The 42242-nt window shown below is 38.9% G+C and carries 40 protein-coding genes, 2 tRNA genes and 2 pseudogenes; 22 read left to right on the plus strand and 22 right to left on the minus strand.

Annotated features, from left to right (window positions below):
- Positions 1-258: 258 nt before the first annotated feature.
- The 3 genes from P20652_RS14255 to uvrD form a co-directional block, all read right to left on the minus strand.
- Complete coding sequence (locus P20652_RS14255) at positions 259-1107, minus strand: hypothetical protein (RefSeq protein WP_008166452.1); 849 nt, start codon at positions 1105-1107, stop codon at positions 259-261.
- A gap of 103 nt (positions 1108-1210) precedes the next feature.
- Positions 1211-3280: a GNAT family N-acetyltransferase gene (locus P20652_RS14250; protein ID WP_008166454.1), complete on the minus strand. Its 2070-nt coding sequence runs from the start codon at positions 3278-3280 to the stop codon at positions 1211-1213.
- Entirely contained in the window at positions 3258-5423 is a 2166-nt protein-coding gene (uvrD, locus tag P20652_RS14245) for a DNA helicase II (protein WP_008166456.1), read from the minus strand. The genes P20652_RS14250 and uvrD overlap by 23 nt, the downstream gene beginning before the upstream one ends.
- A gap of 302 nt (positions 5424-5725) precedes the next feature.
- On the opposite strand from uvrD, the gene P20652_RS14240 reads away from it, so the two are divergent.
- From P20652_RS14240 to P20652_RS14230, 3 genes are all read left to right on the plus strand, one after another.
- Entirely contained in the window at positions 5726-5950 is a 225-nt protein-coding gene (locus tag P20652_RS14240; RefSeq protein WP_008166458.1) for a hypothetical protein, read from the plus strand.
- Between the two features lie 116 nt (positions 5951-6066).
- Positions 6067-6435, plus strand: a complete 369-nt coding sequence (locus P20652_RS14235; protein WP_008166460.1) for a YacL family protein — start codon at positions 6067-6069, stop codon at positions 6433-6435.
- Positions 6436-6540: 105 nt separating this feature from the next.
- Positions 6541-7164: a dUTP diphosphatase gene (locus tag P20652_RS14230; RefSeq protein ID WP_008166462.1), complete on the plus strand. Its 624-nt coding sequence runs from the start codon at positions 6541-6543 to the stop codon at positions 7162-7164.
- Positions 7165-7179: 15 nt separating this feature from the next.
- On the opposite strand, the gene yrfG is transcribed toward P20652_RS14230, so the two are convergent.
- Complete coding sequence (yrfG, locus tag P20652_RS14225; RefSeq protein ID WP_008166464.1) at positions 7180-7827, minus strand: GMP/IMP nucleotidase; 648 nt, start codon at positions 7825-7827, stop codon at positions 7180-7182.
- A 61-nt stretch (positions 7828-7888) separates the two neighbouring features.
- Between yrfG and nudE the strand changes: the two genes are divergently transcribed.
- The 6 genes from nudE (at position 7889) to P20652_RS14205 (ending at position 12030) form a co-directional block, all read left to right on the plus strand.
- Positions 7889-8461 (plus strand): ADP compounds hydrolase NudE, encoded by a 573-nt coding sequence (gene nudE, locus P20652_RS14220; RefSeq protein WP_008166466.1) that lies wholly within the window; start codon positions 7889-7891, stop codon positions 8459-8461.
- Positions 8454-9257, plus strand: coding sequence for a 3'(2'),5'-bisphosphate nucleotidase CysQ (gene cysQ / locus P20652_RS14215; RefSeq protein ID WP_008166468.1), 804 nt, complete (start codon positions 8454-8456; stop codon positions 9255-9257). The genes nudE and cysQ overlap by 8 nt, the downstream gene beginning before the upstream one ends.
- A 136-nt stretch (positions 9258-9393) precedes the next feature.
- Positions 9394-9470, plus strand: a tRNA-Met gene (locus P20652_RS17490).
- Between the two features lie 62 nt (positions 9471-9532).
- Positions 9533-9609, plus strand: a tRNA-Met gene (locus tag P20652_RS17495).
- Between the two features lie 260 nt (positions 9610-9869).
- Positions 9870-10484 carry a trimeric intracellular cation channel family protein gene (locus P20652_RS14210; RefSeq protein ID WP_008166470.1) on the plus strand — a complete coding sequence of 205 codons (615 nt, stop codon included), beginning with the start codon at positions 9870-9872 and terminating at the stop codon, positions 10482-10484.
- Positions 10485-10518: 34 nt separating this feature from the next.
- Complete coding sequence (locus tag P20652_RS14205; protein WP_002957914.1) at positions 10519-12030, plus strand: YifB family Mg chelatase-like AAA ATPase; 1512 nt, start codon at positions 10519-10521, stop codon at positions 12028-12030.
- On the opposite strand, the gene P20652_RS14200 is transcribed toward P20652_RS14205, so the two are convergent.
- A complete protein-coding gene (locus P20652_RS14200) occupies positions 12027-12731 on the minus strand; it encodes a response regulator transcription factor (RefSeq protein ID WP_008166471.1) in 705 nt (234 codons plus the stop codon). The genes P20652_RS14205 and P20652_RS14200 overlap by 4 nt on opposite strands.
- Positions 12732-12947: 216 nt before the next feature.
- Positions 12948-15443, minus strand: coding sequence for a S9 family peptidase (locus tag P20652_RS14195; protein ID WP_008166474.1), 2496 nt, complete (start codon positions 15441-15443; stop codon positions 12948-12950).
- An 84-nt stretch (positions 15444-15527) separates the two neighbouring features.
- On the opposite strand from P20652_RS14195, the gene P20652_RS14190 reads away from it, so the two are divergent.
- Positions 15528-16604, plus strand: a complete 1077-nt coding sequence (locus P20652_RS14190) for a hemolysin family protein (protein ID WP_008166477.1) — start codon at positions 15528-15530, stop codon at positions 16602-16604.
- Between the two features lie 31 nt (positions 16605-16635).
- On the opposite strand, the pseudogene P20652_RS17500 reads toward P20652_RS14190, so the two are convergent.
- Positions 16636-17846: pseudogene (locus tag P20652_RS17500) on the minus strand (EAL domain-containing protein).
- Between the two features lie 166 nt (positions 17847-18012).
- Here P20652_RS17500 and P20652_RS14185 point away from each other — a divergent pair.
- Complete coding sequence (locus P20652_RS14185; protein ID WP_008166483.1) at positions 18013-19029, plus strand: metalloprotease; 1017 nt, start codon at positions 18013-18015, stop codon at positions 19027-19029.
- 54 nt (positions 19030-19083) lie between these two features.
- Here the strand turns inward: P20652_RS14185 and P20652_RS19685 are convergent.
- Positions 19084-19317, minus strand: a pseudogene (locus P20652_RS19685) (TIGR00366 family protein); the annotation flags it as partial.
- A gap of 78 nt (positions 19318-19395) precedes the next feature.
- On the opposite strand from P20652_RS19685, the gene P20652_RS14180 reads away from it, so the two are divergent.
- The 3 genes from P20652_RS14180 (at position 19396) to P20652_RS14170 (ending at position 21682) form a co-directional block, all read left to right on the plus strand.
- Positions 19396-20463, plus strand: a complete 1068-nt coding sequence (locus P20652_RS14180; protein WP_008166486.1) for a potassium channel family protein — start codon at positions 19396-19398, stop codon at positions 20461-20463.
- On the plus strand, positions 20463-20660 hold the full coding sequence (locus P20652_RS14175) for a hypothetical protein (protein ID WP_008166489.1): 198 nt from the start codon (positions 20463-20465) through the stop codon (positions 20658-20660). Before P20652_RS14180 ends, P20652_RS14175 begins: the two co-directional genes overlap by 1 nt.
- A 473-nt stretch (positions 20661-21133) precedes the next feature.
- Positions 21134-21682: a DUF4124 domain-containing protein gene (locus P20652_RS14170; RefSeq protein WP_008166491.1), complete on the plus strand. Its 549-nt coding sequence runs from the start codon at positions 21134-21136 to the stop codon at positions 21680-21682.
- Here the strand turns inward: P20652_RS14170 and P20652_RS14165 are convergent, their stop codons facing one another.
- The 4 genes from P20652_RS14165 to P20652_RS14150 form a co-directional block, all read right to left on the minus strand.
- A complete protein-coding gene (locus P20652_RS14165) occupies positions 21683-21937 on the minus strand; it encodes a hypothetical protein (RefSeq protein ID WP_008166493.1) in 255 nt (84 codons plus the stop codon). It lies immediately after the preceding gene.
- A 136-nt stretch (positions 21938-22073) separates the two neighbouring features.
- Positions 22074-24818: an aconitate hydratase AcnA gene (acnA, locus tag P20652_RS14160; protein WP_008166494.1), complete on the minus strand. Its 2745-nt coding sequence runs from the start codon at positions 24816-24818 to the stop codon at positions 22074-22076.
- A gap of 205 nt (positions 24819-25023) precedes the next feature.
- Entirely contained in the window at positions 25024-25452 is a 429-nt protein-coding gene (locus P20652_RS14155; protein ID WP_008166497.1) for a hypothetical protein, read from the minus strand.
- Between the two features lie 98 nt (positions 25453-25550).
- Positions 25551-25934, minus strand: coding sequence for an RNA-binding S4 domain-containing protein (locus P20652_RS14150; RefSeq protein WP_008166499.1), 384 nt, complete (start codon positions 25932-25934; stop codon positions 25551-25553).
- Between the two features lie 245 nt (positions 25935-26179).
- Between P20652_RS14150 and P20652_RS14145 the strand changes: the two genes are divergently transcribed.
- The 4 genes from P20652_RS14145 (at position 26180) to P20652_RS14135 (ending at position 28010) form a co-directional block, all read left to right on the plus strand.
- Complete coding sequence (locus P20652_RS14145) at positions 26180-26467, plus strand: hypothetical protein (RefSeq protein ID WP_007582180.1); 288 nt, start codon at positions 26180-26182, stop codon at positions 26465-26467.
- Positions 26468-26522: 55 nt separating this feature from the next.
- Positions 26523-27188, plus strand: coding sequence for a hypothetical protein (locus P20652_RS14140; RefSeq protein ID WP_008166501.1), 666 nt, complete (start codon positions 26523-26525; stop codon positions 27186-27188).
- A 104-nt stretch (positions 27189-27292) separates the two neighbouring features.
- A complete protein-coding gene (locus P20652_RS17505; protein ID WP_033017130.1) occupies positions 27293-27610 on the plus strand; it encodes a hypothetical protein in 318 nt (105 codons plus the stop codon).
- On the plus strand, positions 27594-28010 hold the full coding sequence (locus P20652_RS14135; protein WP_008166503.1) for a hypothetical protein: 417 nt from the start codon (positions 27594-27596) through the stop codon (positions 28008-28010). Before P20652_RS17505 ends, P20652_RS14135 begins: the two co-directional genes overlap by 17 nt.
- Before the next feature lie 17 nt (positions 28011-28027).
- Here P20652_RS14135 and P20652_RS14130 read toward each other — a convergent pair whose 3' ends face one another.
- The 5 genes from P20652_RS14130 to glnA all read right to left on the minus strand — a co-directional run bounded on the left by P20652_RS14130 (position 28028) and on the right by glnA (position 33111).
- Positions 28028-28486 carry a cyclic nucleotide-binding domain-containing protein gene (locus P20652_RS14130; protein ID WP_008166505.1) on the minus strand — a complete coding sequence of 153 codons (459 nt, stop codon included), beginning with the start codon at positions 28484-28486 and terminating at the stop codon, positions 28028-28030.
- Positions 28487-28516: 30 nt separating this feature from the next.
- Positions 28517-29902: a nitrogen regulation protein NR(I) gene (glnG, locus tag P20652_RS14125; RefSeq protein ID WP_008166506.1), complete on the minus strand. Its 1386-nt coding sequence runs from the start codon at positions 29900-29902 to the stop codon at positions 28517-28519.
- Positions 29903-29916: 14 nt separating this feature from the next.
- Positions 29917-30987 carry a nitrogen regulation protein NR(II) gene (gene glnL, locus P20652_RS14120; RefSeq protein WP_008166508.1) on the minus strand — a complete coding sequence of 357 codons (1071 nt, stop codon included), beginning with the start codon at positions 30985-30987 and terminating at the stop codon, positions 29917-29919.
- Between the two features lie 97 nt (positions 30988-31084).
- Complete coding sequence (locus tag P20652_RS14115) at positions 31085-31591, minus strand: DUF4124 domain-containing protein (protein ID WP_008166511.1); 507 nt, start codon at positions 31589-31591, stop codon at positions 31085-31087.
- A gap of 113 nt (positions 31592-31704) precedes the next feature.
- Entirely contained in the window at positions 31705-33111 is a 1407-nt protein-coding gene (glnA, locus tag P20652_RS14110) for a glutamate--ammonia ligase (protein ID WP_008166513.1), read from the minus strand.
- A 506-nt stretch (positions 33112-33617) separates the two neighbouring features.
- Here glnA and typA point away from each other — a divergent pair.
- Positions 33618-35441 (plus strand): translational GTPase TypA, encoded by a 1824-nt coding sequence (gene typA, locus P20652_RS14105; protein ID WP_008166515.1) that lies wholly within the window; start codon positions 33618-33620, stop codon positions 35439-35441.
- Between the two features lie 363 nt (positions 35442-35804).
- Here the strand turns inward: typA and P20652_RS14100 are convergent, their stop codons facing one another.
- From P20652_RS14100 to P20652_RS14085, 4 genes are all read right to left on the minus strand, one after another.
- Positions 35805-36533 carry a CBM9 family sugar-binding protein gene (locus tag P20652_RS14100; RefSeq protein WP_008166517.1) on the minus strand — a complete coding sequence of 243 codons (729 nt, stop codon included), beginning with the start codon at positions 36531-36533 and terminating at the stop codon, positions 35805-35807.
- A 76-nt stretch (positions 36534-36609) separates the two neighbouring features.
- Positions 36610-37035, minus strand: coding sequence for a BLUF domain-containing protein (locus P20652_RS14095; RefSeq protein ID WP_008166519.1), 426 nt, complete (start codon positions 37033-37035; stop codon positions 36610-36612).
- A gap of 103 nt (positions 37036-37138) precedes the next feature.
- A complete protein-coding gene (locus tag P20652_RS14090; RefSeq protein ID WP_008166522.1) occupies positions 37139-38218 on the minus strand; it encodes an MBL fold metallo-hydrolase in 1080 nt (359 codons plus the stop codon).
- Positions 38219-38292: 74 nt separating this feature from the next.
- Positions 38293-38949, minus strand: a complete 657-nt coding sequence (locus P20652_RS14085) for a DUF2959 domain-containing protein (protein ID WP_008166524.1) — start codon at positions 38947-38949, stop codon at positions 38293-38295.
- An 87-nt stretch (positions 38950-39036) separates the two neighbouring features.
- Here P20652_RS14085 and P20652_RS14080 point away from each other — a divergent pair, with 87 nt between their 5' ends.
- Both P20652_RS14080 and dtd read left to right on the plus strand, forming a co-directional pair.
- Complete coding sequence (locus P20652_RS14080; RefSeq protein ID WP_008166527.1) at positions 39037-39942, plus strand: virulence factor BrkB family protein; 906 nt, start codon at positions 39037-39039, stop codon at positions 39940-39942.
- Positions 39943-40380, plus strand: a complete 438-nt coding sequence (gene dtd / locus P20652_RS14075; RefSeq protein WP_008166529.1) for a D-aminoacyl-tRNA deacylase — start codon at positions 39943-39945, stop codon at positions 40378-40380. It begins immediately after the preceding gene.
- Here the strand turns inward: dtd and P20652_RS14070 are convergent.
- Positions 40377-41090 (minus strand): spermidine synthase, encoded by a 714-nt coding sequence (locus tag P20652_RS14070; RefSeq protein ID WP_008166532.1) that lies wholly within the window; start codon positions 41088-41090, stop codon positions 40377-40379. The genes dtd and P20652_RS14070 overlap by 4 nt on opposite strands.
- A gap of 232 nt (positions 41091-41322) precedes the next feature.
- On the opposite strand from P20652_RS14070, the gene P20652_RS14065 reads away from it, so the two are divergent.
- Positions 41323-42216 carry a bifunctional GNAT family N-acetyltransferase/hotdog fold thioesterase gene (locus tag P20652_RS14065; RefSeq protein ID WP_008166534.1) on the plus strand — a complete coding sequence of 298 codons (894 nt, stop codon included), beginning with the start codon at positions 41323-41325 and terminating at the stop codon, positions 42214-42216.
- Positions 42217-42242 lie beyond the last annotated feature (26 nt).

A 42242-nucleotide genomic window follows, 5' to 3' on the forward strand; every position in this document is an offset into this window, starting at 1 on the left:
CAACAAAGCCCCTCAATATCTCAGTCGGCCAATAAAGTAGCATTTGCTACGTGACTTTCTACCGCTGTAGGCACTACGACATTGCACCGACTTCAAATTCTAGAAGGTCCGGATCTAGCGATTCGGGCTTTTTTACGTCTGCAGAAAAGTAGAATATGAGTACGCACTCGATTTCTCTCCAATTTATCTAAATGTACAAGTCGAGCTGAATAGCTCATTACTTCAGTACTAAAGTTTATAACCAAATCTAAAGGCTATTTAAAATAGTCCGTAAGCTTGAGTTTCTTCACTTTCAGATTCTTCTAGTTGTGTTGGTTTAAATATTACGCTTGGATCAATTAATACACTGTGCTTTTGTGAAAGCTTGATTAATCCTCGCATCATATTTTTAGTTTGTGGGTCTAGATCAAAACCAACCTCAGTGAGCTTATCTAGTGATTTAATGTCTTCTTTTTTATAGTCGATATTATCTTCGACTTTATCTACCAATAACCCTACGTGTGGGTTTAAGCCGTCTTTAGTGGTAAAAACAATAATAGGTTTATAGTCTAAGGTTATTTGCTCTTTAGCTGATTCGAATAAACGCTCTAGCTGAATTAGGTTACTACGCTTAATTTTTTCGAGCAGAGCTGATACTTGTTTATAATCGCTTTGATTATGAGCTGATATAGCTTCTTTTACCGTTTCTAGCAATGATTGGAAAGGTTCGTTAAGTCGAGACATTGTTAGTTTTAAGTCTTCATTATCGGTGTTGAACTCTTTGTAAAACAGAACAAAATCTTGTAGTTCTGCATCATTGCTTGAAATAGAAGCCGAGCTATTTAGCAAGTTACTTTGAAGGGTATTGAACCAGTTTAATAGTTTTTCTTGCCATGTTCTTAGTTGTTTTAGTACATGCGCATTACTTTGTTCGGTTGAGATATTATTTAAAATAATACCTAAATCAAATACAGGTGTTGGTATATCCATATAATCTTTAACACCAATAAAGCTTTTATTATTGTTTGGTAAAGTTGTTAGATTATTGTCAAAGCGCTCTGTTAATAAAATATCGAGTATTTTAAGTGAAATTGTTTTGCAGCCCACTTTAAAGTTTATTAATTCCATGCCTTTATCTTAATTTACCTATTGATACTTTAAGGATAGAACAAATTAAATAAATAGCTTAAAGATAGATAAGATTTAATAGAGCTAAGGTAACTAGAGGTTATTAGATGGTGCTAGTGAGGTTTTTTACGGCATGTTTAAATTTATTTTCAAGCTGTTTTTTTCCTAATAAACCTAGGTGTTGAATCACTTTTTCATTACATTCATTTTGAAGCACTAACTTTATTAAAAGTTGTTTATCAGACTCTATTAATTGAGACATACAAGAAGGACACTGATTCACTACCTGCCAAAGAGTCGCAGAGATATTAAATTGAGTGAAGTTACTGTTTACGAGCAAGGCTAATCGTTCGCGAGTATCGGGGCTTACTAACTCATCGCTAAAGCCTTCAATTATAATATTTACAAGTTGCCAATCTAGTGTTTTAAAGTGTGTTAAAAGAGCATAAAAAAAGTCGTTTTTAAACTGCTTTTTCAAAGGTTGAATAATTGCACTTTTGTTATTTAAGCATTTAACGACAAGTGCTGAATGCTCAGCTGTGCTTTTATCGCGTTGGTAACCCAGCTTTACAGTATTAAAGCCTTGGTTCTGCCAAAAGTTAAGCAATTGCGCTGTTGCACCAAAGCTTGCACCAAACCAACAGCATTGTTTTTTTACCTGTGACTCACAATAACTAAGTAACTTTTTACCAAGCCCAATATTGTGTGAGCTTGGATCAATTGCTATTCGGACAACGCGAGCACTTAGTTGTGTTAAGCAGCCATTATTAAAACTAAGTTGTGATAGTGTTTGTGCCATTAAGTGCCCTTGCGGACGGCGCTCTCCATTAATAACTTGCTGAGCAAGTCCTTCACTTAAACCACCTTCTATTGCGATTAAGCATACACCAACTAATTGATTATTAACTTGGCTAATGAATAGTCGTTGCGATGGTGCATCTAGTAGTTGGCGTAAATCATTTACACTACTTTGATAATGAGCCAATGCAAGCAGGGCAATAAGTTGTTGCAGTAAAGGTTCATTGTTTACGAGGAATTGCTGAGCTATTTCACTATGTACTGGCTGCTTTAATTGATCACTACTTAACTCTTTATATTGTGCATCAAGTGCAAACAAAGTGCGTGTGTGCTTCTCAAGGGGGTCGTGTTTAGCAAAGCGCAGTGGCTCATCAAGCGTTATGACTTTAGAAGCTTTATAGTGTGCTTTTATGTAGTTACTAAAGCGAATTGTATAACCCCTACCATTACCCTCATACCCAACTAGTGTGCTTGCAAAGACTATACGAGGGTAATGAGCTAGCATTTCTAATAATAACGGAACAGGGATTGCTGCAGCTTCATCAACGAGCAATAAATCGCACTCAGGTAGCGTATTTAATAATGCATCGGGTGCTACGTACTGCAAGTTGGCGAGCTGTTTATATTCAGCGTTGTATTGCAGGTCTAACTCTTGGGCCAAATGTTTAAAGCTACTATGGGTCGCTTTAAACTGAGTGCTGCAAATAATTATTTTTTTATCAGTTAGTTTTGCCGCTGCTAAGCCAAGTGCTGCCGACTTGCCTCTGCCTCTATCTGCATTAATAAGTAAAGGTCTGTTGGCACGACCATTAGCTACTTTTACTATTTGCTCAACGCAGTTTTGCTGTGGTAGATAATCAATTTTATTATGCATTACATAGCTAGCGTGATTACTAATACAGCCATTTTTTTCACTAAAATGAAAAGCGGGTAATGGCTTAATAATAGTCGCGAAGCGTTGATTAAATAAACTGTAGTCAATGCTCTGACCGTATGATTGCACGGTACTTAAAGCGGGGTCTTGCCAAGAAGCTAAATCATTTAATTCGGGCATCAATAAAAACAGTATACCGCCTGCTTTAACGGTGCCGGCAAGTGCTGCAAGTTTATCGGGGTGCAAACCACTAAAACCATCGTAAACAGCATGAGCAAATTCTTGCCCTAAAATTTGGTGAGTGCGGGTAGGCCAGTATGAATTTTTAAGCGCACACTGCTTGGATACAACAAGTGTACTGTTTTCATCTATTAATGAGTTGAGTAATTCATAACACCAAGCTGAGCTGCCAGTAATTAGCACTAGCTGACGATGATACGCGTCAGCTAGTTGTTGTTCTAACTCACTTAGATGAGCTTTATACAGCTTGTAATCGTGCATAGGCCGTTACTAACCATTTACTGCCAAGGTCGTCAAAGTTAACTTGTACGCGAGATTGCGCGCCACTGCCTTCGTAATTAAGTACGGTACCAATACCAAACTTAGCATGCAAAACTCGTTGTCCTAAGTTAAAGCCACTGTCTTCAAATGCGGCATGACTAACTGATGCGCTAAAACGTCCGGCGGCAGGTGGGCGAGAAACCTGTGTTTTAATACGGATTTCTTCTACGCAGTCCTCAGGTATTTCGCGTAAAAAGCGTGATGGGCTATGGTACTTTTCTTGGCCGTATAAGCGGCGACTCTCAGCATGGCTAATATATAACTTATCCATTGCTCGTGTCATACCTACATAACAAAGACGGCGCTCTTCTTCTAAGCGGCCCGACTCTTCGTTACTTTGCTGAGAAGGAAACATTCCTTCTTCTACGCCCACCATAAACACTAATGGAAACTCTAAGCCTTTAGCTGAGTGAAGCGTCATCATTTGTACAGCGTCTTCGTGCTCTTCTGCTTGTCCTTCACCTGACTCAAGTGATGTATGTGCTAAAAAGCCTTGTAAAGGCGAGCTGTATTCTTCGTCTTCAGGAAGTTCATACTGATCACAAGCGCTAATTAGCTCTTCTAAGTTTTCTACGCGAGCACGGCCTTTTTCACCTTTTTCAGCTTGGTACATTGCCATCAAGCCAGAGGTTTGAATTGTGTACTTGGCTTGCTCATGCAAAGTTAGATCGCTAATTTTATCTTCAATTTGTTCAACTAGCTCTACAAACTTACTTACTGCACCAGAAGCACGACCAGATAAATGTTGTTGTTCTACAATTGCTTTTGCGGCATACCAAAGCGGTAACGATTCTGCTCGCGCACAATCACGTATATGGCTCAATGTTTTGTCGCCAATACCGCGTGCTGGCGTATTAATTACACGCTCAAATGCGGCATCGTCTTGACGATTACCCACTAGGCGTAAATACGAAAGTGCATCTTTAATTTCTTGTCGTTCGAAGAATCGCATACCACCATAAATACGGTATTTTAAGCCTTCTTGTAGCATGGCTTCCTCAAGTACACGAGATTGCGCGTTACTACGGTATAAAATTGCGGCATCTTGCAGGGCATTACCTGCATTTAACCAGCTTCGTAGTTTGCTACTTACAAAGCGCGCTTCGTCTAATTCATTAAATGCTGCATAAATAGAGATTGGTTCGCCATCGTTACCGTCGGTCCACAAGCTTTTACCCATACGTTCTGAGTTATTTTGAATTAATGCGTTAGACGCTTTCAAAATAGTCGCGGTTGAACGGTAGTTTTGTTCAAGACGAATGGTTTCTGCGCTAAAGTCAGTTAAAAAGCGTTTGATGTTTTCGATTTTAGCACCACGCCAACCATAAATACTTTGGTCATCGTCGCCTACAATCATAATGCTGTTAGTATCGCCAGCTAGTAACTTTAACCATGCATATTGAATGGTATTTGTATCTTGGAACTCGTCTACGAGCATATGTGCAAAGCGCTGCTGATAATGACGCAGTAACGTTGGATTATTTTTTAACACTTCGTAGCTGCGTAGTAATATTTCAGCAAAATCAACTAGGCCCGCTCTATCACAGGCCTCTTGATAGGCGGCGTAAACACGCAGCATCATTTGCTCATTAATATCGTATGCTTGAATATCTTTAGGGCGAAGAGCTTCATCTTTTTTGGCGCTTATATACCAGCCAAATTGCTTAGCGGGCCATTTTTTATCATCAATATTCATCGATTTTAATAAGCGCTTGATCATTCTAAGCTGATCGTCAGAGTCTAAAATTTGAAAAGCTTCTGGTAAGTTAGCTTCACGGTGATGAGCACGTAAAATACGATGCGACAAACCATGGAACGTACCAATCCACATACCACCTACAGGCGCTTTTAGTGTTTCTTCAACGCGGCTACGCATTTCTTTAGCGGCTTTATTAGTAAAGGTAACTGCAAAAATACTGTAAGCTGATGCTTGCTCAACTTGCATAAGCCACGCAATACGATGAACTAACACTCGTGTTTTACCAGACCCAGCACCTGCCAATACCAGCATGTTTTGTAGTGGGGCTGCAACGGCATCGCGTTGTTTGTCATTTAAGCCATCGAGTAATTGTGAAACGTCCATCGTTACGCCTTTTTAATCAATATTGTTGGCAGTATAACAGGTGTTTTTGTTAGGCTAAATAAAATACTGTTTTTATAAACAGCTATTTATAAAATAGTGTTCAAAACGAATAACTTGCTAATTAATTAAGCGAATAAAAAGCGTAAACGCATAACAAAAATTGCTAATTTGACCTAAAATTAGCAAAATTTACTAACTCTCTAAATCTAGGCTAATTTAACTATTTGATTTGTAAGCTTTAATAAATTGGCATAAAGTGTGTAAGTAAATAATTATAAAATTAAATAAATACAGAGGTTAGTATGGCAGATCAAGGTTCTGGCGGTAACGTAATCGCCGCAATATGTAATATATTTTTTCCTGGTTTAGGGCAGTTAGTGCAAGGGCGTATTTTAGCGGCTATATTTTTTGCACTTGCTATTATAATAAGTTACGCACTAATTTATGTGCTTGTAGGTTTTGTACTCGTGCCTATTATTTACTTATGGTCGATTATTGACGCTGCGCGTTATAGATCGCGAAGTTAACGGCTTTAAAACTGAGTAAAATAGCGCCCTTGTGGCGCTATTTTACTTTATATGTTCTGTGGTTTGCGAACGTTTACGTATATAATTACGCAATTAAAGATTTACAGGCAAACCCTATGGAATATCAATTTATTCGCGATCCTATTAGCGGGCTTCGTATTAAAATAAGCAGTGAACACGCTATTATTGGCCGCTGGCTAAACGAAGAAATAGGCAAAGATAAAGTAGCTATGGTGCAAGCGCTTATAGCATCGGTAAGTTCAAGTTTTGAGCCGCTAACGCTAAAAGGCCAAGAAATAGATTTAATCTTAACGAAAGACGAAGCATTATTTGAAGCCCATGCGCTTCATCAAGATAGCGAAGACCTAATAGCGTATCAAGATGATGATTTAGCGCTTGAAGAAAATGGTTTAAGCAGTGGTTGTGGCTTTGAAGATTTTATAGATTTAATTGATTCTTGGCATGAGTTTACTACTTCACGATAAATGTAACTAGCACACTAATGAAAATATACGGCAATGCACAATCAGCATTTTATCTGTATTATTACACCAACGAAAATTACGCCAACCAAAACGACAGGAACTGATATGTCTGCCAATTTAAACAAGCTAGTAGTGATGCTAGAAATGCAAAACGCCATGAATACTAAAGTACATGAGCAATGGTTTACTCAAGGATTTGAATGGTACCGCGCTATTTGGGTTGAGTGTGCTGAAATGCTAGATCATCATGGTTGGAAATGGTGGAAAAAACAAACACCAGATACCGAGCAAGTTATTTTAGAGTTGGTTGATATTTTTCATTTTGGCCTGTCGCTCAGAATTGACGGCAAAACTAGCTACGAAGACTTAGCAAAGCAACTTGAATCTGAGCTTAGTAATGCTCAACAAGCGGATGACTTTAAACAAACGCTAGAAATATTAGCGGCGTCTGCTGTTGCTGATAAAACGTTTAATGCCGCTGCATTTGCCGGCTGTATGGCGCAAATGGATATGGATATTGATGATTTATATCGCGGCTACGTAGGTAAAAATACGTTAAACTTTTTCCGCCAAGATCACGGTTACAAAGACGGTAGCTATATTAAAGAATGGAACGGGCAAGAAGATAACGAGCATTTAGTTGAAGTAGTTAAAAGCCTTGATACAGAACATGCAGATTTTGCAAAGTCAGTATATCAAGGCCTAGAAGCGCGTTACCCAAAAATTTAAGTCACGTAAGTTGAGTTAGATAATCTTACGATAGTCGGTAACACTCAGGTAATCGGCTATTTCGTTATGTGGTTGTTGGCTATCAGGGTTAGCAACTGCAAGTAAGTGCTCGATGCCGTATTCTCGTGCGGCATTTAATACCGGCACACTGTCATCTACAAACAAAGTGCGCTGCTTATTAAACCCTAAGTCTTTTTGTACTTGGTGCCACAAACTTTGTTGCTCTTTACTTACTCCATATTCATGAGTAGACACTACACCATCTAGGTAGTTATCAATCGCTGTATGCTCAAATTTCAGCATGACGCTCTCAGGGTGGGCGTTGGTAAGTAAAATTAACTCTTTGCCTGCTTTTTTAAGCTCGGTTAAAAAATGAGGTACGTCTTCGCGCATTTTAATTAAATGCTGAGACTCTCGTTTAAGCTCCATTATAGGCAAGCTTAATTGTTGCTCCCAATAATCTAAACAATACCACTGTATTTGACCACTCACAGCTTGATAGCGTTTTAAAATATCTGCTTTAGCTGCATCTAGGCTAATGCCCCTTGCTAATGCGTGCTGCTCTGGAATAACGTTAAGCCAAAAATGACTGTCGTAATGTAAATCGAGTAATGTTCCATCCATGTCGAGCAAAACGGTATCGATTTTTGACCAATTTAACATAGGAATTTCAACTTATAAGGTTTATTATTGAACTAACTGCCATGATAGCAAATTAACGCCAATGACACAGAAAAAGCACCCAGTACCACCACAAATCCTCAGTAACAATGTTGTCGCTAAAAGCCGCCTGTTTACTGTGGAGTCTTTAGAGCTAAAGTTTTCTAATAACGAAGAGCGCCAGTATGAGCGAATTCGCGGCGGTGGCCGGGGAGCGGTGATGATTGTTCCATTAAGTGCAGACAACGAATTACTGCTTGTACGTGAATACTGTGCGGGCACAAACGATTACCAGTTAGGTTTTCCTAAAGGCTTAATCGATCCGGGCGAAACCCCAGAGCAAGCTGCTAACAGAGAGCTTAAAGAAGAAATTGGCTTTGGTGCTGAGTATTTTAAACCATTAAGAACAGTAACAATGGCGCCGAGTTACTTTAATGCCACTATGCATATTTTATTTGCTAAGCAATTATACCCACAAACCCTTATTGGCGACGAGCCAGAGCCGCTTGTTGTTGTTAAGTGGCCATTAACTCAGTGGCAGTCATTATTAGACCAAGAAGATTTTACCGAAGCACGCAGTGTTGCAGCTTTGCTATTATTAGATAAGTATTTAGCGTCTGGAGCTGCCGATGAATAAATTAATTGAACCGTGTATTGAATTAGCTGAGCGTGCAGGCGATGCAATTATGGCCATTTATAAAAAAGGCGATATTGGTCAGCAAGAAAAATCAGATAACACGCCGGTTACTAAAGCTGATTTAGCAGCAAATGACGTACTGGTTGCTGGATTAAAAGTCTTAGCGCCCGATATTCCTATTATGTCGGAAGAAACACCTATACCAGCACTCGCCGACAGACAAGATTGGCAGCGTTATTGGTTGCTCGATCCGATGGATGGCACAGGCGAATTTATTTTAGAAAGTGGCGACTTTGCAGTAAACATTGCATTGATTGAAAATAATCACCCAGTACTTGGCGTTATTCATTGGCCTGCAAAAGGTGTGACTTATTTTGCTACCGCTAAAAATGGTGCCTTTAAACGTGAAAACTCGATTGATAAGAAAATATCTGTAGCGCCGCCAGAGAGCTTGACGCTTGCAGTGAGTCGCCGCCAAAAAATTGAAGCGGTGAGTCAGTATTTAAATAGTCAGTTTACAACGATTGCTATTGGTTCGTGTTCTTTAAAGGCCTGTATTGTTGCAGAAGGTAAAGCGGATTGTTTTTTAAGAATTGGTCCAACGGGAGAGTGGGATACAGGTGCTTCACAAGTTATTGTTGAAGAAGCCGGTGGTTGTATTACCGATGCAGAATTTAACCCGTTAACGTACAACCAACGTGAGAGTACTGAGAACCCTGACTTTATAGTGATGGGACATCCCGACTGGGAATGGCAAAAAATGATTAATCCACATCAAAGGTTGAGCGCAGAATAGCAATTTGATTGCTTTTTGTTCGGTTGAACAACTTTAATTAGTTTAGGCCTTGCATTAAATGTTTATTCCTATATAGTAGCGCTCTCTTCAAGGCAGGCACGTAAATATTACGAAAATGCTTTAAAGAAATTACAGGCGCGGGATGGAGCAGTCTGGTAGCTCGTCGGGCTCATAACCCGAAGGTCGTCGGTTCAAATCCGGCTCCCGCAACCAATTCTTTAATTGGAAGCCAAGTTGTAATGTAAGCAACTTTAAACAAGTCTACAAATTTCAGGCGCGGGATGGAGCAGTCTGGTAGCTCGTCGGGCTCATAACCCGAAGGTCGTCGGTTCAAATCCGGCTCCCGCAACCACTGAAATTAAATATCTAAAATTAAAACAAAGTAGCACTCTTTATTGAGTGACTTTTTGCGTCTAAAGTTTGATGAAATACCCTATACTAATTGTACTTAGCTAGTGAGTCATTTAACTCGTTAAAATGATCATGTTTTTAATAAAACTCTGCTTTATTTAATAACTTTCCTCTAATACCTATCATGTTTAACAAAGAACTTATTTTTTAAAAAGAGTGTTTTATGTTAAAACGGTTAAAATATTTTAAGTAACAATACACATGACAGAACTTTACCACTGGTTTGATTTAATAGGCGTTGCGGTGTTTGCTATTTCAGGCACGTTGTTAGCGTATGAGAAAAAAATGGATGGCTTTGGTGTAGTTGTTTTAGCTACAGTGACCGCTATTGGTGGTGGTACAGTACGTGATCTAATTTTAGATGTTCCTGTATTTTGGTTGCACGACCAAAGTTATTTTATTGCAATACTGGCTTCTGTATTTGTAACTGCACGTCTTATAAATAAACAAAAGCCAATACCTCACTATATTTTACAAACAGCAGATGCATTTGGCTTGGCTTTTTTTGCCGTAATGGGAACCCAGAAAGCGCAACTTGCTGGCATGCCAGATATGACAGCAGTAATAATGGGTGTAATTACAGGCTGTTTTGGTGGTTTAATTCGAGACGTACTTGCCCGCGAAATTCCTATGTTATTAAAAGGCGAGCTTTACGCTATTACCTGTATTGCCGGTGGTACCGTTTATGCGCTAAGCATTAGTTTTTCATTAGTAACTGAAATGGCAATGGTATTAGGTATGTTAATGACCTTATTACTTCGTTTGGCTGCGATAAAATGGCAGATCACATTACACATTTTTAAATATCCTGACTAAACTGGTGTAATCACACTATTTACTAGGATAAGGAATGTCGTTAGCTCGTATATTTTCACGTGCGCAGGTAGGGATCAATGCCCCCGAAGTTATTGTAGAAGTTCACCTAGGAAATGGTTTACCTGCTTTTCATATTGTAGGGCTCCCCGAAGCGTCTGTTAAAGAATCAAAAGACAGAGTGCGTAGCGCACTCGAAAACTCACAATTTGGTTTCCCAGATCAACGAATAACTGTAAATTTAGCGCCTGCTGACTTGCCAAAAGATGGCGGTCGATTTGATCTTGCTATTGCGGTAGGTATTTTAGTCGCCTCTGGGCAAATAGTGTGTCCTGACATTCATAAGTATGAGTTTTATGGTGAGCTTGCTCTTAATGGCGAGGTGCGTGGTGTAAACGCTATTTTACCTTCAGTACTGGCTGCTAAAGAGCAAGATCGTTGCTGCTTTTTACCTCTTGCAAACGATAGCCTAGCAAGCCTAGTTAATGGCGTTAAACGCAAAGCCGTAAGCTCTATTCAAGAAGTATGGGGCGACCTACTTAATCAACAACCCTTGCCATTAAATATAGAGTACCCCGACTGCACTCAAGCCCCTGATTTTTTACTCGATTTAAGCGATGTTAAAGGTCAGCCCGGTGCAAAGCGAGTACTCGAAATTGCTGCAGCTGGCGGGCATAATTTACTATTTTTAGGCCCTCCAGGTACTGGTAAATCAATGCTTGCACAGCGAATGGCAACTATAATGCCTACTATGTCGGATGATGAAGCTATCTCGACAGCTGCGCTTTACTCTATTATTGGACAATCCATAGATTTAACTAATTGGCGACAGCGGCCATTTCGTAATCCACATCATACGTGCTCAGCTGTTGCTTTGGTGGGGGGCTCTTCAAATCCTAAACCGGGTGAGATTTCACTGGCACATAATGGTGTGCTCTTCTTGGACGAATTACCTGAGTTTGAACGCAAGGTGCTTGATTCCCTGCGCGAACCAATGGAAACCGGAACCGTTACTATTTCACGTGCAGCTAGGCAAATGGAGTTCCCTGCGCAGTTTCAGCTTATTACAGCATTAAACCCAAGCCCAACGGGGAGCCATACTGATAAGCGGGCAACTCCCGATCAAGTTATGCGTTATTTATCACGCGTGTCGGGGCCTTTTATTGACCGTATTGATTTGCAAATAGAACTACCTCGTTTAACGAGTGTTGAGCTACAAAGTACCAAACCAGAGGAAACCAGTGCTGAGGTTAGAGCAAGAGTTGAGGCTGCTTATTATGTGCAGCTAAAACGCCAAGGTAAGGTTAATGCGAGACTTAATAATAAAGAAATGAGTGTGCACTGTGAACTTGCGCCTGCAGAGTTGCAATTTTTAGCCAGAGCAAGCGAGAAGTTGTCGTTATCGCCACGCTCTTATCATAGAGTAATTAAGGTGGCGCGGACTATTAGTGATTTAAAAGGCGCTGAAAACATTAGTTTAAATGAGCTTAAAGAAGCACTTAATTACCGCGCATTTGAGCGCCTTATTGCGCAATTAACTAAGTATTAAATAGAAAGCATATAACCTTTACCGCGTACGGTAACGATGCGTTTTTGATCTTTTTCGTCATTTAATTTTTTACGTAAACGACCAATAAGCACATCAACAGTACGATCGTTTGGGCTCCAATCAGGCTGGCCTATTTTTTCTGATATCTTTTCACGGGATGTGGCTTTGCCTGCATTACTGATTAAACAAATAAGCACTTTATGTTCGGCTTCGGTCAAGCGTGATTCAACGCCCGCAGCAGTAATTAATGTGCGGTTATCAGGATGAAGCTTGAAGTCAGCATATTCTATAAACTCTTCGCTTTCGTCGTCTTCTAGGTTAACGGCAACACGCTTATAGAGCGCACGCATGCGAAGCTCTAACTCAAGTAAATCGACGGGCTTACAAATATAGTCGTCAGCACCTTGTGCAAGGCCAGCAATACGATCGGCTTGGGAGTCACGACTCGATAATAAAATAACGCCAATATCGGTAAGTGTGTTTAATTCTTTTGCTAGCTGAAGCCCATCGCGCTTTGGCAGAACAATGTCAATTATGGCTAATAATATAGCACCGCGCAGGTTTACCCTCTGCCTTACAATGTTAAGTGCATCAGCGCCAGTTGGGTCTACTTCTATTGTAAATTCGGTATCTGCAAAGTGATTTTGGATGCGTTTAACGAGTAGTTCATCGTCTTCAACCAATAAAACATTAATAGCCATATTACTTTATTTTGAATGCTTATAGCTCTGTATGGTAGCACCATTATATAAATGCTGAGAAGGGTGTTTATTAGTTTTAAGTAACTTAATATTTCAAAGAAGTATAAGACGTTATAAGAGGGTAAGGTTAGCACCTTTAAATTAATTAAAAGGTGCTAAATAATTAATACTACAATTAATAAATATGTATTAAGTCGTTATTAGGAGGATTCAGATTCAGTCATTTTTATACATTGAATCCCACCATTGAGGCTCGTCTTTAAGCTTTTTATCAAAGTACGCGAGCATGGTGTTCCACCAGTCAAATCGTTTATCGCGTGCAAATATTTGGTGGTCGGCGCCTTTGTATTCTATTAACTCTACGTCTTTATTAAGTAGTTTAAGCGCAGTGTACATTGTTAGGCTTTCACCTACAGGTACATTGGTATCGCTATCGCCATGAAGAAGTAGCATAGGTGTTGTTACTTTATCAGCATGAAATACAGGGCTATGTTGACTGTAAAGCTCAGGGTTATTCCACGGGAAGCTTTTTTTAGATGCTTCGCCAGAATATAGGTAACCCCACCAACCTTCACCCCAATACGAAGTAATATTAGAAATACCCGCATGCGCTATTGAAGCACTAAATATATCGGTTTTAGTTGCTAATAACATGGTCATGAAGCCACCGTATGATGCCCCTAAGTTACCTACTTTTTTACTATCAACATAGTTGTATTTATTTAAAAAGGCTTGCGTGCCTTCGATAATATCGTCTGTAGTGTAGTCGCCCCAAGCATTAACATGCTGCGCTGAGAATTTTTGCCCAAACCCTGTTGCGCCAGTAGGTTGCACTACATAAACAACATAGCCATTTTCTGCCCATAAGTTAAACGGGTAACGATCTGTAAATCCACGTGTAACGGGTGAAGTACCGCCGTAGTAATACACGAGCGCCGGATGCTTTTTAGTTTTATCTAAATTGCTCGGAATGTAAACGCGGCCCGTTATTTCAACACCGCTTTTATTTTTAAAATTAAACTCTTCTAATGTAGGGAGTCGTGTATTTGCATAGCTACTTGGTTTTGAATCCCATATTAAATCTGTTTTATTTTTATTTACGTTCAGGCGCTTTAGCTGTTGTGGCGCTAAAGCGTTAGTGCCACTTAATAAAATTTCGGTATTACGGTCGTGTGAGTAACTAAATTGTTCAACTATATCCAATCCTGCATTTAACTTTTTAAAGCGCTGTTTACTTAAATCAAATAGGTAAAGTGGTTGAGTGTCTTGCTCTGTTACTTTAATAAGCGCATCGCCATTTTCTAAAACGTGCAGTTGGCCAATAGCGGGGTCGAATTGTTTACTAAGTGCTTTTACGTTTTTACCGCTTTCAGTAAGTAGGTAAAGTTGCCCATCGTAGTTATTAGCAAGCATTGCTTTTGGTAGTGCTCTGCCTGCGCCATTTTTAAAGTCAGGGCCTGCAACTACATAAATATCTTTATTTGCGTATTTAGCTAAATTAAACGTTTTAAATTTACCAAGCGATGAAAGCTTGTTTGATTTTAAATCGAGTTCGACTAACTCTGTTTCTGGGTGAGTTGATGCTTGCATTGCCATTACTGGGCGGCTCATTAATATTTTGCCACGGTTACTATTTGAATCTTCAAGGCTGTAAGAAATAGGACCTTGGCTAAGCGCTTTTGTTAAGCCACTTTTTGTATCAAATATATAAATCTGGCTAGTGGTGCGTGCATACGACCAGCGATCTTGTAGGCCTTTATAGTGCTTGGTTAAGCTGTTAGTGCTCTCAGGTGATTTAGACCAGCTAAACAAAAGGCTTGTGTCGTTATAAAAGGTAAAGCCATTAGCTCCTTCTAAATCGTTTGCTAATGTTTTTATTGAGAAGTTTTTACGGTTAAGTTGTTTGAGCTCACCATTTAACAAATACACTAAATATTGGTTATCTGGACTCCAAATAATGTTACTTGGTTGGCCTGCTTCAAAGCGATAAAGTGTTTGATTATCAGCGTCTTTAAGAACGGTAACTGTATTTGCTTGGTTCTGTGTTTTATCGTTATAGGTGCGCGTTGTAGTAACGTACTGCTTGGCATTCGGTGCGAGTGATAATTGGTTAATTGTAGGAGCATCAAACAGTTGTTTTGCAGATAAGCGTCTTGTTTGTGAGGCGCTAAGTGTAATTTTATCAACCTCGCTTTTAGGCGTAAAATCAAGCGTTACATCGTGCCAATTAGCTACTTGTTGGGCTACTATTAAAACAGAATGAGTACTATTATTTAAAGCCAGTTTATAGCTTTTTTTATCGCTAGTTTGTAGTTCACCGTTAATAAATAACTGACCTTGCTCAATCCCTTTTAAGGTAAGCGTGCCCTGTGTAAAGCGGGTTGTTTCAATATTAAATTTTAGTGCCTGTAAGCCACCTAAAGTGAGTGCATTAATTTTATCAAATGGCTGCCAGTTTTGTTTTTTTCCAAATACAGAAAAACTCTCTGAGTCTGCTTGTAATTGCGGCAATAAATTGTTGATAATGGCATTGCCATGAGGTGTTTGAAAAGGTTTCAACTGCATGCCTTCGGCGAGTGGGCCGATAAACTGAATTTTTGATTTGTCCAATGGGGCAGCTAGTGCTGAAAAGCTTAAGCTACTAAGTGTTAAAAAAGTAGCTGCGTGTTTAAATAGCTTATTTTGATGACACCAAGGTGCGCTAAATTTCATTATTGTGCCTATTATTATTGGAAGTTTGGCTAAATATAGCATGTATTGTTAACATGCTCACATATCCAATATAGAGGAGAGAAAGTGACTTTACTGATAGTTTATATGGTAGTGGCGATTGTTATTTCGTTTTTATGTTCTGTGATGGAGGCAGTGCTATTAAGTATTTCGCCCAGCTATGTTGCCTCACTTAGAAAAGAACACCCTGAGCTTGCTAAACAACTCGAAAAGCTTAAAAACAATATAGATCAGCCTTTAGCTGCTATTTTAACTTTAAATACAGTTGCCCATACAGCAGGTGCAGCGGGGGTAGGGGCACAAGCGGCAGTCGTGTTTTCCGATGCAGCGGTAGGTATTGCATCAGCTATTATGACATTCCTCGTATTAATCCTTTCTGAAATTATACCTAAAACCTTGGGAGCTAATTACTGGCGAGCTTTAACCCCAAGTGTTACTTACGCTTTGCGGTTTTTAGTTATATCGCTAAAGCCTTTTGTATGGTTTGCTCAAAAGCTAACAAATTTAATGGGTCCAAAACACAATGAGGCTTACTATATTCGTCAGGAAATAGAGGCCATGGCTGATATAGGAACAGAGTCAGGTGCATTACATCAGGATGAGTCTGATATTATCCGTAACCTTCTGCACTTTAAGCATGCCAAATTATGTGACTTAATGACGCCTCGAACGGTTATTTTTAAAATTCAAAAAGACTTAACTGTTAATCAGTATTTAAATGAGCACGGGTCATCATCGTTTTCTCGCGTACTAGTTTTTGACAAAGATGCTGATGATATTGTTGGGTTTGTGCATAAAAACGATATTATGCTGGCGTTTCATCGATTAGGTACCGACTATAAAATTAGTAAGTTGATTAAGCCCATTTATACGGTGCCTAGTTCTCAAAATGTATCATCTTTACTGCAAACTCTTTTAACAAAACGTACGCATATATGCTTAGTTGTAGATGAGTACGGTGACGTTCAAGGAATTGTAACGCTAGAGGATATGATTGAGGCTTTAATGGGATTAGAAATTGTCGATGAACGAGACCAATCCACGAATATGCGCGCAGTAGCAAGACAGCGTTGGCGCAAACGGTTAGCGAGTAGTGCGCATATAGTCAGTGAAGAGGATAAACATACCCGAGGTGATAATTAGTTAATCTGCCCTGAGTAAATTTTATAATACTTTAAGCAGGGCTTTTATAAGTTTTTAGCCAATCTTTAGCCCAAGATATAAATTCGTCTTGTGGTTTAGGGCAACTAAATAAAAAACCTTGTATGGCTAAATTTCTTTTATAGTGCTTTAGATACGTCAGCTCTTCTTGACGTTCCACTCCTTCTGCCACTAAATCTAAATGATCTTTACTCGTAATATTAAATAATGAGCTCACAACAACTTGAGAGAATAGGTCTGTTTCTATGTGACTGATTAAAGAGCGGTCTATTTTAACTTCAGTAAAAGGAAGGTTTCTAAGTTGGTTTATATTAGTAAAACCGACCCCAAAGTCGTCTAATGATAAACCAAAACCGTGCATCCTTAATCTGTTTAGCGTTTCTAACTGTGTCAGGCTTGAGAGTGCATGTTGCTCAGTTATTTCTATAATTATATTGCTAGGCATAATTTGATTTAGTTTTAAAATTAATAACAATTTATTGGGGCAATTTAAATCATCAAGCTGTGTTGGCGATAAGTTAAATGCCATTTTAAAATCATGGCCTAGCTGCGCTTTGATATTTTTAAATTCGCTGGTGGCTTTTTCAAAAAGAGAAAATGTAATTTGATTTATTAAGTTGTGCTGCTCGGCAACGTTTATAAAACGGTTAGGTAAAATAATACTGCCATCTTTGCTTGATAAAATACGCGCTAGTACTTCAACACTTTCGATTTTATTGCTATCGGCATTTATCTTTGGTTGATAAAAAGGTGTTACTTCATCGTTTTTAATGCTTCAATAAGCTCATCTTTTGAAATAGCAGACTCTTTCAATAAAGTATGGCTGTTTAATTGCGCCACTTTAATAAGCAACCTACTTACCTGAGACAGCTGCACTGGCTTTGAAATATTACCAATTAGATGAGCGTTATGTTGTTGTGCGAGGTTGGCCGCTAAACTAATTACTTTATGATCCATCTCAGAAACAATAATAATACCGCCTTGATATTTTAGTCCTCCTAAATGACGAATTAGTTCCATACCATCCATTTCAGGCATATTAAGATCAGTAAAAATAGCATCAAAGTAGTTTATGTCCATTTTTACTTTTTCAAGCGCTTCTTTTGCGCTTAAGCATGTAGTTATAGTATTAGACATACCCAATTCGCTAAGTATAGCTTTCATAACGATCAAAATAGCCTTTGAGTCGTCAACAACTAGAATATTAGGTACTATTTTATCCACTGTGATCTCTTTTAATACATAGTTTTTGGTTACTATAAAAGTAGTCGCGTTTTCTTCTTTTGTCTGTATCAAATAGTTTTATTTTAAAAGTAGTTACAGAACACCTTCACTCGTGTTTTTAAGTTGATTAGGTATACTAGCGCCATTGTTTTAAACGGTCTTAATTATGATAAGAATAGATCTTACTTTAGCCGAGCAACCATTTTCGCTTATGGTGTCTGGGCAAAAAATTGTGCAGGTGTTTCATGCACAACAAGCCATTACCTTTGAAAACACTCGTGAAAACTACTATCAGTTTACTTACGACAATAAAATAATAGGTATTGATACAACGACAGTCGAAGAGCAAAGCATTTCGCTCTTTATAGATGAGCAATTTGCAACACAACTTGCGTTACCAGCGCCTACAAATGGCTCACCTAAAAAAGGCTTTTTAGGGCTAGCTGCATTAGGTTTTAAGCTTTTTAAAAGTGCTAAGGTAATTAAAGTAGTGCTTGCGGGGGCTTCTGTTGCAGGCTATGCGTGGTTATTTAGTATTGAATTTGCACTAATGCTAATTGGTTGCTTAGTCGTACACGAGTACGGCCATGTGCGAGCAATGAAATACTTTGGCATAAAAACCAAAGGTATTTACTTAATCCCGTTTGTTGGAGGGCTTGCTGTCAGTGACGATAAAATAACAACCCGTTGGCAAGATGTCGTTATATCACTGATGGGGCCTGCATTTGGTTTAATTACCTCGGTGTTGGGTGTCGTTTTATATTACGCCACCGAGATGGAAATATTTGCCGGTGTGGCGGTGCTTAGTGCGTTATTAAATTTATTTAACTTGTTACCTATTTTACCGCTTGATGGTGGGCATGTATTAAAAAGTATTAGTTTTTCAATGCGTTCATGGATTGGCCTAAGTGTATGTTTACTCGGTGTACTGTTTGGCTTATGGCTAAGCTACACATTTGGTTTGATGTTACTGGTATTCTTTTTGTTTGTAGGTGCGCTGGAAATTGTATTTGAATGGCGCGGTCGTCACTATTCACATTTAATGCCACTAGATAAATATGGCCAAGGCTTTTCAGCGGTAATGTATGCAGTTGTAGTCGCTGGGCATGTAGCTGTGATGATGCATTTTGCCGATTCAGAAAATCCAATATTAAGCCTGCCGATGACTATTTTATCGAGCTAGCATTTATCGTTCTAGGTAAAACGGGCTGTAATATTTATTACAGCCCGTTAAAAATTAATAAAAGTTCAGCACTAATGATATAAATATCCCAGTCACAAATAATTGCACAACACAAAGCCCCAAAATATCTTTTACTTTTAAGCCTACGATAGCAAGGGGTGGTAATGCCCAAAAAGGCTGAATTAAGTTGGACCATGCATCGCCCTAGATAACGGGCATTACAACACGCGATATGTCAGCACCAAGAGATTGAGCAGCAGGAATAATAATAGGTGCTTGCACTACCCATACCTTAAACATTGATTAAAGCTAAGGCTTACAGTAACGTACTGTTTATAGATAATTTACTAACGAAGACTTTGTATTATGCCGGTTATATTTAAAAGGCTAGCGTTACTTGTTCGTACTCATATAGATCAGTTGAGCTGGCAAGCAGTGGCATTAGTTATTTTGACTCATATGCTATTAACATGGAGCTTACTATTTATAGCGAATGAGAAAGCGTTAACCTCGCTTACTACCTTTTTTTACTATTACACAGTAACAACATCAACAGTAGGATATGGTGACTTTAGTCCAACTACTGATCTTGGTCGTTGGGTGGTTGCATTAATACAAATTCCATTTGGTTTGGCTTTATTTGGTGTTTTGCTAGGAAAAGCAGGACAAACTGTTACTTACTTAATTAGGCGCGCTATGACTGGTGATAAAAACTTTGCCCACAGTAACCACCATATTATTATTTTTGGTTGGCACGACATTCGTACAAAAAAGATGATTTATTGCATTTTGGCAGATACGAAGCGAACTGACCGTCGTATTTTACTCGCAGTAACAGAGCAAATGGATCATCCTTTTTTAGCTAACGAAAGCGTTGATTTTGCACGTTTAACGAGTTTTACAAATTTAGCTGAACTAGAGCGGGTAGCTATTCGTAGTGCTGATAAGGTGATTATTGATGGTCAAGATGACGACCAGACATTTACAACAGCACTGCGTATTAGTCGATTAGTAAAAGATGATTGTCATATAAGTGCTCACTTTTTGGATGAAACTAAAGTTGAGATGATGTTAGAGCATTGCCAAAATGTAGAGTGTAGTAGTGCAAAATCAGCTGAGATACTCGTACGCTCAATGCAAGATCCAGGTTCGAGCCGTGTGCAAGAGGAGCTGCTATCTACTTTGCACGGCGATACACAATTTAGCTTGAAAATACCAAGCGGATGCAAAGATATGGAGTTTGGTACTTTGTTTCATCATTTTAAGCTTGAGCATGATGCAATATTGTTAGGTGTAGCACATAATTTAAGTGCGCAAAACATGGATTTAAACCCACCATTAGATTACAAAGTAAGTGAAGGGGATATTTTGCACTATATATCGGTAGATCGGGTATTAAGTAGTGAAGTAGACTGGTCGAGTCTAGAAAAATAATGAATGAAGTTGTATTTTTAATTGTTGTTTTAAGTGCTTACATATTACCTGTCGTTATTGTACTCAACAGTAAGCGTACACAGGGTCATGAAAAGAATGGTTGGCTAATAGGGATAATCATATTTTCTTGGTTAGGATTAATGATGTACTTTGCCATTGTGCCCAAGCATAAACATAAAAAGAAAAAGGCAAAATAGAGCATAACGCTAAGTGGCTCAAATAATGTTAATCAATTAGTTCATTGTTAGTAAAAATACTTTTAATGACCAAGGCTTGTTCATGTTTCGAGGTTAAACATGCGCAGTGCTTTATGTTCGTTTAAGGGCGACTTACTCTTTGTTGATCGGATTTTACTTATTTTTACAGGGATGTAAGCCGCTAGAGTAACGCAGAAGTAGTTACCGAGTCAGCTAAGTTACAAACCTCGCGCGACAATTAAATTACCCCATGGATAGAATAAATATTAACCCTAAAGGGCAACTGGCCCTGATGTAATACGCAGTGGATTACAGTGTGATTAGTTCATTATGTATGCTACTCAATATTAAAAGTGGTATTAGCTTGTAGATAGGTATTACAATTTAAAAGATATATTTATTACAAAAATTGCCTAATTAAGTATTTTTTATTAGACTCATTAGTATAAAGGATTAACTGAAGCAGGAACGCTATGAAATACTTTACCTACTTAGCTATATCAATCATGGCTATTGCAGTCATCTCTTTGTTTTATTTAAAAAAGCCCGATGGTCAAACATGGCTTTCTGCATCATCAATTAGCAGTGAATCTCAGCAAATTAAAGAAAAAATGGTTGCGCTATCTAGCAATACTTTGGATCAAGCGGTGCAGGGCGTTAAGCAAGCTGGCGATAAAATTGCGAGCAGTATTTCTGATGAACCAATGCCTGAAAGTACTACCTCAAGCAGCAAAATTTTTAAGTGGCAAGACGAAACAGGCCAATGGCACTTTTCTGATACACCGAACCCGCATGTAAAAAGTATTGAAGTAAAACTCGATCCTAAAGATATTACTGTTATTGCTGCAGAAGACACGTCTATTTTAAATACCTCTCCAAGTACAAATACAATGTCGGCTGCACCAGAGGGGATCAGTATTTTGAACCCAGACTCGGTTAAAAAGCTATTTAATGACGCCGAAAATGTAAAAGACAAACTAGAAAAACGTAATAAAGAAATTAATAATTTAAGTGCACTCTAATTATTTAGAGTGCGTGCTTTTATGGTTTTTTAAATAACGTTTTTCGGCTTCCATTAATAATACTGTTAAATATATTTTAGTGGGAAGCGACAGCAGTACACCTACAGCAATGCATGCCGCCGCTATAATTATTCCTTTAATACCATGATCTACAGTGAAGTAACTCGATACAATTAACGTGTGGCCAGTCACAATAAGGCACAACCCAAGCACTATTGATGTTTTAAGCAGCCTAATTATCATTGTTTGCGACATAGTTACCTCACTAAGAGTTGCTATAGTGTAGGCAGGCTTTAAATACTTAGCATTGATTTAAGACAACAAACAGCATAAATAAAAAAGCCCAGCTATTACTAAATTGGGCTTTTAAATGCACTAATCACAGGGCGTATTAATCAAGCATATTACGCAGCACGTATTGTAAAATGCCGCCGTGTTTGTAGTAATCCCACTCTTTAGGGGTATCAATACGTACGTCTGCACTTAAGCTAACTTTTTTACCTTCGGCATTTGTAGCAATAACGGTTACTTCATCGGTTTTATCGTACAGGCCATCAATATCAAATTGCTCTTGCCCTGTTAACCCATGTGATTCGTAACTTTCACCTTCTTTAAATTGCAGCGGTAATACACCCATACCAATTAAGTTAGAGCGATGAATACGTTCGTAGCTTTGTGCTACAACGGCTTTAACGCCTAATAAAAGTGAGCCTTTAGCAGCCCAGTCACGAGATGAACCCGTACCGTATTCCCTACCCGCTAAAATAATGAGTGGCGTATTATTTTTTTGATATTCCATTGCTGCATCATAAATGCTCTCTAGCGTATCGCCAGGCTGAGTTCGTGTTACGCCACCTTCAGTACCAGGAGCTAGTAAGTTTTTAAGACGCACATTAGCAAACGTGCCTCGCATCATTACTTCGTGATTACCACGGCGTGAGCCGTACGAATTAAACTGCGCTTTATCTACGCCGTTTTCTTGCAAGTATAAACCTGCTGGTGCATCTGCTTTAATAGCTCCTGCTGGAGAAATATGGTCAGTGGTTACTGAATCCCCAAGTTTAGCTAAACAACGTGCACCTTCAATAGTAGGAATGCCCGGTGGTTCTACTTTCATACCATCAAAAAATGGTGCCTTTTTAATGTAGGTAGATGCGTCATCCCAATCATAAAGTTTACCATCGGGTATTTTAATTTGCTGCCAGCGACTATCGCCTTCGTAAACGTTAGCGTAGCTTTTTTCAAACATTTCTTTAGTTACGGTCTCTTTAACTAGGTCACTTACTTCTTTAACGCTTGGCCAAATGTTTTTAAGGTAAATATCGTTACCGTTAGCATCTTGAGCAAGGGGTTCGTTGTATACGTCAATATCGGTTCTACCGGCAATAGCGTAAGCTACAACAAGGGGTGGCGATGCTAAAAAGTTCATTTTAACATCTTGGTGAATACGACCTTCAAAGTTACGGTTACCCGATAAAATAGAGCTAACCACTAATTTATGCTTTTGAATCGCATCTGATATTTCGGTTGCTAGTGGCCCTGAGTTACCAATACAGGTAGTACAGCCATAACCTACTAAGTTAAAGCCTAAGCTTTCTAAGTCGTCCATTAAGCCGGCTTTTTCTAGGTAGTCGGTAACTACTTTAGAGCCTGGTGCAAGTGATGTTTTAACCCAAGGTTTTACATTAATGCCTAACTGTTTTGCTTTTTTAGCGACCAAGCCAGCAGCTAAAATTACACTCGGATTAGAGGTATTGGTACAGCTGGTAATCGCAGCAATAACACAAGCGCCATCGTTTAGCTCAAACTCTTGCCCTTTAAATTTTACTTTTGCTGCGCCCATAAATTGCGCTTCATTTACTGGCTCATCTGGGTTTGTTGTTGGGCCTTCGCCTTCGATACGAGCTTGTTCTTCATCGCTATTATCACGACGAGCCATACGTTCATCTTGAAAGTTTTTTAAATGCTGGCTAATTACTTCACCAGCCTTATCTAGGGAAATTCTATCTTGTGGTCGTTTAGGGCCTGCAAGGCTTGGTACAACATCACCTAGTTTAAGCTCGAGTGTATCGGTATAGTTGGCTTCGTCACCATCGTTACGCCATAAACCTTGATGTTTGGCGTAATCTTCAATTAACTTAAGGTGACTTTCATCGCGATTTGTTAAACGTAAATAGCTGATTGTTTCATCATCAATCGGGAAAATACCACACGTAGCGCCGTATTCTGGTGCCATATTCGCTATGGTTGCTCTGTCTGCAAGTGGTAGATCGGCAAGACCATCACCATAAAACTCTACAAATTTACCCACTACGCCATGGTTACGTAGTATCTCGGTTACTGTTAATACTAAATCGGTTGCGGTCGTGCCTTCAGGTAAGCGGCCGCTTAGTTTCATACCCACTACTTGTGGAATGAGTAAACTAATTGGTTGACCCAGCATAGCCGCTTCGGCTTCAATGCCACCTACACCCCAACCAAGTACACCTAAGCCATTTATCATGGTTGTGTGAGAGTCGGTACCTACGAGTGTATCTGGGTAAGCGAACTTTTTGCCATCGCGGTCTTCATTAAAAACAACACGGGCTAAGTATTCTAAATTCACTTGGTGAACAATACCGGTTGCTGGTGGCACTACTTTTAAATTATCAAAAGCGGTTTGTCCCCAGCGTAAAAATTCGTAACGTTCTTTATTTCGGTCGTATTCTAGTTTTGCATTTAAATCAAAAGCACCATCGTTACCATAACCATCTACTTGTACCGAGTGATCAATAACAAGCTCAGCAGGAGATAACGGATTTATTTTTGCAGGATCGCCACCTAGTTTTTCCATTGCGTCACGCATTGCGGCTAAATCAACAATAGCAGGTACGCCAGTAAAATCTTGCATAACAACGCGGGCAGGGGTAAAGGCTACTTCAGATGCAGGTTTTGCTTGAGAATCCCAGTCAAGGAGCGCTTGAATGTCTTGTTCTTTTATATTTGCGCCATCTTCGTTACGAAGAAGGTTTTCAAGTAATACTTTTAAGGAAAAGGGCAATCGTTTCGCTTTGTCGCCAAGTCCTTTTAGAGAATGAATGTGATATTGCTCACCATTAATTGTAAGCTGATGCTGGGTATCGAAACTATTATTCATTATTTGCCCCTTTATGAATTAGAAAAATGCTTTGAAGAGTGACCTCTGTAATGTTCGAGTTGCAAAGTACATACCAGTGTAAAAAATCGCGTTTAGAGAACGAATTTTATACAGTTAATATAGTAGAGATGATGCTAAAAACTTTAATTTCAAGGGGAATTTAAAAGAGGATAAAAGGGCCAAAAGTTATTTCGACCCATATTAATTATTGTAGCCAGCCGTATTGCTTACCTTTAATACTCAAACAAAGTAAAGCAATGGCAATAATGATTACAAAAATAGGCATAAATACAGCACTTGCGCCAAGTAGCTCAATACTGTTTATGACCACAAAATTATAATATTGCTGAATTAAAATAGCGCCGAGCGATAGCGCAAAAGTAGGTGTTGCCAGCGCGTTTTTAGCAAGTAAAAATAGACAACCAAAAGTGCTTCCAAATACAGCTACAGCAAATGCAATGGTTGACCAAATAGGAATGTTGGAGTAGGCAGCTTGTTGATCTAACGGAAGTTTACTTATCATTTCGGGTGTCATCATCATGTGCATAGCAAATGCAATAACGCCAAGTAAGTTCCACACTAAAGCAGCCCATGCAGTAGGTTTAAACCAATTTTTAGGTGGTGTGGCAGACATTTAATAACCTTCTTTTTATTATTAATTAGGTTATTAAAGAGTAAAAAGGCCAACTATACAAGTTGACCTTTTTATATAAAAAGAGGGCATTTAAATGCTTAACCAAATGAAATAGGACGACGACCTGTTTTATCATCTACTTTTGGTTTTTTAGTTCGCTTACGCTTACTTTTAGCGGGTTGATTTGTTGGTTGTGGTGCAGTTTGCTTTGACTCTGCTTGAGTTTGTACCGCAGGTTTTTCTGCAGGGATTGCATCTTCACTTAGCGCAAGTTGGAAAAACTCACCATCAAATTCTAATACATCGCCACTGTATAATTTTTTCCGCTTTATTGTACAAATTTCATGGTTAACACCCACATAGCCTTCAGTAATTAGGTTTTTAGCTTGGCCGCCACCTTCAACTAAGTTTAGTACTTTTAGTAATTTGCAGAGCTCAATTGGCTCCTCTTCTAATTCTATTTCTATATATTCTTCGTTCATATTTGCTCTCAGTGGGGTAACGCACAAGCTCTAGTATAAAGGCTTGCAGCTACTTTTGCACCAAAGCAAGTAACTTTAGCTAATTGTAATAGGCAAATAACTACGAAAGTTTTTATGTATTTTATCTGTCTTTAAAAAAACTGAAGCAATTGAAGAGTAATCTTTGCAGCAGTTAATTTTACGTATGGCCCGCTAATTGCTAAAACTTTGGCGGATTAAATAGTTTTCATTAAATGGAGTAGGAAATGGGCGTAAGATTAGCAATGAAAAAAGAGCTAATGGGATTAGACAATTCAGGTATGTTAACTGCTGACGATGTTAGAGAGCACCTTGCTAATTCTGTAAAAAAGCAAGCTGATCAAGATGAACGCGGTTTTTCTGTAATTTCAAAGTTCAATGATACCCATAGCCGTTTAGTTAGTGGTGATGCCACGAGAAAAACAAAACTCGAGTTTGAACGACATCGTTTATTTAAAGAAGTTTTATATACTCGAAAAAGTGTTGATGCTTGGTTAGATAGCCAAACAAATTAAATTGCTATAAATAGTTACCTTTAATAGACTACAAGCGTAATCAAAAGGGGTAACTATGAAAAATGGAATTTTAATGTGTGTGTTGGCATTACCATTAGCTGCGTGCCAACAACCTACCGTGTATGTATTTAGTGAAAACTTGCAAGATGAACAGAGCAACCAGCTCGATGCTGCGCTAAAAGCACAATCGATCCCTTATGAATATGTAGAGCTGGCAATCCCACCTGATTTTGGTGAAGCCACATTACTCTTATCAAGTGATAAGATTTATCCTAAAGAAACTGAGCAACTTGCGGCTATAATGCAAGAGCTAGGTTACAAGCCACAAGTTAACTATACAACGCGTTCAAATCACTTTTATGGTGATGGCAATATAGGCTTTTATTTAAAGAATATAGTGGCGGGTACTACCTTTGTTATGCCTAAAAAGTTACGAACAACTCAATGCAGCGAAGACAAGTACAATGATTTACTCGTCACATTTACAGATAAATATGCTGACTTTAGCTTACCCAGTGGCGCTATTGTAAGGTTAGGTTGGGAGTTTTTATACGGTTACGTTGTCATTTATTACAAAAATTATTCGCAAACATATCGTCATTCACAGCCGTTTGTAAATACCCCCTTTGGTGCCAAGCCTTCAGATACTTACACTTTTACTGCGCACGTTAATAAGCCCAGTTGGCTTGATTGTTCATTACAGGTTGTTTATATGGATTAGTGATGACTAAGTTTTTATCGTTGATTTGTTTAAAATTGAACCAAATTAATTATTTTGTTACCATTCTAGGTTCGTATGAGGCGTTTATTATAAGGATGTAAATAATGGTGAGCAAAGCATTTAGAAATGCAGGAATTCTAGGTAAGATCTATACTGTAGGGGACCTTCTTTATAAAGAGTTTTTTAAGAAACGCGAAGATGCCGAGAAGCAATATAAAAATTTATATCCACTATTAAAAATCACCTACGGTCAATCTGGCCGTGATGCTAGTGAATTTATTAACTTATTAAATGTTTTTTTATCACTAACTCCAGTTGGAGCAAAACGAAGAAACTTTAAACGAAGATATATTGACGACAAGGAGGGGTGGCGTAAATTACCAAGCGAGCCCACAGAAATTCCTTATGGGCATTGGTGGTAATATGAAGAATAATAAAAGAGGATGGAAGGTTGTTTTTGTTATTATTGCCTGTTTTGTGGTTAGTGCTATTTATGATGCATTTACAGTAAGAGACATTGTTGCACCAGCTCACCCTTTATTCATAAGTATTTTTATCTTGATTGCAGATTTAATGATACTGCTAGGTGCTTACTGTTACGCATTTAATAAATATCTAATTAGTTCAAAACTTTTCTGGTTGGTAGTAATCGTATTCTTTTTTATAGTAAATGGTATCGCTGTAATTTATGAGCTTGTTAATAACCAAATAGGTTACGAAGTGTATGATATGATTACGATGGCTGCTTTTTATCTATGTTTCAGTTTTTTATTAGCTACACCGACTATTATGCATTTGAAAAATATGAATAAGGTTCAGTGAAATTGACTAAAATGCTTTCAACCTTGTGATTCAATATAATTGCTAAGCTTTGCAATACGCAGACTCATGCCTTCTATAATTCGGTCTTTAATTTTTTCGCGGATAACGTTAGGTAAACGAGTGAGAGCTTCAGGGGTAATGGCGAGGACTATACTGTCGGTTTTAGCGCGAGCGCTAGTACTACGTTCTCGGTTATTTATAAAGGCACCTTCACCTATAAATTCACCGGGCTCTATAGTGCCAAGCTCTAGCAAATGATTATGTTTAAATACTAATAACGCGCCGCTAAGTACAATGTACAAACGTTTGTCGTTATCGTATTGCTTAAATAAAAATTGATGTTGATTTACTAAATATAACAGGCCGAACGATTCTAATAAGACTTGGCGCTCGCTGAGCGTAAATTCTTTAAAAAAGTGCAGCCTGTTTATAATTTCCATTTGTTTGAATAATGGAATATGTTCAATCAACTTCATTTATGACTCAAATTTGTTTAAAGCACTTAATTAGCTAATATTGCGCTCTTTTAATTTTCGGGTCAATGTGTTGCGCCCCCAGCCAATTTTTATGGCTGCATCTTGTTTATGGCCAGAGCAATTTGCCAGCGCTGTTTTTATTAAGCGGGTTTCTAGTTGAGCTTGAATATCAGGCCAGATATTTTCTTTGCCTTGTTTTAATTCTAGGTTAAGCCATTGTTGAAATGCATCTAACCAATCGCCCTCTTCTTGCGTTGGTGATGCATCAAGAATCTCAGGCGGTAAATCTTGTTCGGTAACAAGCTCCCCTGGTGCCATTACAGTAAGCCAGCGGCAGGTGTTTTCTAGCTGGCGTACATTGCCAGGCCAATTGAATAAACGTAATTGTTCAGTCGCTTTAGGGCTCAATACTTTGCTTTCTACTTGTAGGTCTTTGGCGCTTTTGTGTAAAAAGTGCTGTGATAAGCGTTCAATATCTTCGGTACGTTCACGAAGAGCGGGTAAACGAAGGCGTACTACGTTTAGACGATGAAATAAATCATCCCTAAATTTACCTAGTTTAACCAAGTCTTCAAGGTTTTGATGCGTTGCGGCAATGATACGTACATCAACTTTGATACTTTGATGTCCACCTACGCGGTAAAATTCTCCGTCGGCGAGTACCCGTAATAAGCGAGTTTGCACATCAAGTGGCATATCACCAATTTCATCTAAAAACAGCGTGCCGCCATTAGCTTGCTCAAATCGGCCTTTACGAACGCTATCTGCGCCGGTAAACGCGCCTTTTTCGTGACCAAATAACTCTGACTCAACAAGCTCTTTGGGAATTGCTGCCATATTAAGTGCAATAAACTGATTTTCTTTTCGCGGACTATGGTTATGCAAAGCACTCGCAACAAGCTCTTTACCCGTACCCGATTCGCCATTAATAAGTACACTCATGCTAGAGGCCGATAGTTTGCCTATCGCTCTAAACACTTCTTGCATGGCTGGTGCTTCACCAATTATATGTGCACTTTTAGGAGGGGCTTGCTTACGCTTGGTTTTTTTTGTGGAGTTTGCTCTAAATGCACTTTCAACGAGGGCAACCGCTTCGTTTAAATCAAAGGGCTTGGCTAAATATTCAAAAGCACCTTTTTGAAATGCATTAACCGCTGAGTCTAAATCTGAGTGCGCAGTCATTATAATTACTGGCAACCCTGGGTTTTGTTCTGCTATAAGTTCAAGTAACGCCATACCATCCATGCCAGGCATTTTTACATCAGATACTAAAACAGTAGGTTGGCTAAATTTTAACGCACTTAATACATCTTGTGCGTTAGCAAAGCTTTCCGTGTTAAAACCCGCTCGGGTTAGTGCCTTCTCAAGTACAAAGCGAATTGAGGCATCATCATCTACAAGCCAAACTGTTTTCATGCAAACTCCAAACATTAATCTGCAAAGGGCAGATAGATATTAAATTCAGTATGTCCAGGCCAGCTATCACATTCTATATAGCCATCATGTTGATCAATCAGTGTTTGCGCGATTGAGAGGCCTAACCCAGAGCCACCTTCTTTATTGGTGATCATGGGGTAAAACAGTGTTTCGCGTACACTAGAATCAATACCTGGTCCGTTATCAGATATTTGGATCAACAAGGCTTTTTTAGGTGCTTTACCAGGACGACGATATTGATGATTAATGCGGGTTTTTATTTTTATTTCACCGCCATCTACAAGTGCCTGCTGGGCATTTCGAACAATGTTTAATACCACTTGCTGTATTTTACCTTGATCAATGTATACATCAGGAATACTTGGGTCGTAATCTTTACTCAAACTAATGTTAGAGCAATTATCTAACGTGCTTAGCCTTACAACAGATTCAAGTGATTGATGTATGTTGCCATAAGACTTTTGCGGAAGTTGGTTTGGCCCTAAAAGCCTATCTACTAATTCGCGTAATCGGTCTGCTTGCTCAATGATGAGCTCGGCACATTCATCTCTTTCTTGTTGATCAACCTCATACTGCAATAACTGCGCCGCTCCGCGAATTCCACCTAAAGGATTTTTAATCTCATGTGCTAAACCTCTAATTAAGTTTCGGGCTGCTTCGTATTGATGCATTTGGTTCGAGACTTTGTCGTGCTTAATTTCGTCATCAGTTTGGCGCCACTCAAATAAAATATAAAGTGAGCCATCAAACTTAATTTGCCGTGTGCTTACGGCTACTTTTGCATGGCGAGAATCGCTAAAAACCACGTCAGCTCTATGCTGGTGGCAATCTACACCTTCAACCACTGAGTATTGCTCTATACGTTTCAAATCGATTGAATGGTAATTAAAAAGGCTATCAAAAGATTGATCTAATAAGCGTTTACTCCCAAGCCCTAGTAATTCGCTAGTACTTGTATTGGCATATACAACGGTAAAGTTTTTATCGAGTAGCATGACTGCAGTTGTTTGATTTTGCCAAATGGCATCAAGTAGCTCTGGGCTAAAATTTTTATTATTAATCATAATTGCACCACTTTAGTGCGTTAATATTTGCAAGCAATTTATAGTGCAAAATACACTGCTGCTCGTATTAGTAACACCTCAATTTAGTTACCTAGGATTAGCCTTTTCGGTGCATAAAAAATATGCAAGGCTGACTTGTAGCAATAATTTGGTTCTTACTATTAAAAAGCTTCAATTGTAGCGTGTGTTCGCCGCGTTCTACATCTCTTATTGCAAAGGTTGAGCTGTTAATGGCTGGGCCATGTGCTTTGCCGTCAATAAAAAGTTGTATGGTAAAACCAGTCTCAAATCGTGGTGTAATTCGGCTAGTTACATAAACACTGCCGGTATTTTCACGAATAGTTTGATTATGCTCTGGTGATGATATGGCAATATTAAAAGCAGCTTGTTGAGATTGGGTCTTCTCAGCAAAAATATCAGTATTTGCTGCAGGTATATTAAGATCTTGGCTGGTGAGTTTTATCTCTGTGGCCCCTTTATGAGGAGTGTCTGAGAATACTAATACGCCATTTTTATCTTTCCAAGCGTATATTTTTGATTCACCTGCATAACCATAATTACTTAATCCTAAAGCAATTATTAGTAATAAAATCTTGTTATTCACTCTGCAACCCTGCACTTCCATTAATAACGTAACTTTAGAGGAGTTTATATTATTTTACCATTAAAAAAGCCCGCAAAGCGGGCTTGAGAACACACATATTTTTTACAGGTTAATTAACAGCTGTAGTACATTTCAAACTCAACTGGGTGAGTTGTCATGTTAAGTTTTTCAACTTCTTTTGATTTAAGAGCAATGTACGCATCAATTAAATCGTCAGTGAATACACCACCTTGAGTTAAGAATTCACGGTCTGCGCTAAGTGCAGCAAGTGCTTCGTCAAGTGATGCTGCAACAGTTGGAATTTCTGCTGCTTCTTCAGCTGGTAAGTCGTATAAATCTTTATCCATTGCATCGCCAGGGTGGATCTTATTTTTGATACCATCAAGGCCAGCCATAAGCATTGCAGAGAAAGCAAGATATGGGTTAGCAGTTGGATCTGGGAAGCGTACTTCAATACGACGACCTTTTTCAGATGGAACCACTGGAATGCGAATTGATGCAGAACGGTTACGTGCAGAGTATGCAAGCATAACAGGTGCTTCAAAACCTGGTACTAAACGTTTGTATGAGTTAGTAGACGCATTTGCAAAAGCATTAATTGCTTTAGCATGCTTGATGATGCCGCCGATGTAGTAAAGTGCATCTTCAGAAAGACCGCCGTACTTATCACCAGCAAAAAGGTTAACACCGTCTTTAGCAAGTGACTGATGACAATGCATGCCAGAGCCGTTATCACCAACAACTGGCTTAGGCATAAACGTTGCTGTTTTACCGTATAAATGAGCCATGTTATGGATAACATATTTCATTTCTTGGATTTCATCCGCTTTTAACACCATTGTGTTAAAGCGAGTAGCGATTTCGTTTTGACCTGCTGTAGCTACTTCGTGGTGATGAGCTTCTACAACTTGACCCATTTCTTCTAGAACTAGACACGTTGCTGAACGCCAATCTTGAAAATCATCAACAGGAGCAACAGGGAAGTAACCACCTTTCACACCAGGACGATGACCTGTGTTGCCATCTGCATATTCTTTATCTGAGTTCCAAGCTGCTTGCTTAGAATCAATTTTGTACATTGAACCAGACATATCTGATTTGTATTTAACGTCGTCAAATACAAAAAACTCAGGCTCTGGACCAAATAAAACGGTATCTGCAATACCAGTAGACTTCATGTACTCTTCAGCGCGCTTAGCAACTGAACGCGGGTCGCGCTCATAACCTTGAAGAGTTGAAGGTTCAACTACGTCACAGCGAACAATTAAAGTTGTTTCTTCTGTAAAAGGGTCTAATTTGATAGAATCTGCATCTGGTAATAAAACCATGTCTGATTCGTTAATGCCTTTCCAGCCAGCAATTGACGAGCCATCAAACATTTTACCGTCTTCGAAAAAATCTTCATCAACTTGGTGATGAGGAATAGATACATGTTGCTCTTTACCTTTTGTATCAGTAAAGCGTAAATCAACGAACTTAACGTCATTTTCTTTAATAAAATCTAAAACCGATTGTGACATGTGTCCTCCAACTATTGGTTTTTGTTATTGCTGCATAATTGCTTTAGTATTTACTAAGCTGATTTTGTGCCATTTTTATAACTATATGTTTATAAATTAAAAAAATAAGATACTTCAAAATAGATTAAACTGTTGCACATTTTTGGTGCGTAAAAGCTCCTTATTGGTGCAGGTTTTACGCGGTCTAATTTGTCGGTAATTTAATCACCGTGAATTAGGATAACTTAAATGCAGAAGAGTTCCAAAAATATCTATAAAAGAGCTAAAACAGCTATTTTTCAAAAAAATATTGAAATTTAATTCATATAATTGTCATATATAAAACAGATACTTAGTAAAAGTATTAAGAAAGTTTTAAAATATGTATTGGATAAACTTTCATCCATGTCATTAATGAGGGATAATATGCGCCCTTTTAAATCCTATGCTGGGACATCTCGCGAAAGCGTGGATGAGTGCGTAGATCTTGCAGGATCATTGAGAATTTAATTTCTCTGAGTAAATATATGAGCATCGAAAAGTTAAGAAATATAGCGATTATCGCGCACGTTGACCACGGTAAAACAACTCTGGTTGACAAACTACTTGAGCAATCAGGTACATTAGAAACACGCGGCGGTAACGAAGAGCGCGTGATGGACTCAAACGACATTGAGAAAGAACGTGGTATTACCATTTTGGCTAAAAACACAGCCATTTCTTGGAATGACTACCATATCAATATCGTAGATACCCCGGGACACGCCGATTTCGGTGGTGAAGTTGAACGCGTACTTTCGATGGCTGACTCAGTATTATTACTTGTTGATGCTCAAGAAGGTCCAATGCCACAAACGCGTTTCGTTACGCAAAAGGCATTCGCGCAAGGCTTAAAGCCAATCGTAGTTATCAATAAAATTGATAAGCCAGGTTCACGTCCTGATTGGGTTATGGATCAAATCTTTGATTTATTCGACAACCTTGGCGCAACTGACGAACAGTTAGATTTTAAAGTAATCTACGCTTCAGCTATCAACGGCTGGGCAACACTAGATTTAGACGAGCCATCAGACAACATGGAACCTATGTTCAAGATGATCGTTGACGAAGTATCACCACCGGATGCAGATCCTGAAGGTGACTTCCAAATGCAAATTTCTCAACTAGATTACAACTCTTATGTTGGTGTAGTTGGTATTGGTCGTATTAAACGTGGTTCTGTTGCTCCTAACCAACAAGTTACTATTATCAGTGCTGATGGCACTACACGTAATGGTAAAATTGGCGCAGTACAAAGCTACCTAGGTCTTGAACGTATCGAAACTGATAGAGCTTACGCTGGTAACATCGTAACTGTAACAGGTATTGGTGAGCTTAAGATTTCTGATACAGTTTGCTTCCCAGGAAACGTTGAAGCATTACCACCACTAAGTGTTGATGAGCCAACTGTAACAATGACATTCTCTGTAAATAACTCACCTTTCTGTGGTAAAGAAGGTAAGTTTGTAACGTCACGTAATATCCGTGAACGTTTAGACAAAGAATTAGTACACAACGTAGCACTTCGCGTTGAAGATACTGGTAGCCCAGATAGCTTCCGTGTTTCTGGTCGTGGTGAATTACACCTAGGTATCTTAATCGAGAACATGCGTCGTGAAGGTTACGAGCTTTCAGTTTCTCGTCCAGAAGTTATCTTACGTACTGTAGATGGCGTTCTAGAAGAACCGTTTGAAACAGTGACTATTGACTGTCAAGACGAGCATCAGGGTTCTGTTATGGAACAAGTTGGCCTACGTAAAGGTGAACTTACTAACATGACTCCAGATGGCAAAGGCCGTATGCGTTTAGATTTCATGATCCCTAGCCGTGGTTTAATTGGTTTCCAAACTGATTTCATGACGCTTACTTCGGGTTCTGGTCTTATGTACCATACGTTCGATCATTACGGTCCTCACAAAGGTGGCGACATCGGTGTTCGTAAGAACGGCGTAATGATTGCAAACGCAACTGGTAAAGCACTTACTAACGCATTATTCAACTTACAAGAACGCGGCCGTTTATTCATCGGTCACGGTGTTGAAGTATACGAAGGTATGGTTATCGGTATTCATAACCGTGATAACGACCTTACAGTTAACGCCCTTAAAGGCAAGCAGTTAACTAACGTACGTGCATCTGGTACTGATGAAGCGCAAACGCTTTCTCCACACCTTAACTACTCACTTGAGCAAGCGCTTGAGTTCATCGATGATGACGAGCTAGTTGAAGTAACTCCACTAAACATTCGTATTCGTAAAAAACACCTTACAGAAAACGAACGTAAACGTGCAGGTCGTGGACCTAAAGCATAATCTATTAATTTAGAATTATGATTTTAAAAGCCGCTGTGTTGAAAAATACAGCGGCTTTTTTGTGGATAAAAACATGAGAAACGATGAGCTGTTAGCTGTCAGCATTTAGCCAAAAATTATATGGCTACTGTTTTGTGATGAAATTTCCATAATATATACCTCTAAAAGCGCAGCGCCTCTTAACCTCTTTGTGAATAATTTACTTAAATATTTTTTGCACAAGGAGAAGGGAATGAGAAGAGAAAGAGAGAGCTGAAACAGCCGATAATGCAAAGTATCAGTGTTTGTTGGTGGGGTGTTTTTTCGTTGGGTTTCGTTTCACTCAACCCAACATACGTGTTCAATTATTTTATTGGTAGTTACTTACTTTTTAGGAAGTAGGGTGATTTTGCCAAATACATCTGCATCTATAAAACCACGATTTCTGTCACCATTTACTGGCTGTACTTCGTGTGAGCCCATAAAATGCTCGCGCACATCACTGCCATCGTTATCGCAATACGCTAGCATAAAGCCTATTACTTGTTTTGGCGTTAGGGTGAGCGGAGTGTTATTAGCCCCTTCTTTATAATCATTAGGGTAGAGCTTTATTGCTACTTCCCACGTGATGTTAAAAGGCGCGGTGGTGTTACGCTTCCAGTTACTGACTAGGTGATCGGTATACAAATGGGCTTTTTTATCAGGTCCGTAATCGGCGGCTTGGTTATCAAGGCCAATATGGTACGCCAAAGCGGTGTGATTAAATTGATGGTTTCCGCCTGATGCATCGCTATCAATAAATACTTCAAGCGCATCATCGTCCCAATATTTATACGTTGGATCGGGATGTGTATCAATTAAAACGTCATCCACAATATCGGCTTGCAGATATAGGTAGTTTTGATCCCACAGTAAGCGATAACGCCCTTTAAAATCGGTATCGTTTGATGGCAGTGTGCCATCCATTAGATAAGGCATGTCGTGCCAAATAGCTTTATCCCATGCGCTTTCTGATACGCCATCAATGGTAATAGGGGTTGCTGTATGATTGACCTCTATGGCCACAAGTGGGTAGCTAAATAGCAAGCTAAACGCGAGTAGTGCTTTTTTCATTAATAATCTTACCAATTAAATAGGGTCTAGCTTAACGCAAACTGTGATTAAAAAATTATATGTATTATTTATTATATTAGCTTATTGCGCCTGTTATGCTGCCTTTTAGTGCGAGCATTAAGCGGTGCGCGCTATCACCAGACATTTTAAACGGATTAAAATCAATGGAGCCTGAAAATTTCAGATTCAGCGACTCGGTTACCTTAGATTGTGGCACGTAACCCATTGACCATTTTTCAAACTCTCTTTCGGGAATTTGGTTATAGTTGAGCATTATTACATTGTGGTGACGTTTGTCATTTAATATTTGTTGATAGGTGTTATTTACTGCTGTTCTAGAGCCTTCAAGGCATTGTAAAAAGTAATCATTACTAAAGCATAACATGCCGGTGACGTTTTTTTTTACATTATAGGTGCGAGCACTTTGCAAAATATTCTCTATATCTTTTGGTCCAAAGCCGTCTGTTATTTTACTTGCGTAGATAAGTCGAACAAGAAACATAATATCCCCCCTAATTTAGTTATTTAAAGATAGTACAGCAAGGGGGTAATTACTAATTACGCAGTGAGTATACTTTGCATTTACTTTGTTTATATAATTATAACTACAGGGAAATGGTTTCACCCTCATTTAAAATATGCAATGGCACAGAAGATTGCATTTTTTTATGCATGTGCAATAAACGTAGTAAAGCTGAATGACTGCTGTGGTCGCCCATCTTCCAACTTGAGTTACCGTATCCCCACGGTATCATTACTTTGCAGTTAAGCTCTTGTGCAGCATTGAGCGCGTCTTCTGGTGTGGTATGCACATAACGGTACCAGTTAGGATCATCTTTACTGTAGTAAGATGCGATTGGTATTAAGCACACATCTATATCGACATATTTTTGCTGTATGTCTTTAAAGTGTTTTGAGTAGCCTGTATCGCCTGCAAAAAATAAGGTGCTACCATTTTGTTCAAGCAGCCAGCCATTCCATGCGTCTTTATTGTTATCCTCGTAAATAAAGGGCACTAATACACGAGCGCTAAAATGATGAGCTGGTACGGCATTAATAACTAAGTCGCCAATGTTGGTTGTTGAGTACCACGGCATTTCGCTAATATTAAAACCGCCGGTGGGGAAATTGTCGGCCATACCGAGTGGTGTTAAATAGCGAGGTTTATTGCCAATGCTTTGTATGTCGGCTTTATTAAAATGATCGTAATGAATATGCGAATACATTACCGCATCAATATTTTCCAGTTCTTGCTCACTAGGCCAAGCCCCTGCTTTACGATAAATACCACCACCAAGTTTAAAGCCAAGTGCGACTGGAGAATCAAACTGATTTTTTACCGGATCAAACAGCACACTTTGCCCATTTGAAGTGTTAATTACAAAACTAGCGTGACCAAGCCAGCGTACGGTATAGCCGGTGCTAAGTTGTGGTTTAGTTTGCTGGCCTTGGTACTGGCAGTTTTCGCTGCCTGTTTTGCATAGTAAGTCTGGGTGGGCTGGGTAGCAGTTTTCAGTACAGGTAGTGGGATATGTTTTTTCACCTGTGTATAAATTTTTATAACGACCGTTCTTATCATTAATAACAACAACTGAGTCAGGGCTAGTAATACGGTTAATATTATTAGGAGCACCGCAGGCCGTTAATATACATAAGAGCGTTGTTGCGATTAAAAAGCGTTTCATTGTAAATCCCTTTTAGCATTTCCTTTAACATAAAAAAGCCTACAATTAAGCAGGCTTGTTAAAATAACAAATGATTAGCCAGCGCTATTCATTTGTTCAATAAATTTATTTGAATCGGCAATCGATTCGTTCATGTCGTTCATTAATACTTGTATGTCGCGTTTAAGGTTAGTGAATTCACCTTTAATAGCCGATACTGCTTGTGCGTTTAAGTTATGCTTTAAATATAAAACATTATCGTGAAGCGAGGTTAATACTGGCTCCATTTTACTCTCTGCGCTGCGCATCGAGCGTAATAGCTGATCAAATTGACGCTTAGTCGCGGCCAGTTTTTTGCTGCTTTCACGTTTAAGTGATGCGCTTTTGTATTGCTCTAACTCATCGCTCCACTCATCAAACAGCGCTTGGGCTACGTCTTCCACTTTATTGATGTTAGTTGAGACTTCGTTAGCAGCATTTAAGCTCGACTCGTAATCGTCGTTTAACTGATTGTAAGTGTCTTGTAGTTCGCCACCATTAAAATCGATTAGAGTAGTTAAGCGCTCAAGTGCTGATTTAAATTCTTCTTGTGACTCTTGTTGCGAGTCTTTGGTTTCTTCTACGCGGTCAATAAGAATATCGCGTTTGTGAACACCGACTTTTTCCATTGCAGAATAATAAGCTGATTGGCAGCCAGTTAAAGTTAGTGTTATTACAAGCATTGAAACACTAAGTAATGTTTGTTTTTTCATTTGAATTCCTGTTTATGAGCGTTAGTGCTGTAAATTATGGCGCTGATTGTTATTATAATCAAAACTATATAAGCACAAGTCAATTGTATGAATGATAAGCTCTCACATTATAAACAGCAAGTTAAGTCCTTTATACGCCAGCAGCCTGGTTGGTGGATGCAGTATTTTAATCGCTGTATAGACGATCAAATAACGGTTAATGCTGGGTACCTTGCTTACGTGACACTTCTTTCGTTAGTGCCATTAATTGCCGTTGGTGTTGCTATATTTTCAGCTTTTCCGGGCTTTGAATCTACTCGCATGGAAATTGAGAGCTTTTTGTTTACTAACTTTGTGCCCACTTCTACCGATGTTATTAGAGAGCATATTGGCTCCTTTGCGGGCAATGCAAACCAAATGACGGCAGTAGGTATTGGCTTTTTAGCAGCAATTGCGTTGCTGTTAATACGTAATGTTGATGCCACATTAAATCGAATTTGGCGAATTAAAAAAAAGCGCCCGATGATGATCTCATTTGCTGTGTATTGGATGGTATTAAGCTTAGGTCCCGTTTTATTGGGAGCCAGTATTGGCGTTACCTCTTACATAGTATCGTTGGTATCGTTTGCTGATCAGGGTATTCCTGGATTTAGCGGGTTTTTGTTAAAGCTATTGCCGTATGGAATTTCGATGGTGGGCTTTATTATGCTCTACACTTTAGTACCTAATACGCGCGTTTCGTTTAGAGCAGCTGTGCCTGGTGCATTATTTGCTGCACTTTTATTTGAGCTGACTAAAAAAGGGTTTGCACTCTATATTAGCCATTTTCCTTCATACGAAGTTATTTACGGCGCAGTAGCAACCATTCCTATTTTGTTTGTATGGGTTTATTTGTCGTGGGTAGTTGTTTTACTTGGGGCTGAATTTACAGCGTGCATTAGCCCAAATGATATTCCAGAAACACCAGAGCTTGAACTAGAAGATGATGAACCAGCAATAAAGGGCACAGTTTAAATGCAAGGTTTAATACAGCGCGTAAAGCATGCCAAAGTAGAAATTAACAACCAAGTGGTAGGCGAAATCAACAATGGCATATTGTTGCTATTAGGTGTTGAAAAATACGACGATAAAAAAACGGCCGATAAGCTTTTACACAAGGTGAGTAACTATCGTATTTTCACTGACGAAAACGACAAAATGAACCTAAGCCTTAAAGATATTAAAGGTGAGTTATTAGTGGTTTCGCAATTTACGCTAGCGGCCGATACTAAAAAGGGTATGCGCCCTAGCTTTTCATCTGCGGCAACGCCAAGCCAAGCTAACGAGCTTTACGAGTACTTTGTTGCTCAAGCTAAAGAGTTGGGGCTTACAATAGCCACCGGTGAGTTTGGTGCCGACATGCAAGTAAGCTTGTGTAACGATGGACCCGTTACGTTTAACTTATCTGTTTAAGCCTCTTTTTTGGTAACTACGACAATATGATTTACATAGCCCGTAATTTTTTGCGGGCTGACGTTACAGCCAAATACATCGAGTAATAGCTGCTGAAGTTGCTTTAATTGCGACTCATGCTGCGATAAAAAATTAATAAATAGCACGCCGCTGTTATTTAAAGCCGAGTAGATTTTTTTATAAAATGCTTCTTCAAATAAAAATCGAGGTGCATCTATTTGGCTAAATAAATCTAGAATAATCCAATCAATATTTTGCGCGCTTTTTAAAACCTGTTGCGCATCAGCGCAAAGCAATAGCTCATTTTTATTTGACGAAAAAAACTGAGTATAGCAATCAATAATATCAGCGTTTTTTTCAACGGATGTAATTTCTGTTTGCGGGTATTGATTCGATAAGTAATTGCGAATAGCGCCGCCACCTAAACCAAGCTCAAGCACTTTTGTTGGTGCGGTTAAGGTTTGCCACTGTACAGCTAAATATTGTAAATGAGGTAAAAGTAAAGCGCGTGGATTTGTAGTATCAATAACCGACTGTAGTGTGTTGTTAATTAACAGCCACCGTAAATTATCATGCTCACGCACTTGTATATGGTCACCATTGTATTTATGCCAGTAAAGTAACAGACCTTCGCTGTGGCTGTTGTCAATAAAGTGGCTATTAATAATGCCCGTAGATAAATTGATATAGTCGTTCATGCTCTTTAGCATAAACGAGCTTTATTAAAGCGCAATGGTCAGTGTCATTAATTTTTTACGTTATTTTGCAGTCATCACCAAAGTCGTATTTGCAGTTTTTTTAAGATGGAGTATGGTATTTGCCATAAATAATACTAACCGACTCAATTATTTGGTTTTTATAGTGTGCTAAATAATCTATATGATTAGTATAGAGCCGTAGCCGTTTTTGACTTTTATTCACGGCCAAACAACAGGAGTATGTATGTTTCAGGTAAGTACCCCACAAAGCAGCGAAGATTGGCAAGCGTATTATCAATTGCGTTGGCAGGTATTGCGCGCGCCTTGGGGCGAGCCTCGAGGCTCTGAACAAGACGATATGGAACAAGACTCTGAGCACCGCTTTATAAAAAATAAAGAAGGTGAAGTGCTAGGGGTTGCACGTTTACACTTTAACAGCCATGAGCAAGCACAAGTGCGCTATATGGCAGTTGCAGAGGGTAATCGTAACCAGCATATTGGGAGTCGCTTACTGCACGAGCTTGAAAAAATTGCATGGGTTCAAAATGCAGGTGAGCTTGTATTGTTTGCACGCGAACGAGCACTTGAGTTTTATAAACGCCACGGTTACGAATTAAAAGAAAAAGCGCATTTAGCGTATGGCGATGTTCAACATTTTAAAATGGTAAAGCAAAAGCCGAGTGAGCCGGGCTGGTTTCGCCACCCTAATTGGACACAAGTACTACAAAATATTTGGCGTGAGTCTATTCCAATTAGTGACGCGATGGGCATTAAGGTAGAAAGCTACACCGATTGGCAATTTACAACCAGCGCTGACCTGGACGCTAACTTAAACCTCCATAACACGATGTTTGCAGGGTCTATTTATAGCTTGGCCACGCTAACAGGTTGGGGCGCTACGTACTTAGCACTTAAAGAGGCGGGGCTTGAAGGTAATATTGTATTAGCAGATGCTAACATTAAGTACTTAAAACCGCTTACTACCGACCCACGTGGTTGTGTTGATATACAAACCTGTAAGGGTAAGTTAAGCGATTTAGAAACCGATGGTAAAGCAAGTTACGTAGTGCCAGTAACTATTTACGATGGTGATAATGTGGTTGCCGAATTTGAAGGACAGTTTGTAGTAAAAAAGTAACTATTTAATTATTTAAAACATAAAAA

The organism is Pseudoalteromonas sp. BSi20652, from assembly GCF_000239855.1.
Lineage (GTDB): Bacteria > Pseudomonadota > Gammaproteobacteria > Enterobacterales > Alteromonadaceae > Pseudoalteromonas.

Bases quoted from the DNA above. Each gene is read 5' to 3' on its own strand.
- P20652_RS14085 (WP_008166524.1), bottom strand. From the start codon at position 38,949: ATGAAAAAACAAACATTACTTAGTGTTTCAATGCTTGTAATAACACTA.
- acnA (WP_008166494.1), bottom strand. From the start codon at position 24,818: ATGAATAATAGTTTCGATACCCAGCATCAGCTTACAATTAATGGTGAG.
- P20652_RS14205 (WP_002957914.1), top strand. From the start codon at position 10,519: ATGTCGTTAGCTCGTATATTTTCACGTGCGCAGGTAGGGATCAATGCC.
- nudE (WP_008166466.1), top strand. From the start codon at position 7,889: ATGACACAGAAAAAGCACCCAGTACCACCACAAATCCTCAGTAACAAT.
- P20652_RS14210 (WP_008166470.1), top strand. From the start codon at position 9,870: ATGACAGAACTTTACCACTGGTTTGATTTAATAGGCGTTGCGGTGTTT.
- P20652_RS14250 (WP_008166454.1), bottom strand. From the start codon at position 3,280: ATGCACGATTACAAGCTGTATAAAGCTCATCTAAGTGAGTTAGAACAA.
- P20652_RS14235 (WP_008166460.1), top strand. From the start codon at position 6,067: ATGGAATATCAATTTATTCGCGATCCTATTAGCGGGCTTCGTATTAAA.
- yrfG (WP_008166464.1), bottom strand. From the start codon at position 7,827: ATGTTAAATTGGTCAAAAATCGATACCGTTTTGCTCGACATGGATGGA.
- cysQ (WP_008166468.1), top strand. From the start codon at position 8,454: ATGAATAAATTAATTGAACCGTGTATTGAATTAGCTGAGCGTGCAGGC.
- P20652_RS17505 (WP_033017130.1), top strand. From the start codon at position 27,293: ATGGTGAGCAAAGCATTTAGAAATGCAGGAATTCTAGGTAAGATCTAT.
- typA (WP_008166515.1), top strand. From the start codon at position 33,618: ATGAGCATCGAAAAGTTAAGAAATATAGCGATTATCGCGCACGTTGAC.
- P20652_RS14145 (WP_007582180.1), top strand. From the start codon at position 26,180: ATGGGCGTAAGATTAGCAATGAAAAAAGAGCTAATGGGATTAGACAAT.
- P20652_RS14175 (WP_008166489.1), top strand. From the start codon at position 20,463: ATGAATGAAGTTGTATTTTTAATTGTTGTTTTAAGTGCTTACATATTA.
- P20652_RS14240 (WP_008166458.1), top strand. From the start codon at position 5,726: ATGGCAGATCAAGGTTCTGGCGGTAACGTAATCGCCGCAATATGTAAT.
- P20652_RS14230 (WP_008166462.1), top strand. From the start codon at position 6,541: ATGTCTGCCAATTTAAACAAGCTAGTAGTGATGCTAGAAATGCAAAAC.
- P20652_RS14090 (WP_008166522.1), bottom strand. From the start codon at position 38,218: ATGAAACGCTTTTTAATCGCAACAACGCTCTTATGTATATTAACGGCC.
- P20652_RS14070 (WP_008166532.1), bottom strand. From the start codon at position 41,090: ATGCTAAAGAGCATGAACGACTATATCAATTTATCTACGGGCATTATT.
- uvrD (WP_008166456.1), bottom strand. From the start codon at position 5,423: ATGGACGTTTCACAATTACTCGATGGCTTAAATGACAAACAACGCGAT.
- P20652_RS14165 (WP_008166493.1), bottom strand. From the start codon at position 21,937: ATGTCGCAAACAATGATAATTAGGCTGCTTAAAACATCAATAGTGCTT.
- glnA (WP_008166513.1), bottom strand. From the start codon at position 33,111: ATGTCACAATCGGTTTTAGATTTTATTAAAGAAAATGACGTTAAGTTC.
- P20652_RS14180 (WP_008166486.1), top strand. From the start codon at position 19,396: ATGCCGGTTATATTTAAAAGGCTAGCGTTACTTGTTCGTACTCATATA.
- dtd (WP_008166529.1), top strand. From the start codon at position 39,943: ATGCAAGGTTTAATACAGCGCGTAAAGCATGCCAAAGTAGAAATTAAC.
- P20652_RS14100 (WP_008166517.1), bottom strand. From the start codon at position 36,533: ATGAAAAAAGCACTACTCGCGTTTAGCTTGCTATTTAGCTACCCACTT.
- P20652_RS14155 (WP_008166497.1), bottom strand. From the start codon at position 25,452: ATGTCTGCCACACCACCTAAAAATTGGTTTAAACCTACTGCATGGGCT.
- P20652_RS14095 (WP_008166519.1), bottom strand. From the start codon at position 37,035: ATGTTTCTTGTTCGACTTATCTACGCAAGTAAAATAACAGACGGCTTT.
- P20652_RS14140 (WP_008166501.1), top strand. From the start codon at position 26,523: ATGAAAAATGGAATTTTAATGTGTGTGTTGGCATTACCATTAGCTGCG.
- glnL (WP_008166508.1), bottom strand. From the start codon at position 30,987: ATGATTAATAATAAAAATTTTAGCCCAGAGCTACTTGATGCCATTTGG.
- P20652_RS14130 (WP_008166505.1), bottom strand. From the start codon at position 28,486: ATGAAGTTGATTGAACATATTCCATTATTCAAACAAATGGAAATTATA.
- P20652_RS14080 (WP_008166527.1), top strand. From the start codon at position 39,037: ATGAATGATAAGCTCTCACATTATAAACAGCAAGTTAAGTCCTTTATA.
- P20652_RS14150 (WP_008166499.1), bottom strand. From the start codon at position 25,934: ATGAACGAAGAATATATAGAAATAGAATTAGAAGAGGAGCCAATTGAG.
- P20652_RS14065 (WP_008166534.1), top strand. From the start codon at position 41,323: ATGTTTCAGGTAAGTACCCCACAAAGCAGCGAAGATTGGCAAGCGTAT.
- glnG (WP_008166506.1), bottom strand. From the start codon at position 29,902: ATGAAAACAGTTTGGCTTGTAGATGATGATGCCTCAATTCGCTTTGTA.
- P20652_RS14135 (WP_008166503.1), top strand. From the start codon at position 27,594: ATGGGCATTGGTGGTAATATGAAGAATAATAAAAGAGGATGGAAGGTT.
- P20652_RS14170 (WP_008166491.1), top strand. From the start codon at position 21,134: ATGAAATACTTTACCTACTTAGCTATATCAATCATGGCTATTGCAGTC.
- P20652_RS14185 (WP_008166483.1), top strand. From the start codon at position 18,013: ATGATAAGAATAGATCTTACTTTAGCCGAGCAACCATTTTCGCTTATG.
- P20652_RS14200 (WP_008166471.1), bottom strand. From the start codon at position 12,731: ATGGCTATTAATGTTTTATTGGTTGAAGACGATGAACTACTCGTTAAA.
- P20652_RS14255 (WP_008166452.1), bottom strand. From the start codon at position 1,107: ATGGAATTAATAAACTTTAAAGTGGGCTGCAAAACAATTTCACTTAAA.
- P20652_RS14195 (WP_008166474.1), bottom strand. From the start codon at position 15,443: ATGAAATTTAGCGCACCTTGGTGTCATCAAAATAAGCTATTTAAACAC.